Origin of the sequence: Aeoliella fuhlenseeensis (genome assembly GCF_052161615.1) — a bacterium.
Classification (GTDB): Bacteria; Planctomycetota; Planctomycetia; order Pirellulales; family Lacipirellulaceae; genus Aeoliella.
Genome location: NZ_CP197417.1, coordinates 3,919,915 through 3,975,000, shown reverse-complemented (window position 1 = coordinate 3,975,000; position 55,086 = coordinate 3,919,915). Strand labels below are relative to the sequence as shown.

37 protein-coding genes, 1 tRNA gene and 2 pseudogenes (1 of these 40 only partly in view) are annotated in these 55,086 nt (G+C 59.5%); 10 read left to right on the top strand and 30 right to left on the bottom strand.

The window, feature by feature from the left end; genetic code table 11:
• Positions 1-157: 157 nt before the first annotated feature.
• Complete coding sequence (locus SH292x_RS15585; RefSeq protein ID WP_442481932.1) at positions 158-1,708, bottom strand: efflux transporter outer membrane subunit; 1,551 nt, start codon at positions 1,706-1,708, stop codon at positions 158-160.
• A 398-nt stretch (positions 1,709-2,106) separates the two neighbouring features.
• Here SH292x_RS15585 and SH292x_RS15580 point away from each other — a divergent pair, with 398 nt between their 5' ends.
• The 3 genes from SH292x_RS15580 to SH292x_RS15570 all read left to right on the top strand — a co-directional run bounded on the left by SH292x_RS15580 (position 2,107) and on the right by SH292x_RS15570 (position 6,950).
• Complete coding sequence (locus tag SH292x_RS15580) at positions 2,107-2,559, top strand: MarR family winged helix-turn-helix transcriptional regulator (RefSeq protein WP_442481931.1); 453 nt, start codon at positions 2,107-2,109, stop codon at positions 2,557-2,559.
• Positions 2,560-2,660: 101 nt separating this feature from the next.
• On the top strand, positions 2,661-3,779 hold the full coding sequence (locus SH292x_RS15575) for an efflux RND transporter periplasmic adaptor subunit (RefSeq protein ID WP_442481930.1): 1,119 nt from the start codon (positions 2,661-2,663) through the stop codon (positions 3,777-3,779).
• A gap of 39 nt (positions 3,780-3,818) precedes the next feature.
• Positions 3,819-6,950, top strand: a complete 3,132-nt coding sequence (locus SH292x_RS15570) for an efflux RND transporter permease subunit (RefSeq protein ID WP_442481929.1) — start codon at positions 3,819-3,821, stop codon at positions 6,948-6,950.
• Here SH292x_RS15570 and SH292x_RS15565 read toward each other — a convergent pair.
• From SH292x_RS15565 to purM, 11 genes are all read right to left on the bottom strand, one after another.
• Positions 6,947-9,736: a glycosyl hydrolase gene (locus SH292x_RS15565; RefSeq protein ID WP_442481928.1), complete on the bottom strand. Its 2,790-nt coding sequence runs from the start codon at positions 9,734-9,736 to the stop codon at positions 6,947-6,949. The genes SH292x_RS15570 and SH292x_RS15565 overlap by 4 nt on opposite strands.
• A gap of 160 nt (positions 9,737-9,896) precedes the next feature.
• On the bottom strand, positions 9,897-13,838 hold the full coding sequence (locus tag SH292x_RS15560) for a BNR-4 repeat-containing protein (RefSeq protein WP_442481927.1): 3,942 nt from the start codon (positions 13,836-13,838) through the stop codon (positions 9,897-9,899).
• A gap of 117 nt (positions 13,839-13,955) precedes the next feature.
• Complete coding sequence (locus tag SH292x_RS15555; RefSeq protein WP_442481926.1) at positions 13,956-14,387, bottom strand: hypothetical protein; 432 nt, start codon at positions 14,385-14,387, stop codon at positions 13,956-13,958.
• Between the two features lie 42 nt (positions 14,388-14,429).
• Positions 14,430-15,428 carry a DUF1559 family PulG-like putative transporter gene (locus tag SH292x_RS15550; protein ID WP_442481925.1) on the bottom strand — a complete coding sequence of 333 codons (999 nt, stop codon included), beginning with the start codon at positions 15,426-15,428 and terminating at the stop codon, positions 14,430-14,432.
• Positions 15,429-15,594: 166 nt separating this feature from the next.
• Entirely contained in the window at positions 15,595-16,326 is a 732-nt protein-coding gene (locus tag SH292x_RS15545) for a PEP-CTERM sorting domain-containing protein (RefSeq protein WP_442481924.1), read from the bottom strand.
• Positions 16,327-16,384: 58 nt separating this feature from the next.
• A complete protein-coding gene (locus SH292x_RS15540; RefSeq protein WP_442481923.1) occupies positions 16,385-20,629 on the bottom strand; it encodes a beta strand repeat-containing protein in 4,245 nt (1,414 codons plus the stop codon).
• Positions 20,630-20,822: 193 nt separating this feature from the next.
• Complete coding sequence (locus SH292x_RS15535) at positions 20,823-22,262, bottom strand: hypothetical protein (RefSeq protein WP_442481922.1); 1,440 nt, start codon at positions 22,260-22,262, stop codon at positions 20,823-20,825.
• A gap of 3 nt (positions 22,263-22,265) precedes the next feature.
• Positions 22,266-22,799, bottom strand: a complete 534-nt coding sequence (locus SH292x_RS15530; RefSeq protein WP_442481921.1) for a sigma-70 family RNA polymerase sigma factor — start codon at positions 22,797-22,799, stop codon at positions 22,266-22,268.
• 340 nt (positions 22,800-23,139) lie between these two features.
• Positions 23,140-23,403: a response regulator transcription factor gene (locus SH292x_RS15525; RefSeq protein WP_442481920.1), complete on the bottom strand. Its 264-nt coding sequence runs from the start codon at positions 23,401-23,403 to the stop codon at positions 23,140-23,142.
• Positions 23,404-23,624: 221 nt separating this feature from the next.
• A complete protein-coding gene (locus SH292x_RS15520) occupies positions 23,625-24,482 on the bottom strand; it encodes a hypothetical protein (protein WP_442481919.1) in 858 nt (285 codons plus the stop codon).
• A 144-nt stretch (positions 24,483-24,626) separates the two neighbouring features.
• Positions 24,627-25,667, bottom strand: a complete 1,041-nt coding sequence (gene purM / locus SH292x_RS15515) for a phosphoribosylformylglycinamidine cyclo-ligase (protein ID WP_442481918.1) — start codon at positions 25,665-25,667, stop codon at positions 24,627-24,629.
• Positions 25,668-26,168: 501 nt separating this feature from the next.
• Here purM and glgX point away from each other — a divergent pair.
• From glgX to SH292x_RS15500, 3 genes are all read left to right on the top strand, one after another.
• Positions 26,169-28,244, top strand: coding sequence for a glycogen debranching protein GlgX (gene glgX, locus SH292x_RS15510; protein ID WP_442485863.1), 2,076 nt, complete (start codon positions 26,169-26,171; stop codon positions 28,242-28,244).
• A gap of 69 nt (positions 28,245-28,313) precedes the next feature.
• A complete protein-coding gene (gene cbiE / locus SH292x_RS15505) occupies positions 28,314-29,549 on the top strand; it encodes a precorrin-6y C5,15-methyltransferase (decarboxylating) subunit CbiE (RefSeq protein ID WP_442481917.1) in 1,236 nt (411 codons plus the stop codon).
• Between the two features lie 39 nt (positions 29,550-29,588).
• Positions 29,589-29,674 (top strand) — tRNA-Leu (locus SH292x_RS15500).
• Positions 29,675-29,840: 166 nt separating this feature from the next.
• On the opposite strand, the pseudogene SH292x_RS15495 reads toward SH292x_RS15500, so the two are convergent.
• The 7 genes and pseudogenes from SH292x_RS15495 to SH292x_RS15465 all read right to left on the bottom strand — a co-directional run.
• Positions 29,841-30,464 (bottom strand): annotated as a pseudogene (locus SH292x_RS15495) (tyrosine-type recombinase/integrase); the annotation flags it as partial.
• Positions 30,465-30,919: 455 nt separating this feature from the next.
• Positions 30,920-31,270 carry a type II toxin-antitoxin system PemK/MazF family toxin gene (locus SH292x_RS15490; protein WP_442481916.1) on the bottom strand — a complete coding sequence of 117 codons (351 nt, stop codon included), beginning with the start codon at positions 31,268-31,270 and terminating at the stop codon, positions 30,920-30,922.
• A gap of 2 nt (positions 31,271-31,272) precedes the next feature.
• Positions 31,273-31,521, bottom strand: coding sequence for a hypothetical protein (locus SH292x_RS15485; protein WP_442481915.1), 249 nt, complete (start codon positions 31,519-31,521; stop codon positions 31,273-31,275).
• 79 nt (positions 31,522-31,600) lie between these two features.
• On the bottom strand, positions 31,601-32,392 hold the full coding sequence (locus tag SH292x_RS15480; RefSeq protein ID WP_442485888.1) for a hypothetical protein: 792 nt from the start codon (positions 32,390-32,392) through the stop codon (positions 31,601-31,603).
• 33 nt (positions 32,393-32,425) lie between these two features.
• A pseudogene (locus SH292x_RS15475) lies at positions 32,426-32,917 on the bottom strand (bifunctional DNA primase/polymerase); the annotation flags it as partial.
• 36 nt (positions 32,918-32,953) lie between these two features.
• A complete protein-coding gene (locus tag SH292x_RS15470; RefSeq protein WP_442481914.1) occupies positions 32,954-33,166 on the bottom strand; it encodes a helix-turn-helix transcriptional regulator in 213 nt (70 codons plus the stop codon).
• 720 nt (positions 33,167-33,886) lie between these two features.
• Positions 33,887-34,486, bottom strand: coding sequence for a hypothetical protein (locus tag SH292x_RS15465; RefSeq protein WP_442481913.1), 600 nt, complete (start codon positions 34,484-34,486; stop codon positions 33,887-33,889).
• A 1,365-nt stretch (positions 34,487-35,851) separates the two neighbouring features.
• On the opposite strand from SH292x_RS15465, the gene SH292x_RS15460 reads away from it, so the two are divergent.
• The 4 genes from SH292x_RS15460 (at position 35,852) to SH292x_RS15445 (ending at position 40,725) form a co-directional block, all read left to right on the top strand.
• Positions 35,852-38,863, top strand: coding sequence for a DNA methyltransferase (locus SH292x_RS15460; protein WP_442481912.1), 3,012 nt, complete (start codon positions 35,852-35,854; stop codon positions 38,861-38,863).
• 72 nt (positions 38,864-38,935) lie between these two features.
• Complete coding sequence (locus SH292x_RS15455; protein WP_442481911.1) at positions 38,936-39,628, top strand: RipA family octameric membrane protein; 693 nt, start codon at positions 38,936-38,938, stop codon at positions 39,626-39,628.
• Between the two features lie 28 nt (positions 39,629-39,656).
• A complete protein-coding gene (locus tag SH292x_RS15450) occupies positions 39,657-40,523 on the top strand; it encodes a hypothetical protein (RefSeq protein ID WP_442481910.1) in 867 nt (288 codons plus the stop codon).
• Between the two features lies 1 nt (position 40,524).
• A complete protein-coding gene (locus SH292x_RS15445) occupies positions 40,525-40,725 on the top strand; it encodes a hypothetical protein (protein WP_442481909.1) in 201 nt (66 codons plus the stop codon).
• Positions 40,726-40,762: 37 nt separating this feature from the next.
• Here SH292x_RS15445 and SH292x_RS15440 read toward each other — a convergent pair whose 3' ends face one another.
• The 11 genes from SH292x_RS15440 to SH292x_RS15390 all read right to left on the bottom strand — a co-directional run.
• Positions 40,763-41,041 carry a hypothetical protein gene (locus SH292x_RS15440; RefSeq protein ID WP_442481908.1) on the bottom strand — a complete coding sequence of 93 codons (279 nt, stop codon included), beginning with the start codon at positions 41,039-41,041 and terminating at the stop codon, positions 40,763-40,765.
• A 1,521-nt stretch (positions 41,042-42,562) separates the two neighbouring features.
• Entirely contained in the window at positions 42,563-42,976 is a 414-nt protein-coding gene (locus SH292x_RS15435) for a hypothetical protein (RefSeq protein ID WP_442481907.1), read from the bottom strand.
• Positions 42,957-44,015 (bottom strand): DUF1559 family PulG-like putative transporter, encoded by a 1,059-nt coding sequence (locus SH292x_RS15430; RefSeq protein WP_442481906.1) that lies wholly within the window; start codon positions 44,013-44,015, stop codon positions 42,957-42,959. The genes SH292x_RS15435 and SH292x_RS15430 overlap by 20 nt, the downstream gene beginning before the upstream one ends.
• Before the next feature lie 389 nt (positions 44,016-44,404).
• A complete protein-coding gene (locus SH292x_RS15425) occupies positions 44,405-45,448 on the bottom strand; it encodes a S66 peptidase family protein (protein WP_442481905.1) in 1,044 nt (347 codons plus the stop codon).
• A 40-nt stretch (positions 45,449-45,488) separates the two neighbouring features.
• The gene (locus SH292x_RS15420) at positions 45,489-46,466 is read right to left on the bottom strand and encodes a M14 family zinc carboxypeptidase (protein ID WP_442481904.1); all 978 of its coding nucleotides are present in this window, start codon (positions 46,464-46,466) and stop codon (positions 45,489-45,491) included.
• A gap of 1 nt (position 46,467) precedes the next feature.
• Complete coding sequence (locus SH292x_RS15415) at positions 46,468-48,561, bottom strand: serine hydrolase (protein WP_442481903.1); 2,094 nt, start codon at positions 48,559-48,561, stop codon at positions 46,468-46,470.
• Between the two features lie 130 nt (positions 48,562-48,691).
• Complete coding sequence (locus tag SH292x_RS15410; protein WP_442481902.1) at positions 48,692-50,257, bottom strand: glycoside hydrolase family 3 protein; 1,566 nt, start codon at positions 50,255-50,257, stop codon at positions 48,692-48,694.
• 7 nt (positions 50,258-50,264) lie between these two features.
• A complete protein-coding gene (locus SH292x_RS15405) occupies positions 50,265-51,140 on the bottom strand; it encodes a GNAT family N-acetyltransferase (RefSeq protein WP_442481901.1) in 876 nt (291 codons plus the stop codon).
• Positions 51,137-52,477 (bottom strand): MFS transporter, encoded by a 1,341-nt coding sequence (locus SH292x_RS15400; RefSeq protein WP_442481900.1) that lies wholly within the window; start codon positions 52,475-52,477, stop codon positions 51,137-51,139. The genes SH292x_RS15405 and SH292x_RS15400 overlap by 4 nt, the downstream gene beginning before the upstream one ends.
• 6 nt (positions 52,478-52,483) lie before the next feature.
• Positions 52,484-53,986, bottom strand: a complete 1,503-nt coding sequence (locus SH292x_RS15395) for a glycoside hydrolase family 10 protein (RefSeq protein WP_442481899.1) — start codon at positions 53,984-53,986, stop codon at positions 52,484-52,486.
• A gap of 251 nt (positions 53,987-54,237) precedes the next feature.
• Positions 54,238-55,086: the 3' portion of a substrate-binding domain-containing protein gene (locus tag SH292x_RS15390; protein WP_442481898.1), read on the bottom strand. Its footprint extends 399 nt past the window's final position; only the last 849 of its 1,248 coding nucleotides appear in the window; its start codon lies off the right edge, out of view — the gene reads right to left on this strand; the stop codon is at positions 54,238-54,240.

Genomic DNA, 55,086 nt, shown 5'->3' with positions numbered 1-55,086 from the left:
GGCACGGGCAAAGACGATCGAGGCAAATCCAGTCGATGCCGGACGCGCCCGCGGTCGTGCTCAGCAGTATCGCTATGACACTCAAACTAGCGAGTCGTGACAACATGAGCTGGGCTACTCGTCCATCAGGTCAGGAAAGGGAAGCGACAATTCGGGATCACTGTGGGACTGCGGGCACCACCGGTTCCACCAATGGTGGCGGGGCAATAATCGGCTCGGCCACCGCATTAACCATCAGCGGAGCGGGCAAACGGCGGGGATTCGCGAGCCGTATCTGCCAACCACCACCCAGCGATCGATAAATATCTACCAAGCTCTGAGCCACGCCACCTTCGGCGACCGCCAGGGCATCTTGCTGAGTTACCAGGGTTGCCTGCGCCACGAACACGCGGCCGAAGTCCGTTCGACCACCGCGGTACAAGGCTTCGATCAGATCGCGGGACTCAAGAGCGGCATTCGCGCTCTCTTCGAGCAATGCCGTCTGCTCCTTCGTGCGAATGAACGACGTAATCGCGTCCTCGGCTTCGCGATTCGCCTCGAGTACCGCATTCTGGTACGACGCGACGAGTTGCTGGAAGCGGGCTTCGTGAGCACGAACGTTGTTCGCGATCCGGCCGTAGTTGAGCACGTTCCAGTTGAATGACGGGCCAATGTTACCCGCGGTTGCCGACGACGAAAACAATTCGGAGAGCGAGAACGCCTGTACCGAGAGATTGCCGTTGATGGTAAACGCCGGATACAAGTCGGTCTCGGCGATACCAATTCGGGCACTCTGAGCCGCAACCAATCGCTCCGCCCGGCGAATATCGGGACGACGGCGAATCAATTCCGCCGGGACGCCCACGACCACTTGTGCAGGAACCTGTGGAATCTTGGCGGGCGAAAGGGCTAGTATGTCGCTCAAATCCGTCGGCGGTTGGCCCAGCAGTACGCTCAAACGATTCGTCGCTTGGCGAAGTTGCAACTCGAAAATCGGAATGGTGGCTTCCGTGGTCGACAGGTTCTGCTGAGCCTGCGTGACGTCCACCTTGCCCGTGTTGCCACCTTCGAACAGGTCGGTGGCCACCCGCAGCGAACCGTCTTGAGATTCCACGTTTTGCCGTGCGTAGTCGAGTCGCTGCTGGAGCGTGCGGATATCGATATAAGCTTGGGCCACATCCGAGACTAAGAGCACGAGCACATCGTCGTACTCTTCCACCGACGCATCCAGCTCGGCATCGGCGGCCTCGACGGCGCGACGGAACCGGCCCCAGAAGTCGAGTTCCCACGCCAGCGAGCCACCGGTTTGCCAGAGGTCAAAGTTTCGGCCAGGGCCGATGGCGATACCACCGCCACCGCCGCCACCACCGAAGCCCGTCTGGGCGCTGTTTTGAATGCGCGAGTAGCTGCCGTTGAGCGTTTGCGACTGCGGGAACAGATTACCCACCGCGATCTGGCGAAGCGCTCGCACCTCCAGGACGCGGAAACCGGCTTCGCGAACTGTGAGGTTCTGGCGATACGCGATGTCCACCAGCTGATTTAGCGCGGGGTCGTTGAACACGCCCCACCACTCGGCGAGGTTCGCCGGCGCGCTATCGATTTGCGTGTTGCCCGAGTCGAGCCACGACTCGTTCACGTCGGCGACGGGACGGCAGTAATCGGGGCCAACTTTACAGCCATTTCGCCAGTACTCCATAGGCCCGGTCATGCAGCCCGGCGCCAAAAGCATGGACAGGGCCAGGGCTATGCGAACCACAGTTTCGGTTCCCCGAAACTTGGTCGAGTGTGAGCGCGGTGTCGCGGTAGTTTGAATATCTTGGTTCATGCTGCGCCTCCCTGCGCAGGATGGGACGTATGAATACGCTACCCGGTCCTATCGGTGGTAGCGGTCCTGCCGAAGCAGCGTTTATGCAGGGCTAAGGCGGGGTCGCGGGGGTCCGGCGTGCCACAATCGATCCAGGCGTTACAGATTCTGATAGCACGTGAGGTAGCCTTGGGTGCGGGCCGCCGAGGTTCGTTTGTGTTCGACCGCCATCGCGGAAGTCCGAACTTGCTGGCAGACTCTTTCGTGTGATATAATTCGATATCTAACTATTGTATATCGACGGAAAACGGAGGCTCCCCGAATTGCTGAAGCAAGATTTTAAATCGGACGTCGGCTACTGGGTGCATGTGTGCGCCCACCGGTTCGAAAGCATGATGAATGCCGAGCTGGCGAACGAGAACATCAGCTATCGGCAATTTCAGGTGTTAGCTTGGCTGGCCCTGGAGGGCGAACTGTCGCAAGCGGAGCTGGCGCGGTGCTCAGGCGTAGAGCCATCGACTATCGTTTCGGTAGTCGATCGGATGGAGCGCGATGGATTGATCGAGCGACAGGTTTGCCCCGAGGATCGCCGCAAATATCGTTTGATTCCGACTCCCGCCGCGAACCCTGTGTGGAAGCGGGTGCTCAAATGTGCGGCGAAGGTGAACGCCTCCGCCACCCAAGACCTTACGAAAGCCGAACTCGACCAACTCCGCTCCTTACTCGAGCGGGTGAATACTACCTTAGAGAAGCAGCAGAGCACTGACAAAACATGATACCGCACTTACATACAGACGCGGCTTGCAGGCACTTCGTCGCGGCAAGCGGAAGAAAGTCGAGCCGCCAACTAGCGATTTGGGCCTTACTGCCCACAGTGGTGGCGTTCGTTGGTTGCGAAGCTCCGAATGAGTACGCACCGCCACCGCCACCACAAGTAACCGTGGCCTTCCCCGTCGAAGAGGACGTGCAGGAGTACTTTAAAACCATCGGACGCACGCGCGCTCTGAGTACGGTCGAGCTTCGCTCGCGGGTCAGCGGCTATCTCGACAGCATCAATTTCGAAGACGGTCAGTTGGTGGAGAAGGACCAACTGCTGTTTGTCATCGAGAAAGCCCCCTACGAGGCTCTGGTCCAATCGGCTCAAGCAACGCTCGCCAAGGCTCAGGCGAACCTAGAGCTTGCTCGCCGCCAATTGGCCCGAACCGAGCCGCTGGTGTCACGTAACGCGGTTGCCGAGAGTGAGCTTGACCAAGCCGTCGCCGAGCGAGATGCCGCGGAGGCGGATGTTCTCGCAGCACAAGCAGCGCTTCGCGAAGCGAACTTAAATCTGGGTTACACCGAGATTCGTGCTCCTTTCGCGGGCCGCATCGGCCGCCATCAGGTGGACCTCGGCAACTTGGTGGCCCCCAGCGAGACGCTACTCGCCACGCTCGAGTCGGTCGATCCGATTCAGGCTTACTTTACGGTGAGCGAATCCGATCTGCTGCACTTCCTGCAAATGCAACAGAATGGCGAACTGCCGAGCGACAGCGAGATTCCGGTCGACATGGCCTTCGGCAACAGCGACGACTATAGGTTCCACGGCAAGATCGACTTCTTGCAGTTCGGCGTAGATCCCGGGACCGGAACGACCGAACGTCGGGCGTTGTTCCAAAACGCCGATCAACAATTGCGGCCCGGTTTGTTCGTTCAGATCCGCGTGCCCGTAGGCAAGCCGGTGCGCCGCCTTTTGATTAACGAGCGGGCGATCGGTTCCAGCCAGCAAGGCGATTACGTCCTCGTGGTCGACGCGGACAATAAAGTGGTCTACCACCCCGTCCAGCTCGGCGAAATCTATGGCGACAAGCGAGTGATCCTCAAGGGATTGAAGCCCGATGAGCGGGTGATTGTGGAAGGATTGCAGCGGGCGAGACCCGGTAGCGTGGTCACCCCCGAAGAGGCCGGCAAGGCCCCGGCTCCCCCCGCGGCTGGCGCTCCCGCCGCTGGTGCCCACTAACTTTGACTTTCCACGACGCCCCACTTCTAAGATCTCACCATGTTGTCAAAGTTCTTTATCGAGCACCCCGTCTTCGCGAACGTGATCGCTGTGGTCACGATGCTGATTGGTGCGGTTTGCCTGTGGCTACTGCCAATTGAGCAGTACCCAGAGATTACGCCCCCCACGGTCCGCGTAACCACCGTGTACCCCGGTGCTACGGCGGCGACCGTTGCCGACACCGTTGCTGCGCCGATTGAGCAGCAGGTGAACGGCGTGGAAAACATGCTGTACATGCAGTCGACCAGCTCGGGCGACGGCTCCTACTCGCTGACCGTCACGTTCGAAGTTGGTACCAACACGGACGATGCGCAGGTGCAGCTTCAGAACCGTGTGGCGATCGCCGAGCCACAGCTTCCCGAAGAAGTGCGTCGGCAGGGTGTGACGGTGAAGAAGCAGTCGAGCAACATCATTCTGGTGCTCTCGCTCACTAGCACTAACCCTCAGATGGACACTCTCTATCTGTCCAACTACGCCACGCTTCGTCTTCGCGACGAACTCAGCCGCATCAAAGGCGTGGGCGAAGTCACGGTGTTTGGTACCGCGGCTTATAGCATGCGCGTTTGGCTGGACCCTCAGAAACTCAAGGCTCGCGATATGACCGCGAGCGACGTGATCGCGGCGCTCGCCGAGCAGAACGTTCAAGTCGCCGCTGGGCAGATTGGGCAACCACCAACCCAAGACGATAGGCAGTTTCAGTACTCGGTCACCACGCAGGGCCGGTATAGCGACGCCGAGCAGTTCGAAAACATCGTCGTCAAATCGGGCGAAGGCACCCGGCTTGTTTACTTGAAGGATGTCGCCCGCGTTGAGCTCGGTAGCCAGTCGTACGACCAATTCACCGAAAAAGAAGGCCAAGCCAACGCGAACATCGGCATCTTCCAGCTCCCCGGAGCCAATGCCCTGCAAGTCGCCGAAGATGTCCAGGAGGCGATGAAGCGTCTGAGCGAGCAATTCCCCGAGGGCCTAAAGTACGACATCCCGCTCGACACCACGCTATTCATCGAGTCCTCGGTACACGAAGTTTACAAAACGCTCATCGAAGCCGGCGTGTTGGTGCTGCTCGTGATCCTGGTGTTCCTCCAGGATTGGCGGGCCATTCTGATCCCGGCGACCACCGTGCCGGTGACCATCATTGGCGCGTTCGCCGCCATGTACATGCTGGGCTTCTCGATCAACATGCTGACTCTCTTCGGCCTGATTCTCGCCATTGGCATCGTGGTCGACGATGCCATCGTGGTGGTTGAGAACGCCGTGCACCATATAGAACGGGGCGAACCGCCCAAGGAAGCCACCATCAAAGCGATGAGCGAAGTGCTGGGGCCGATTATCGGTATCACACTTGTGCTACTCGCGGTGTTTATTCCTGCGTCGACGCTTGGCGGTATTACAGGCCAGCTTTATAGGCAGTTTGCGCTAACCATTGCCGCCACGGCGCTGATCAGTGCCATCAACGCCGTATCACTGAAGCCCGCGCAATGCGCGCTGTGGCTCAGGCCAACCAAGGAGAAGAAGATGTTCTTCTTCCGTTGGTTCGAGGCGGTTTACGGCGTGTTCGAGCGGATGTACGTCGCCATTGTTCGTCGGATCGTCAAAGTCGTGTGGCTCGGATTGCTGGTGTTTGCCGGCCTCGTAGGACTGGCGGGCTGGTGGTACACACAGCTTCCTACGGGCTTCATCCCCACCGAAGATCAGGGCTATATCCTGATGGCCGTGCAACTTCCGGACGCCGCGTCGCAGTCGCGAACCCGCGAAGTCATGTCAAAGATCGACGAAATCCTGGCCGAAACCGATGGCGTCAGCAGCTGGGTGACGATTGGTGGTTTGTCGTTGCTCGATAACAGTAGCGCGCCGAACGCCGGCACCGTGTTCGTGTCATTCTCGGATTTCGAGGAGCGGCAGCACGCAGGCATGACTCAAGACAAGATCATCGGCTCGATTCAAGCCAAGCTCTTCGGCATTCGCGAGGCGATGGTGTTCGCATTCCCGCCCCCCGCGATTCGCGGCCTCGGTGTTCGGGGCGGCTTCGAAATGCAGGTCGAAGACCGTGGTGACGTCGGCATTGATACGCTGCAAATGGCTTCGCAGGCTATCGTTGAGAACGCCAGTACCCAGTCGGCGCTATTCGGTGTGCGGTCGTCGTTCCGCCCCGGTGTGCCGCAGCTTCGTGTGGATATCGACCGCGAAAAAGTGAAGACGCTGGACGTCCCGCTGAGCGAAGTGTTCCTCACGCTCCAAGCCTATCTTGGCTCGGCGTACGTGAACGACTTCAACAAGTTCGGACGTACTTACCAAGTTCGCGTGCAAGCAGACTTGCAGTACCGCGCCGACCCGGATGACATCCTGCGACTCGAAGTTCGCAATCGCCGTGGCGACATGCTACCGCTGAGTGCCTTCGCGTCGGTCCATCGCACGCTCGGCCCGCAGGTGATCAATCGCTACAATTTGTACCCCGCCGCGAGCATCACCGGCGAAGCGGCCGCTGGTTACAGCACGGGTGATGCGCTGCGGATCATGGAGCAGATTGCGGAGCAGTCGATGCCTGATGGTATCGACTACGACTGGACCGGAATGGCGTACCAGGAAAAGAAGGTGGGCGGCGAGGCGATCTTCATTTTCATCATCGCCATCTTCTTGGTTTACTTGGTGTTAGCCGCACAGTACGAGAGCTGGATTCTACCGATCTCGGTGATCTTGGTCGTTCCGCTAGGACTACTCGGTGCGGTTGCCGCGGTCGCGATTCGCCATATGGACATTAACGTCTACACGCAGATCGGCATCGTCCTGATCATTGCACTCGCGAGTAAGAATGCCATCCTGATTGTGGAGTTCGCCCGCGAACTGCGTAACAAAGGCAGGTCGATCCCCGACGCTGCAATCGAAGCCGCGCGGATGCGGTTCCGCCCGATTATCATGACATCGTTCGCGTTCATCCTGGGCGTGACACCGCTGGTGTTCGCCAACGGCTCGGGTGCCGCGGGACAGCAGGCCCTAGGCACCGCGGTGTTCGGTGGCATGATTGCGTCGACGGTGCTCGCCGTGTTCTTCATTCCCATCTTCTACATCGTGTTCCAGAATATCGATGAGATGGTGCGGACGAAGAAGCCCGTGGTCGAATCGGCTTCCGTTTAATTGGCAATCGCGCGCGGGGCGGATTGGATCGAACCATTTGCCCCCGTGATTTGCTCGGCTCGAGCCGGAGACATCCTCACAAGCTCGACTGGGCCAAGTAAGCCCGACGGCAGAAGCGGCATGTCGCCGTTTGCGAAGCGGACGATGTTGGTCTTCGTTAGGCGCTCGCTGCGTGGCAACTTCGCGTCGCCAATCAAGCGGTTGGGCCAGAGATTGACCACTTCGATCCGTAGCTGATTGTCGCCCTCCCGGATTGCATCGGTCACGTTCACACGAGGCGGGTCGCACCACACAACGCCGAGGTCAGTGTTGTTGAGATGGACGCGTGCGAGATTCTTGACCGCGCCGAGGTCAAGCCAAAGCTCTTCGTCGGTGTCGAGCTTGCCGGAGTGAGTGAGCGAGATTTCGTAAATCGCGGTGCCCGAGTAGTAACGGATCCGCGGGTCGGCAGACTTCGACCAGTCCTCGAGAGTGTCGAACTGCACGGGCTCTTCGGGGCCGCCCCATCGCGGATCGAAAGTGACCTGCCATGGGCCGAGGATGGAAGTGTTCGAAGTCGCCACGCGTTCGACCCCAGCTCGTGTTGCAGGCGTTGGGTCGTCGCGAAGCACAATGAAGACCGAACCCTCCGCGGGCAAGTCGAGTTCGACTTCTGTGCGGCCGCCTCGAACCTTTGCGTTGGTCGCCATCGTGATGGTGCCATCCACTGCGTCCCATATCTCAGTTGTACGACCATCGACCCGGAACGAAGCGGTAACTTGTTTGGACTCGGCGTCGCGATTCACGACGAAGTAGATGTCGGAGTCGTTGGTCTGCCGGTGGAAATAGTCGAGCCTGGCATCGGTGAGGCTTGAATAACTAAAATCGGGCTCAATTCCGCGGCGACGTAATGCGGTTCGTGTCCGAACCGGTTCAATGAGCTTTTCGCCCCACAACCGCGCAGCAAGTTGGTTAAACTCTCGGCGATCTTCCTCTTCCGCAATCAAGCCGATTGGTGCCGCCGGTTTCTCGCCGTAAATAGTTGCTCCCGCGTCGGCGAGTCGTGCAATCTCACGTAGCGCGGCGAGACCATAGTGACCCGAAGGTGGTAACACTAGTATCGCGTAACTGGTGCCGTCGGGGAGGATGATGCGACCATCGTTCACGGTAGCCCGCTCGGCGAGGACTTCGAGATTCACCACGTCGTAGTCGTACCCGCGAGGCACCAGCGCGGGGTTGTCGGCCTTGAGACGCACGAAGCTGGGCACATTCTCGCCGTAAAAGTAAAGCACGTCCGAAACTGGGACGCCTTGCTGAAGCAAAAATTGGCTACGGTTCAGGTAGCCGATGAATCCGTCGCACTGATCCCACCACGTGACCTGCGGGTTGAGATGCGTACCGGCGAAATAGGCGTTGCCAGGATAGCCCGCTTCAATGGGCGAGCAGTCGAACGTGTGCCACATGACGAGGTTGAGTCCCTCGCACGCCACCTGATCGAAGACCGGCTTCAGATCGCGTGGGTCCTTCTCCCAGTGGGGCCCGATAGTAGTAAAAGCCTCGGCCATGACCAATCGCTTACCGTAGATGTGCGCGGCGGAGGCAGGTTGCTTGACGAAAAGCCGTGCCGAATCCTCGACACGGTGCGTCCGACTGCGAGCCCAGAACTCACCCATCGGAATGTCGCTGAGGCCAAGGTTTAGTAGCGCGTCGACCGGTGCCGCATGGGGGCCGCCCGACTCGGGATGAATGCCGAGCCCGCGCTCGTGGGCGTACTTTGCAAAAGCGCGGTACTTGCCATCAGCGATCATCTCGGCGATGGTACGCCGAAAGTCGGCAAGGAAGCGGTTCGAAGTCTCGGCATCATCCACCACGTAGCCAGCAACAACGGGGAGATAAGTGGTGAGGTCATATCCACGCCGGCTTACAAACTCGTCCGGTAGCGCCGAAGTCCAATTCACGGGGCCGAGTTCCCAGCTATCGGTGTGCAGAAACTTCAGCGATTTGCCGACGTAGGGCTTGGCAACTTTAAGAATGGGAGTGAGCACATCATCGCAGTACTGCTCGAACGCGCCGGCGTCGAGGTAGTCGATCGCAAGACCTTTCCAGTTGTCGCTCGACGTAGAAACATGGGCACCCGAAGGGGTGTAACCGAATCGTAGGATGAGCCAGCGTCCGGGTGGCGCGTCCCATTCGAGCTGTCCGTGTGCCCCCAGCTTATCGGTGAGGTCCTGAATGGCACTACGATCAACGACGACTTCGCCCTCGCTTTCGCCGACCTCGAGCAAATGCGTCGCGTCAGCGGCGATGAAGTTGCCTGGGTAGTCGTGGTAGGCTTTCTGCCGATAGTTGTCGACGCGCGCGAGCGATAGCTCCTTGTCAGCTGGCAGCGGCAGTGCCAGCACGCTGATATCGCAATAGTAGTCGTTCCGGGTCTCGGGCTGCGGCAGTTCCATCTGCAGTAGCTTGCCTCCTTCGACGACGATCTTCGACCACGTGATTTCCTTAGCGGCGTGGTGGGGGGTGACCGAAGGGCCGCCGAGATTCCAGCCACTCTGGATGTTGAAACCAAGTTCCAGGTCGAGCCGCTCGGCTTCGCGAAGCGCATGGACGAACATCTCGCACCACGCGGGCGAAGCGAAGTCGGGGCCGTGCGGTGGTTTGCGATTTTCGTTTTGGCTGGCGTGTGCGGCGTCGATAATGTTCGCGCCCCCCATGCCCTTGGCTTTCATCGCTTCGAGGTCGCGAGTGATTGCCTCTTTGGTCACATTGCCATTTAGCCACCACCACCAACAATGCACACGCGACATCCTCGGCGGGTTCCGCCAGCCTTCCTCCAAAGGCATCAGTGCGTTACGCGAGCTCGCAAGGTGTGGGTCCACGACCGCGGGAGGAGAAGCCGGCGAAGCCGTCCCCAGGAGCATCATACACACCAAGACGTATAAAGATCGGCTTGGAACGTTCATGTGTTTACCCCACGATATTGCTGTCACGCCAGCAGCTGGTAGGCCGGCGAGCGATCGAAATCACCATTCCAACTGCGAGAAGTGCCAGTGTAAGTGATACCCCCGAACCCGCTTCGGGTATCGCGGTTGCCGCGTGTACGGCAGTTGTGAGCGTCGCGCCAAAGTTCTGCTTCCAGACTTGATAGTCTTCGGCACCCACCAAGCCAGCAAGTTGCGTATCGCGGTTGCTGATCCAGTTGGTGCCCAGGTTGTCGCGCCACACGGTGTAGTCGACCAGATTCACCGCACCGTCGCCGTTGTAGTCGCCCGCCAGGCCAACGGAGAGCACGCCGCTTACGAGCAATTGCGTCGTGTTCCAGCCAAGCCCCGAAGCGAGTGACGGAAGGGCGAAGTCGTCAAAAGCGCCTGCGGCTGAGTCGAATCTCAGGATTTCGAACGCATCACCAAGCGTCGGTGTGGAGGCACCGGCTGTGAGTGCAATGTCGAGAGTTCCGCCGGCAGAGAAGTGCGATTCGACCACAAGTTGGTCGCTACCTGACGGCGTCGCGATGTCGAGTTCTATGGTCGACGTACTATCGAGTGACATGGACCCTTCGACCAGCAGCGTCTGCCCTTGATACGTGAGGACGCCTGGCGTGAGAAGCGAGAAGCTATCGAGCGCACCCAGCCAACCGGTGCCGCGCACGTCGGTGTAGAAGCCGACCACGTCGCCATCGTTGCCTGACAGGTTGTTTCGCGTTGAGATGACGGTCCGAGTATCGCCATTGTAGTAGCCAAGCTCGTAGCTTGTGCTACCGACACGACGAATGAAGAGGCGGTCGAACGCCACGTTGCCGCCACCCTGCAGGTTGAGTTCCGAGGTGCCATTGAAGCCGCGAGAGTAAAGCGTTCCATCGTTGCGTCCGTAGATCGTAACGTAGTTCTCCCGCACGCCGGTCGCGGGAGTAGTGCCCCCGACGTAGAGGCCGATGTCCTGCGAAGACCCGGAGTGGTCGAGTTCGACTTGGACTTCTTCGTTTATCGCAAGGGCAAGGCCATCGCGACGGAGTACCGATTGCTCCACACCCGAGCCATCGCGCGCAAACGTCCTGTAGTAGAGCTCCCCTTCGCTAGTCTGCCACGAGGCGACGTTCGAGCCGCCATTGTTCGAATCGAGGATCACGGTGTTCGTGTATCCGCTCAGGGTGCCACTGAAGTTGTCGATCACCGTCACTGCGTCGGCGATGGTGGATTCAATGCCGACGTCACCAACGCGGACGACGCTTCCCGCGGCGTGGAGATCGCCGCCGATAGTTCCGGCGCCGCGAAGTGCGGAGCCATCCGAAAGCTGAACGCTGCCCTGCAAGTTCGCGCTGGGCGACACTTGAATGACTGAGGCGCTAGTCGCCGTGACGTTGCCACTTAACGCGCCTTGAAGGTCGAGCGTCTGAGAGCTGAGAGGCAGCACGCCGCCCGTCCTACCCGAAGCCGATAAGGTAGCTCCCGCAGCAACGCGAATGAGGGACGATGCCAGCGAAGCGTTGCCTGCAAGGTGCACCGCTCCTTGCTCGATGAGGGTGTCACCCGTGAAGGTGTTCGCCGCGTTGTTCAGTTCTACCACGCCTCCGCCGAGGACGCGCAACCCTCCCGCACCGCCGATTCCTGCTCCGGTGAATGTGAAAGACTTGCCCGCGGTGTGACGAAAGGTCATGCCGGAGGTGCTTACGGGCTCGGCAATGGCGACGGTGAACGTTGTCGCGCCGTCGTCGAAGGTCGTACGATTGCCATTCTCAAAAGCGGCATCGCCATAGTCGTCGCCATCGCTGTCCCACGGCGTGCCGCTCTCGCCGCCCCACTGATTGCCGCCGTTGCCACTCCACACTAGGTTTTGCGCAAGATTTGCGAACTCAAGCACATGGAGTGAAGAGCCGGTGGCACCGCTGGCGTTGTTGCCATTCTCTTGCAGGTAAATCGAGACGACCCCACTGTTAAGAAGTCGCGTGCGATCCATTTGAGGCTCGCCAACGAAGTCGCGGTCGTCCGTGTAGACAATCTCCCAGTCTTGCCAGCCTGTGGACTTCGAAGCCGTGGCGATCACCAGGTCGCCATTGGTGTAGTAGTTGGCCGCGACGCCAGCTCCGTCCCCCGCACCGGGTGAGACGTAAGCAACGTACAGATTGCCGAACTCGTCGTAACCCATGTCGGGTCGCGAGCCGACGGCCCGCTCGGTGGGGAGTTCGTTGCGCGTCCATTCGCCGATAGAGTCGCCTTCCTTGAGCGAGAAGTTCGTAAGCACGACCCCGCCATTTGCGGTGGCGCTGCGATCATGACTAAATCCTATCCCCGCGATACCGGGATTGCCCGCGACGTCGTACGCCACCGGTGCACCTTGCGACACACCGTTGAGATACCACTGGACGGTCCAGTTCTCCTCACGGGTGTCGAGCACGATCTTCATGTCCACTGGCGCGGTTGGATCGACTACATCGCCACTCCAGCTTTGCACGCCGGTCGCACCGCCGCCGAGGAAACCTTCTTGATCGTTACCGCCGCGGTTGGCAGACAACATCCAGGCGTAGCCGGGGGCGTTCGAATGACGCGTGGCGAAACCAGTTTGCGTCCAGTCTCCCGTTGCGGGATCGGCGGGCAGGAAGCCAAAGCCCATCCAGTTCGACTGGTTGTTGAGCAGCGTGGCCTCGGCCGTGTAGACCTTGCCAGACTCAGGCGAGAAATCGAGGTGGGCGGCTTCGCCGTTGGCCGTTCCGGCAACCGTTGTGGTGGCGACACCGTTGTCGAGATACGTTCCACCGGCCTGCCACATCGCACCGCTCGACGCGCGACTCGGCGCGCTGCCATTGAGCTCGAGGCCCGTGCCATCGAAATAGTCGGCGAGTAATGTCTTGCCAGGGTCGCGATAGTAGTGAAAGTAACCCGCTCGCGTTGCGTCGAAACCCGTGAACGGCGCGACTTCATCCCGCCGATGCCACATCACCGTATGCACGGCTCCGTCGGCGTCGACGACCTGCGCCTGCTGGTTCATCAACGTGTTGCCACGATCGAGCGAAACGACTGTAACGCCCGCGGAGTTGCTTTGTATGGGACTGCCGGGCGTGCCAATCGTCACGCCATTGTTGTTCTTCCAGGTGCTGCCGCCGTCGTCGCTGTAGGCGTACATGATGTCGTGATTGGTCCCGCCCGCCGACTCTCGCCACGTCCAGGTGGTGTGCATGCGACCGCTGGCATCGAAGTCGACACCGTTGAGGTAGGCGTTGCGGTTATTCGAAGACGAGCCGTAAGGATCGCTGTAGTTCAGCCCGTCGCGGCCATTGATGAACATCTGCGGCGAGGTCCAGGTCTCGGTGGTCCGATCGTAGCTGGCCATGAACGTCTGCCCGTCGCCACTCGTGCCGGTGCGGAACACCATTTTCATGTTGCCGTCGGGCGCACTGTAGAACCGCGGGTAAGTCACGTTGTCGAACGGCGCGGGGGGCGTTCCGGCGACATTCGTATTCAGCGTATTGGCCTCAGGATTCAGCACCGGGTTCCACACCGCTGCTGTAGCGGCACCGGCGTCGGTGCTGCGATAGTTCATGTGGCTGTTGTGGTGATCGTAGCTCAGATGAACTCGCCCATCGCCATCGATTCCCATAGAGATCACGTTGTGAGCATTCCACGCAGGGCCGTCGCCGTTGTCGAACGTCTGCCCCGTGTTGAACACTTCCCATTCCGAGCCGCCGAGCGCCCGGCGCCCGAGGTACACAAACTCATCGACGCCGGGGGTCCGGTGGTACCACGTGGCGTACTGGTAGTCACCCACCGTCATCAGGGCTTCGGTCTGATACGCCACGCCATTGATCGCGGGGCCGTAGGTCGAACCGCGTGGCATCAACAGCGCCTGCGGGTCCAGCACCATGTCGCTGGTCATCGCGAGCTGATTCTGCGCGCATGCCCAGGTGCATGGCAGCATTGTCGCGAAGACAACGAGTGCGCAGGAGTTCCAAGAAAGTAACCGCGGGCGTCGCATAACTCGCCTATTCGTCTAACAACAATCCAGGCGTTCGCCGCGGAGAGTCGATTAAAGAAGCTAGAACTTTTCTACGTAGGGACCCTTGTTCCGGCTGCCTTGCCAAGTGAGATCGATCTGCATGTCGTCCTTGGCTCCATCGACGTTCATCGTCAGACCCGAGTTGTACTGGTCGGCATATTTCTTCGGAGCGAACCAACGAATGGATCGATCGTCGATCTGTTCCAATGCCGTCACGGCCATGGGATGGGTGCCCATCGGCACTCCATCGCCCGGCTTATAACAGCTCAGCGTGAACTTGCCATTTTCATCGATCACACCCACCGAGGGGCGGTGACCGGTGGGAATCACCATCACTTGGCCTTTGGTGAGTGGCTTGCCATCGATCATCACGGTGCCCGAGACCTGGACGAGACCCTCTTTGTTGTTGCAACCAACGACCAACGCCGCTGACAGCACCACGACGAGACTTGCAAGATGGTTAGTACGCATCCGCCACACCTTCAGAAGAAAGTTTATTGAACATGTCCGCGACTAGAGCTGACCGCCACCACCGCCGCCGGAGGGGGTAGTCGCCACGTCGGCTTCGGGAGAACGCGTGGACTTCGCGCGGTAGACGGCCAGATCGGTGTCGTCGGTGATATAGTCGACACTGCCATCGCCGTACGAGAAGTTCAAGCCGCCGGGATGGAAGCTGTTGAAACCAGCGTGGCTGTTCTCCGAGGGTAGCTTCAGCGATACAAGCTCGGGCAATGTATTGGGTGCGTAGAAAGTAGACCGCATGGATGAGGTACCGCGGTTGCCGTTCGTCCACAAGTTGCTGTGCTCGCGAAGGTGACCAAGGATGGTCTCGCCGAAGAACATGGTGTTGCTCGTGCCATCGGTAATCTGGCGGAGTTTGATGGGCTTGGCGTAGAAGAATATGCCGGTGTTGTTGTACTTGGTGTGGTACACCTTGCCCCGCGCATCGACGCGGTTGTAGTAATCGTTACCAATTGGCGGTCCTACATCGCCCATCACGCCCGCGTAGCTTCCCGTCGCCACGCGAATGTTTGCTGGCACGTTGTGTTGGTAGTCGGCGTAGGGCTGGCGCTCGCCATCGCTGGGGCAGGTGAGCTCATCGAGCTGAGTGCCAATCGCTTGTGCAACTTGGGCGTTGTTCCAATCCCACGTGCCGGGCGACCAGATCATGCGAGTTTCCACGCCGAATTGATCGTACAGCGGTTGCTGCTCCATGAACGGCAACAATTCGACGAACACACTTGCTCCGTGCTGCTGCAGCGGGCCAGCCGGACGTGCGCAAGGAGCGGTATCGCCATCGCAACCTAGCCGACCGGGAGGGAGTTCTTTGTGCGTGCTCTCGTAATTCAGCGCCGCCAGGGTCACCTGCTTCAAACGATTGACGCACTGCATTCGCCTCGCGGCTTCGCGAGCGGCTTGGACGGCCGGCAGTAGTAGCGCGACTAGAATGCCGATGATCGCGATGACGACCAGGAGCTCGACGAGTGTGAAACCGTGGCGTTTCGAAGCCATGACCAATCCTTTTCCGAAGGGCAGCTTGGTGGGTGCAGAACACACCCGGTTTTAGGAGCACCACCGGCCGCGAGCGAATGGCGAGGCATTCGCTCGCGGCGTGGGGGATCAACGAATTGTATGCCGCCTCAACCAAGGCGGACAGGAAATTAACTCTATTAGCTCTTTACGAACGACGACGGCGAAGCGCTACGACGGCCAGGCCGCCAATCCCGGCCAGGATCATCGTGGAAGGCTCCGGAACGATACGAAGGTTGTCCCAGCTGCCGAGCGTCCCGACGGCGCGGACATCGGAGTACAAACCCACGAACAGGGCGTTGTTGTCCAGGATGTTGTTGCGGTCGGAAACGATCACTCGGGTGTCGCCGTTGTAGTAGCCGAGTTCGTAGCTATTTGGAGCACCACGCATGATGAACAGCGTGTCGAAGGCTGGTTGCGATATGGCTCCACCGTGAAGGGATACCTCGCCGACACCGTCGACAAAGCCACGAGAGTAAACCGTCGTGGCATTGCGAGCGTAAACGTTCAAATAGCTGTCGCGTGCGTTGAAATTGGGCGACGAACCACCAACGTACAACCCAATGTCTTGGGAGGCACCGCTGTGGACCACGTCCACCTGCAGCTCGGCGCCGACGTCGAGGGTTAGGCTATTGTAGATAAAGGCGTACTGTTCAATTCCATTGTAGGAAGTGGTGGCAAGTTGCAGCTGGCCGTTGCTAATCTGCCACGCGGACGTGTTCGATCCGCCACCATTGGCGTCGAGTATCACGGTGCTCGAGTACGCGGACAGGTCACCGCTGAAGTCGTCTACCAACCCATCTCCAGCACCCTGAGATACATTGGATACGCCAATTGCTAGGAGTCCGGACGCCAGCATTGATCTCATCAGTCGTTTCATTAGTTGCATCTCCAGGAAGTGGTAAGAAGAGTCATAACCAACAAGAATCCACGCTGCGTCAAACCGTGGAATGCTGCCCTATTCCACGGCGACGCAGCAAGGTTGCTCCGCCGGCCGCGAGGCCGAGGAGCAGAAGAACAGAACTGGGCTCGGGCACGGTGGCCTGACCCACGTTGATGCCACCCAATGCGCCGGCACCCGAAGTGGCACCGAAGTTGGTTTTCCACAAGGCATAGTCGTCTGCGTCGATCACGCCACCGGTGCCATTGCCACTCAGCAAGTCATCTTCGGTCGCACCGAGGTTGTCACGCCACACGGTGTAGTCGGCCAGATTGACGATGCCATCGCCATTGAAGTCGCCATTAAGTCCAGCGGCGAACGTCAGGATCAAGTCCGTCATCGAGTCGTTGTAGGAAGCGGTAAAGCCACTTGGCAGACCGGCTCCAAAGTCGAGGCTGCCCAGAGCCGTGGCAATGCCACCGGCTGCCGAGAGCAGGGTGAATTGCTGCCCGTCGGCCGGCGTGAAGCCGGTGGCCAGCGTGACCGCAATCTCGCCCGTCAGCGTGGCAAAGCCACTGATATCGAGGCGATCAGCTCCCGAGCCGTTAATGTCGAGAGCGAGTGTGCCCGTCGACCCAAGGTTGAAATCGCCGTTGATGTCGAGTGTGTCGACTCCCCCACCCGAAACAACCGTCAGGTTCGCGAGGTTGCCCAGGATACCCGCCGCGCGGACGTCGGTGTAGAACCCGACCACACTGCCATCGTTCAGGGTGATGTTGTCGCGATTCGCCACGACGACGCGAGTGTCGCCGTTGTAGTAGCCAAGTTCATAGTCGTCCTGTCCATCGCGTTTGATGAACAGCTTGTCGTAGGCTGGCTGAGCGATCGCTCCGCCAGTTAGTGTCGTCTCGGTCGCTCCTACGAAGCCTCGCGAGAAGACGTTCGTGGCATTGCGGCCGTAGACGTTCAAGAAGTTCTGCCGAGTATCGTTGTCCGCCACGCTGGCCGCAGTGGGAGCGGTGCCACCGACGTAGAGGCCAATGTCCTGCGAGGCGCCTGTGTGGGCGATATCGATTTGCAGTTCTTCGCCGACTCCAAGGCTCATACCGCTGCGAACGAACACCGACTGCTCAATCGACTGGAAGGTCGAGGTGTCGTATTGCAACTGCCCGCCGGAGACCTGCCAGGTTCCGACGTTCGCTCCTGCGTTAATGTCGGTGTCAAGAATCACCGTGTTCGTGTAACTGCCAAGGCCACCGCTGAAGTTGTCGATCAGGGTTTCCGTCACCGGCTTGCCAACCGACAGGGTGCCATTCACCACCATGCTGCCCGTCGAGGCCGCGGTCGCTTCAAGCGTTGCGCCGCTTGCGACCGTGGTGGTGCCACGGTAGTCATTACCCGTGTTGTACAATTTGACGGTACCGTTCGAGACATTTACCGCTCCGTAGCCGGCGAGTCCGCCGGTGCCGGAGAACGTGTAGGTGCTGGCGGAGTTGAACGTGGTGCTTCCGGGCGTGACGTGGCTGTTAACCACCACGTTCTTCTCGCCGCTCGCCCCAAATGTCACTGCATCCAGGTCACGAAACTGATTGCCACCGGACCAATTCGAGCTGTTCGCCACATTCCAAATGTTATTGCCGGCGGTGCCAGCCCAAGTGAGGCTCGATGCCGATCCGCTCACTTGCAGATTGATCTGATTGGCTGCCGAGGTCACGGTGAAGGTCTGACGCGGGTTGAGCGTTTCGCCCAGGTTGTTTACGGCTTGACCCGTCATGCCGCTCACGTCGATGGCACCACCCGAGTGGTTCGCCAAGCGATAGGAGCCCGTGGCGAGCGTTCCCTCACGGGGAGTGACTTGAACCACGACGCTGGGACTGCCGGACGAGGCGTTGATCGCACCGCTGACGGACAACAAGTCACTCTCGGTGCCACCCACGGTTGTCGTGTTGCCGAGTTCGTACTGCATGACGCCGCCGGTGCCAAGATTGGAAAGCTCCAGATTGCCATTCACCGTGAGGGTGCCAACGCCGCTATCGCCAGGGGCAACCACGTTGTTGCTTCCGGCGAAGAGGCGGACGTTGCCGGCTCCGGTATTGACCGTGCCCGCACCGCGGAGTGCCTGATCGTTTTGGATGGTGTACTGCGAGAACGAACTTACGTTGAAGGTCGCGCCGCTACGAACATCGATGCCGCTGGTAGCCAGTTCGCCATCGGTGCCACCGCTCGCCTGCACGGCCAGTGTGCCGGCTTCGATCACCGTGCTGGCTCCCCAGTAGTCGAAAGAGTTCGAAGTCGAGGTGGCGATGGTGAGCGTGCCGCTGCCACGCTTTACGACATGAACGTTGCGGCCCGCGTTGGTGTCGGGGGTGCCGTTCATTTCAACATCCACGAAGTTGCCGTTAGCGTCGGTCGCGTAGTCGGTGATGCGGCCGGTGATGGTGGTGTTGCCGGCCCCATCGAACACGAAGTAACGATCGTTCGGTGCCGCGGCGTCGAAGGCCGACAGGGTGCCCGAAAGGGTTAACGTTCCCGAGGTCGATTCGAACTTATAGTTGCTTCCTTCAAGGGGCGTTTCGGCTTTGATATTCCCTGCCCATGAGCTAGAACCGCTGCTGGTGAGGTGAGCGGGTGCAGTGCCGACGCGTTCGTCGAGGTAAAGCACTTCGTTGCCGACGGCTTTGTTAACCAGTGCGAGCTGTGCCGTGCCACTCACGCGAGTGAGCGAAGCCGCGGTGCCATCCGAAAGGCCGGGTGTGCCGGCACCCGAGAGGGTCAGCTTGGTGTCAGTGCCTTCGACGACCATGGTACCCGCAAAGGTATTGTCTCCAGTGAAAGTGGGCGTCGCACCCAGCGTGACGATCACCGTGCCCGCACCGGAAATGACACCGTTCACGGTGCCACCGAGATAGCCGCCACCGATCGCGCCGTTATCGACAAAGAAGCCATTATTGCCGCCGAACAGCAGGTTCGAACCAGCGGCCGTGAGCGTCACGTTTTGGTTTGCCGGAATGGCGCTGGGGTGCGTGACCGACAAACGACCGGCATTGACGGTAAGTCCGCCGGTGAACGTGTTACCCGCGTCGAGAATGAGTTCGCCAGAGCCGGCCTTAGTGAGACCGGACAATCCACCAATCGAGGCGCTGATCCAGTGCCGGCCGGTGGTGTCAATGTTCGCTTCGCCAGTGAGCGTGATCGTCTGCGCTGCTTGCGGCTTGACATAGTAATCGCCATCGCCGGTGTTAGCGAACGTGATCTTATTGGCCGACACGTTCGAGTCCAGGGTCACCGTGCGATTGGCGGTGATGACACCGCCGAACAGGACATTGGAGCCAGCAGTCGGAACCGCGTTGTTGCTCCAGTTGGAAGCAGTACCGAACAACCCATCCGAATCGACGTTCCACTCCACGGGCGGAGCAGCGACGGCCAGCACACCCGTCGAAGGCGTGAATGTGTACGTGCCATTGGTCCAGACCGAGCCGGATTGCGTGAACCCGTTGCCTACGCTGAACGTGGTGCCGTAGGTAGCGCCGGCGGCGCTGACCAAAGTCCAAGAATCGCCGGGAGTCGAGCTCGCTCCCGCTAGATCGAAGTTGAACATGCCATTGAACGTCGCAACACCGGCACCACTGATGCTGTTGTTGATGCCCGGGGCATTGATGTCGAACAGGAAGTTGGCCCCTTCGTCGACTGCGAAGCGGCTCTGGGTGGCATTGGGCAGAAGGACGTTGCCGGTAAACGTATTGGCGCTGTTCTTGAGATGAAACGTTCGGAGCGGATCCGCATTACCATTTGCGACGACCGTGATGTCGCCCGCACCAGTGAGCGTACTCAGCAAGTTCAGTGGGCCCTGCACGTGAACGCCCATTCCAAGGCTGCCGACCGTCAGGGAGTTACCGGCCAAATTGAACACATCGGCTGCGCCTTGGGCCTGGCGAAGATTGCCACCATTGATGGTCAGGTTATTAACCGTAATGGTGCCCGTTGCTCCCGTGCCCTTGTACATCAGCGCGTCATTAAGCTGAACGCCGGGAGCCGAGTCCGAAGTGATGGTGAGCGAGTCGCCCCCGAAGGTGTAGCTGTTGCCATCGCCGGGGGTGCGGAGCAAGAAGTTGTTGTTGAAGTAGTTGTTGCCGGCGCTGGGAGCCGCGGCGTTACTCCAACTGAGAGCCGAGTTGAACGAAGTGGTTCCCAGCCCGTTATCCGCTGTCAGGTTAACATCAATCGCTTGGGCCGCGCCCGCGAGCAGTAAGGTCGTCGTGGCGACACTGCAGAAGAAAATCGCTCGTTGCGATATGGAACGCATGGTCGGTTGGGTAATCATCCTGGTATCTCCGCGCTGAACGATCTAAGTGGGCAGAATTCAGTGGTCGTAACGGCACCCGACGGGGGTCGGCCTGCCGCTGCAGTGTGCGTTGCGCTAAACAGACCGCCTGTCGAACGCTTCAAAAAGTTAAAGAGGGCGTGGCAGACGTGGGCCCACGCCTTGGAGTTGGTGGTTAGTTGGTTTGGTCCGTTTGCCGACCAAAGGCATACCACTCCACGCGGAGTGCCATCGGGTTCGGTTTGTCCCGCGCGTCGGCGGGTTCTTGGAAGATTCCATTCCACACATCCACTTCAATCGAGTTGATCCCTTGCACCAGTCCTTCCGTCACGTCGACGTACCGGAACTTGCTGTGATCGAACTGTTGAGCGTTATCGTTGTCGGTCCACGGCACGACCTTAATGGGCTGGTCGTTGACGCGGACTTCTTGGATGCCATTGTCTGCCAGAAATCGGCCGAACAACTGAATCGTTGATAGGTCGTAGCCCTTCAGGCTGAACTCAGTGCGGAACGTAAACACCGAGTTGCGAGCCGAGTTACGCCAACTGGGAGTCGAAACCCACTGCGAACTAAGCGCATCGTTCGGCAGGTAGCGCTCGTCGGGCGTGCAGACCATGGCGTAATTGCTCGCCTCGGGGTCGATTCCTTCGCCTGCCACCACGCGCCAGTTGGGATCCTCGTCACCCTCACGGAAGCCGAGACCCGTGTTGAACACCGTGATCGGTTTGTAAGGATTCATGTATCCCATGTCGACCGGGCTCAGCAGGTTGACTGGGAATTCTTTCCGCGAGTCGGGACGTCCGACTTCGTCCACCGCAAACGCCCGGCCTTCTCCAACTAGGACTCCCTTAGGAGTCGCATGGTCCGCTTGTTTGGGGTGCACGCGCACCAAGCCTTTGAGCACTTTGGTCTGGGCACCCGCTCCCTTCGCAGCGGAGACGGCGAACGTCGTACCTAGATCGACTACTTCCATCGTGTCGGTGAGGACCGTGTATCCCTTCGCCCACTCCGCAACATGAACAGTGACGTCGCCATAATCAAGGCGAACCTTGTCACGTGAAATGAAGGTCAGGGAGCACGGCGCCTGAGCGGCAATCTCCGCGCCGTAGCCAACGCTGATACGGACTTCGCCCTGCTTGAGCGCAAGCGACTCGCCTTCGCGAATCGAGTGGCCCACGGCGAGTTGCTTTTGTTCCCACTCAGCGTTTTTGAGTGAACTGAGCGTCGCTACCGGCGCGGGCGGTTTGCTCGCCACGCAAGCCAGCGGAACAATCACCGGCGTGTCGGTAGAACTCGGCCAACTTAGCCCAACGGCGACTAGCACCATGGCAGCGATCGCCATCGCCCACTGCCACCATCGCGTGGATGGAAGCGAGGCAGGGGATGGGGCTCGATCGCTGGGGCGCGTGGACTTGAGCGATGGACCCATAGCACCAGTTCTATAAGCATGGCGAAGGTCGACATCCATCTGCGACACGAGCGCGAATGCCGTTCGCACCGCTTCGTCGTCAGCAAGTAGCTTCTCGAGCCGACGCACTTCCGTCGCGCTCGCCTCGCCCGACAACACGTTGTCGAACAGTCGCATCAGTGGTTCGTCGATAGGATGCTTGGTCATCGCTTAGTGCCCCGCCGCCGACACTTTAGTTTGTATGCACTTCATCAGACTTCGCCGGAGTCGAGTCAGTACCATCGATACGGCTGCCTCGGTCTTATTCTCTCGCGCCGCCAACTGTTTCATCGATTCGCCTTCGGCGTACCGTGCACGAAGCAATAACTGATGGTCTTCGGACAGCTCGCGCAGGCAACCAATGAGCGCTTCCGTCCGATCGTCCGCCTCGGCCGCCGGACCAGCCAGGTAGCTACTCGCCACCTTCTCCATCACTGCATCGCTGAAGAATACCCGCGAACGTCCGAGCGACCGCTGGTGGTTCTTGATGTTGAAGTACGCGACCTGCATTGCCCAACTGGTGAAGTCCGTACCTGGTTCGTACTCCTCGAACTTCTGCCACAACAGGACGGTGGTCTGTTGATACACGTCCTCCGCGTCGCTCATGTTGTGAAGCATGGCGTAGATGTAGCCGAACACCCGGCTGCGGCTTTCGGCCAGCAGATCGGAGAACGCTACGATTTGGTGTTCGTCAGAACTTGACATGGGCACCAGCGTTACGAACGCCACGGGCGCGATTGCCCAGGGAGTTAAGGAAAAGGGAGCAAGTAACCCGCTGGGGGGGGTACCTGTTGATTGTCATCCGCCAAGGAGAGCCCAAAGGCCCGAGTAGAGAAGCCGCCTTCTCGCGGATAGTAAATGTCGCCCGCTCCGCGGACACAACGGACAATCTTAAATAAATTTAGACAACCGAAAAGAATCACTAGAGCAACGCACGGGTGCCCGCAGTTGTTTCTTGCCGCCCACAGGCAATCGGGATCGTGATCCCAAAAAAACAGCCGAGCAGCAAGCTGCTCGGCTGGCATGTAGCTTCAGTGGTTGGAGCTTAGCTCCAGCCGTCTTTCTTCTTGCCTCGACGTCGCTTCTCGGCGGGTGTGAGCGTGTCGTTCATTTTCGTCAGGCGAAGCTTCAGGGCGAAGCGGGTTACCAGGGCAACCTTGCTGACCCCCAGCTTCCGCATAGCATTCGTTCGGTGCGTGTCGACCGTCGGTGCTGTAACTCCAAGGATCCGCGCTGTCTCTTCGGTGGAGCAACCGAGGCTAATGAGGCGCACTACTTCGCGTTCGCGTTTGGTTAGTTCGTAAGTCATATTTCGATGTTTAGTTACTCTCTCCACATACTTCAAGGGACCAGTCTACTCATTCTAATTACTCGCTCAAAACCGCATGCCGACTATGCTCCAAATCCCTATCCATAACTACCCCCAGTCCGCGGGGTATAGCAATTCGACAACACGGTGCGCGACACAGCTTTGTATGTGCTGCTTTACACTTCGACTCGTGTTTCCCCCCGAGTGATAGGCACTTATCACTAGCGCACGCGACTCTTCACCTCTTGTCGGATTGCCGGACCTGGTAGGATGAACTTGGCTTGAATAGGACGATGGTTACTCGACGCATTAGTATCTGGGAAATCATTAGCGCGAACAACGACTTCGCTCGTTAGAGTCCACTCTTCGGGCAACTTCGCGTGAAAGGCGAAATCGAGGCAACTGTTCGGATAGTCATCAAGGCCATCGTCATTGCGATCGCTCCAGTGCGTGTCGATCATCTTCGTCGGCTTCGCCCACGTCCACTCTCCGCCTTGCACAAAGTACTCGTGCGATTGATTCCCGTGTTCGACTACGAAGTCGTAATCGAAGTTGAAAACACCCATAGCGACGATCGGCTCTTTTGATTTGCGCGCCCACGACCTTAACCCGCGCGATTGACTTCGACGCAGCACCGCGTCGACGCGCGCGAGGTGCACGGCGACGAACCAAAATCTCTCGCCGCTACGCCGGTGTTCGAACAAGCACGCCAGCGGACTGCGATGGCGCCAGTCGTTCATCTCGTACCCATCAAACTGAAACAACTCGCGCGATTCGAGTAGTTCTAAGTGCTCGCTGTTGTAGGAAACCATCACGCGAGTGGGACCACCGCTCCAGGTCGCTATGTGTCGATAGGTTCCGCCCCGCGCCTTGCGAATTGCTGCGGAATAGCGGTCAATTTCCCGCGGTCCGACATCAACCAGGGCATAGATCGATGCCGGTGGCATGTCGGCAAGTTGCTGACAAACGATGGCCGGAATGGCATGCCCCGTGTCGACCGACCACGAAAGAAAAGTCATCTCTGCCGCGGATGCCGAAGCAGCCACAAGCAGCATTCCCACCATCGCGCGTAGCAGCATGGTGCGAGTCTCCTGGAAGTCTGTGCCCGCGCGAACCAATCACTGGGACGCACGAGCTTCATTTCCCCGAACTCATGGTACCCGATGAGGAGACAAGCACAAGCAAATTAACGCAACAATGCGCCAACGCATTCACGCTATCGGTTAGGTGGTCGTCACGCGACCAATGTCCCAGCTCTTCAGATCGAGCTCGGCAAGTTGCGCTTGCACGCTCTCGGCGTAGTAAGGACTTACCACCATCACTAATCCAATGCCCATGTTGAACACACGGGCCATCTCGGCATCGTCCACTTCGCCCAGTCGCTGAAGCCACTGGAACACCGGCGGCACCGGCCAGCTCCCCTCCTTGATCGCAAGCTTGAGTCCAGCTGGCAAGATGCGGCTGGTGTTCTCTTCCAATCCACCACCCGTGATATGTGCTATCCCGTGCACCACCTGCTTCACTCGGTAGTGCGAAAGAATCTTACGGACCGCCGAAGTATAAATCTTGGTTGGCGTGAGCAGCACGTCCGCAACGCTGCCGCCGCACTCGTCGACTTGATCGCTCAGTTGAAGGCCTGCCACGTCGAAGACGATCTTTCTTACTAAACTGTAACCATTCGAGTGGATGCCACTCGACTCGATGCCAACCAGGACATCGCCATCTACAATAGCCGAACCGTCGAGTAGCTTCGCACGATCGACCACGCCCACGCAGAAGCCCGCCAGATCGTAATCGCCGTGTGAATACACGTCGGGCATGATGGCCGTCTCGCCACCCACCAGCGCCATGTCGCCATCGAGACAGCCCTGGCTGATCCCTTCGACCAGCGCCTCGACGAGCTCCGGGTCGTCGTGGCTCATCGCCATGTAATCGAGGAAGAACAGTGGTTCGGCACCCATGCACAGGGCGTCGTTGACGCACATCGCCACCAGGTCGATACCGACCGTGTTGTGGCGATCCGCCATTTGAGCGACTTTGACCTTCGTCCCCACGCCATCGGTGCAGGAGACCAGCACCGGGTCTTGGTAGTTGCGGCGGAACAGGTGCCCGCTGAAGTCGAGCGAGAACAGGCCAGCGAAACCACCATCGGCCGGGATCACTCGTGGCGAGTGCGTCCGCTTCAAGAGCCGTGGCAACTTCGCCATGCTCTGAGCGTACACCTCAAGGTCAACGCCCGAATCTTTGTAAGTTGTTTTCGCCATAGGACTTCCGAGCCAGGAACACCGAAGCTGCTGATTGTAGGATTCGCCGCATAAGAGTGTCAACGCGGTGGCCATGCATCGCAAGTGCTCGATGTCGCTCAAACGGCGAAACATCGCTCGGCGACGATCGCAGCAGTTTTGAGGATTCGCCCAGTCCTGCGAGTTTCGCGGCCAATAGGGAAACCGACCGGGCGGAAGGTCGCTCGTCGCCTGTCCAACCTGCCGTGCCCGCCAGTTGTAGGAAAGAAAGGGCCGCGATTATCGGTTGCCCGCGTGCGGGAAATGGAGATTATCCCGAAGTTCCGTCTCCGGCGAACCATTCTGACGACGGAAGAGCTAAGGTACGATGATAGCATATATCAAGTGGTCTCTTGGCGGCTGCCGAGGACAGGAGGACCTGACCCTAGCGCTCACGCGCACCCTCCCGTTCTTTTCGCCCCGTGGAAGCCACTGACGATGCAACTTCAGGCGCCCTGGTTATTTGCTCGCGCAGCGAGCGTGATGATGCCCCCGTCGCACCCCGCACCTCCGCCGCTGCAATTCAGCTACCCACTGCCGTATGGCGCGATCCTTCGCGACGACGGCGTGCAGTTCGCTGTATACAGTCGTTCTGCGACTGCCATGAGCGTACTCCTGTACGATCATGTCAACGATCGCGAACCGACCGACATCATTCATCTCGACCCGGTGACCGACCGCTGGGGCGACATCTGGAGCGTGTTCGTTCCAGGTCTTCGCGCCGGTACCCTGTATCACTTTCGCGCCGATGGTCCCTTCGAACCTTCGAAGGGCCTGCGATTTGATAAGAACGCTCGGCTGATCGATCCCTACGCCCGAGCACTCGCCGGAACGTATCAGAAATCGTCCGACGGCTTGGTACGCCCGCCGAAGTGCGTGGTGATCGATGACCATTTCGACTGGCAGGGCGATCGTCATCTCCGCCGCCCGCTTGCTGAGACCATCATCTACGAGACGCACGTCCGTGGTTTGACGCGAAGCAGCACCAGCGGCGTCGAGCATCCCGGGACTTACTTGGGGATCATCGAGAAGATTCCCTACCTCAAGTCGCTGGGCATCACCGCCGTCGAATTGATGCCGGTGCACGAGTTCCCGATGTTTGAGAGCGATGGTTCGAAGTCTCGCCGGCCGAACTACTGGGGCTACGATCCCATGGCGTTCTTCGCGCCGCACCGTGGCTACATGCACGGCGAAGAGCCGGGCGGGCAAGTGAACCAGTTCAAGACGATGGTTCGTGAACTCCACGCCGCCGGCATCGAAGTGATCCTCGACGTGGTGTTCAATCACACGTCCGAAGGCAACGAACGCGGTCCGACGTTCAGCTTCAAGGGCCTGCAAAACAACGTCTACTACATGACCACCAAAGATGGTGGTTACAAGAACTACTCGGGTTGCGGCAATACCGTCAACGGCAATCACCCGATTGTCCGCGAGATGATTTTCCACTGCCTGCGTCACTGGGTCTACAACTACCATGTCGACGGATTCCGCTTCGACTTGGCGTCGATTCTCAGTCGCAATAGAAACGGCGAGCTGGTTCCCAATCCGCCGATGGTGGAACTGATTGCCGAAGACCCGATGCTCGCCGATACAAAGATCATCGCCGAAGCATGGGACGCGGCGGGTGCGTTCCAGGTCGGTTCGTTCGCCAACATGCGCTGGGCCGAGTGGAACGGTCACTACCGCGACGACATCCGTCGCTACTGGCGTGGTGACTTTGGTGTGACGGGTGCGATGGCCACACGTCTGGCTGGTTCGAGCGATCTCTACCAGCCGAGCGGTCGCAATCCGTACCATAGCATCAACTTCGTCACGTCGCACGACGGCTACTCGCTCAACGATTTGGTGAGTTACGAGCGGAAGCACAACCTCGACAACGGCGAAGAGAATCGCGACGGGGACAACAACAACTACTCGGCCAACTACGGGGTCGAGGGTCCCACGCGTCGTTCGGCGATTGTGTCGCTGCGTCGCCGCCAAGCGAAGAACATGGTCGCATCCTTGCTGTTGAGCCAAGGCGTGCCGATGATCCTCGCGGGCGACGAAATCCTTCGCACGCAGCGTGGCAACAACAACGCCTACTGCCAGGACAACGCGACCAGCTGGTTCGACTGGAAGTTGGTGGACCGCAACGAAGAGATGTTCCGCTTCACCCGCGAGGTCATCGCTTTCCGCCGCGCTCAGCCTGTGCTCCGCCGGCAGAAGTTCCTCACCGGAACTGCCAGCCGGCCGGGCGAATTGCCGGACGTCAGTTGGTACGGCGTCGAAGGCCAGTCGATCGATTGGGAGAGCACCTTCAACAGCTTGACCTGCCTGCTGGGGACTTGCTGGCTTAACGATCCCGCCGCTCAGCCGGTGCTTATCATGATGCACTCGGGTGGCGACGAGCAGTCGTTTGCAATTCCCGAGCCCGCGAGAAAGCTCCGCTGGCGGTTGTTGATCGACACGGCGGCCGACGCCCCGAACGACATTTACCCCGAGCGGAACGGTCCTCTGGCAGCGAGCGGCAAGCCAGTGGTCCTGGCCCATCACTCGCTCCGCTGCTACGTGGCGGAGTAGTCCGTTGTCAGTCCTCGCCCGACAGTGGTACAGTGGTACTTCGTTCCCAATACCTCGGGCGAAGGACCCATGACAAAGATCGCGATTATCGGCATCGGCGACGATGGATTGCAGGCCGTGCCTCCTTCGGTGACCAAGCGCATCGAGGAGGCCGAGGTCCTGCTCGGCTCCGAGCGTGCGCTCGCGCTGGTGGCGGACAAAGTCGTCGGCGAGCGCGTGGTGCTGAGCGGCGACCTGCACGATCTCGCCGACCAAGTTCGCAACGTTGGCAAACGCCGAGCGGTGGTGCTGGTGCTGGGCGATCCCATGTTCTATGGGCTCGCCCGCTACATCACCGACGGCTTTGGCAAGGACCAGTTTGAGGTCATCCCGCACGTCAGCAGCATGCAGCTCGCGTTCGCGCGGGTGATGGAAAGCTGGGACGACGCCTATCTCACGAACCTGGCGAATCACTCGCTGAGCTCGGTGCTGGAGAAGATCCGCGTCGCCGACAAAGTGGGCATGTTCACCACCGATAAGATCGGGCCGAACCAAATTGCCCAGGCGTTGCTCGATAAGCAGATCGATTACTTCGACGCGTACGTCTGCGAGAACCTCGGTGCTCGCAACGAATGCGTCACGCGTGGCTCGCTCGCCGAGATCGCGGGTCAGACCTTCGATGCCCTGAACGTGATGATCCTCGTCCGCCAACGCCAGCTTCCCGACCGCCCCCGCGAAGCAGTGGGGCGCCGGCTGTTTGGCAATCCGGACGAAGTGTTCTTCCAGTCGCGGCCCAAGTACGGGTTGATCACGTCGGCGGAAGTTCGCTCGCTGGCCCTCGCGCAGCTCGATATTTGGCGAGACAGCATTGTGTGGGACGTTGGTGCGGGGAGTGGTTCGGTGAGCGTCGAAGCCGCACAGCTCGCCAGCGATGGCACCGTGTACGCCATCGAAATGGACCCCGAAGACCAGCAGCTGATTGAAGCGAACTCCAAACGTTTTAACGTCGGCAACGTTGTACCGGTGCAGGGCAAGGCTCCCGAAGCGTGGGCGAACCTTCCCGACCCCGACTGCGTGTTCGTCGCCGGTAGCGGTCGCGAAGTGATTCGCATCGCCGAACTGGCCTACCAACGCCTTCGCCCCGAAGGCCGACTGGTGCTGAATTTGACCAGCGTCGACATGGTTAGCGAACTTCGCCAGACCCTGCGTACTCATAGTGATAATGTCCAAGTGTGGATGATCAACATCTCCCGCGGAACCGATCAACTCGAATCGCTAACGTTCGACGCCCTAAAGCCGTCGTTCCTGCTCGCGGTAACGAAGTGAGATCACTAGCAACACCCTCATGCAAAAACACCAACACAAGGCCGAGTGGCGGAATTGGCAGACGCTCTGGACTTAAAATCCAGTGTCCAGAAATGGGCGTACCGGTTCGAGTCCGGTCTCGGCTAGTTGGTGGTGTTGTTTCGCACTATACGTTTGACGTTTCTCGAAGCTTTCGCGGGCACCCGGTGCAGCGTGCGGTGCAGTTCCCAACGTTTCCGGCAAGTTCTGCACCGGATTTTGCAGCGCCTTGGGATCGGGTTCCAGCGCTCGCGCAAAGTGCTCGTCTGTAATCTGCAAATAGTGTTTGTTGGCTACGGGTTCGCTATTACCGATCCAGTTGCAAACGACGTGCAACGGGAATCGCTCGGCCAACTCAGTCTCGCGAGTCGATCGCAGATTCTGGAATGGCTTGGGCCAAGGTTTCAGGCCGGCGCGTTTCACAATTCGCGTTAGCTGCGTTCGCAAATTGGAGTTGCTGTCGCGGTACCGCGTGATTACGTACTCGGCCCCCTTAGGGGCCAACTCCTGCGCGTCCTCCAGATACGGGCGCAACTCCGGGAAGATCGGCACCAGCCTCGATTCGCCGCCGACCAAGTGCTCCGTTTTGGGCGATTGGACCTCGATCCGCTCGTGCTGCCAGTTTACATGCTCCCACTTTAGGGTTAGCACTTCGGAGGGGCACCGCACGCCCGCGAAGCGGCATAAGGCGAAGATCAAACGCCACTCCGCATCGGGGCAGGCGTCGAGCACTTTCTCCGCATCGGCCCGCGTGACAAAGTGGTAGCGGGCCGTATTGGGTTGGATGGTCGCCTTCAAATCGGCAAACGGGCTCGCCTCTACCAGTTCCTTCCGCACGGCAGCGTTGAAGAACACCTTCGACACCGCGATATGCTTACGGACCGTGTTCTCTCCCATTCCCCCGGTCGCCAATTTTGCCCGCCAAGCGTCGGCATCGGTCGGTTTGATCGTGCGTAGGGAACGCTCGCGACCGAATCGCTCGATCAGCATCCGCTTGGTAGTCTCGTACTTTTTCATCGTCAGCGGTTTAACGTCCGTGCGCTCCGCAAGATACGAATCTAGGAACGGCCCCAGGAGGGCCATATTCCGCCCCTCGCACAACTCGACCTTGGCTAGCTTGGCGTGCAACTCGTCCTCGATAGCGGCCAACCAGCGGGCCGTATCGGGGTCGATCGCTTGCTTCGAGATTAGCGCCGAGTTGATTACCTCCACCCGATACTTGATCCCTTCAGCCACGCGCTGCGCGACTTTCCCGAGGCGGATAGACCTCCGCTTTCCATCGCCGGCCATGAACTGAATGGTCCGCCGGCCGTTGGGTTCTTTCGATATGCTCGCCACGATTTACCTTTCGCTCAAAGAAGATCCAGCACGATTCGCAAATGATCTTCCACCTTTGCCATTGTCGCCGCGTCGATCTTGCCGCGGCGGCGGACTAGTCGCCCGCGCGAGATGCTGCGGACCTGCTCCGGGATGACGTAACTGTCCTTCGAAACTCCACCGGTAGGCTTTGCTACCTTCACGTGTAAGGGAATCTGTTTGTCCTTCGTTGTGATGGGCAATACGATCAGCAATCCCGCGGCGCTCGCGTTCAGCCGATCTGCCGACACGATTAGCGCGGGGCGTTTGCCCGCTTGCTCGTGTCCCTTCACTGGGTCTAGGTCCACGTCCCACACTTCGCCGCGCATTGGATCGCCAGTGGCCATCGTTAATCGTCCTCCTGACCGTCGAGCAAAGTCCGATCCCACGCGGCGCGTTCGGCTTCTTCGGCCGCCCATGCTTTCGGGTCGCTGCGCAGCTTCGCGTATGCTCGATCGGTCGCGTCGAGTAGCCGCTGGCGGCGCAGAAGCTCGACCGCTTGCTCCAAGACTTCGGGCATGGTTTGCCCAGCCTCGTCGGCAATAGATCGCAGCTTGGCGTGAGTTTCGGGTTTAATGCGGACGGTTTCGCTAGCCATAACACGATCTCCTGGGCTGTATGCATCCCAGTATACGCTAGCGACTACATCCGCGGGTACAGAATTCACCACACTTCCCCTACTTCGAATTCTCGAGGCAGATCGCGGTTTCGGCAAACAATTTCCCTAAGTACCGAAATCGGCTTGCTTTACGCGTTCTTCGATCCCCCTTTTCCACAACGGCCAGCACGCCTTCCGCTTCCAATAGAAAGAGCCACCGGCTCGCCGTGGTGTGATCGACGCCCAACAAGCGGCCGGCGGTGCGGCACGATAGATAAAATGGCCGGCTAGGTGCTCCGCGCTGCAGTTCTCGGCAGATTGCCACCAATAACCGCAGCTCGGGTTGCTCGAAGTGCTCGGCCTCGATGGGCGTCTCGGCGCAACGCGCGCGGTCGAAAACTAGGGCCATCGGTTCTTTTCCCAGGGGATACAGGACGTTCGGCCAGCCTTTAAGGAAGTCGATCCAAGTTTCTTCAAACGCCTTGGTATTCATCATGGGCAGCGCGTCGCGGTGCCACCGTTGAACGATCGGTTTCAACTGGGCGGGCTCGGTGTCGGATAAATCGGGAATTGCCTTCAACGCCCGGCACAACTCGAATACTTGCTGGTGCCGTCGACCAGGACCCCGCGGAAGGGTTAGGGCAATCGCCTGAGCAATCTGGTCATTTGGGTTGCCCTCAATTTTTTCGAGAAAAACACCGTCCGTGTTAATTGCTTCCGTTATCTCTGTTTGGCTACGTGTTCCTCCGTGATCTGTGTGCTCTCCGGGTTCTCTGTTGCATGGTCCGAAATCGGCAAGCGGTGGATCGATCGATGGGGGCTCGGATGCTTCCCCCGGTTCAGCCAGCCCAGCGGCGAGCAAGTCGATCACCGGCAGCGGGCCCCGGGACAGCGGTACCGTCCACTGGTACTGGTGACCCGACGGATGGGTCGATGGCGGCAAGGCGCTATAGCAGCCCACGCCGGCGCGGAGCTCACCGTCTCCCAGGTGAATAGCTCCGGTGCCATCCCGTTTTCCAAGCCGCTGGCGGACCGCCTGGACGTTCTCGGGGGTAGCTCTGGCGTACACGTGCCGTCCACGCGCCGTGCGAACCGTGGGCAGCGTCCGGGCCAGCTTGGGGAAGTCAGCTGCCCACAATGTGTAACTCTTGAGCGTGTCGAAGTCGCGCGATACGAGACCGCCCGACGCGTCGCCAAATATCACCGCCACCCCCAGCGATTGGTCAGCGAACCAGTTATGCAACAGCTGGTCCCCTGGGAGCGCAGTTTGGAAGCGCTTCCAACGGACGGCGGGCTTTTTGTCCGCCATCTTTAGCGGGAATATCGACCATCTACGGCCGAGGTATCCGCGCGCAGCGTCTAGTGTGGGGTTTGCCACGGTCCTACCTTGTTGCATTATGTTGCGTTTATTCCACCGGTCTGGCGGCGGGGATCAGGCGCGCCAGTTCCATTCACTCCGAGGGGGTGCCCCAGCAGCCAACCATGCCTCGACCTCGACTCGCGCGTAGCGGACCGATCGATTCAGGCGGATAGCTCGGGGGCCAAATCGGCCGTTCTTGTCGAGGGTGTGCAGGTGGCGGCTACTAACGCCAAGTGCGTCGGCAGTCTCTCTAGGGGTTAAAAGCAACTTCGTTGGCTGGGGCATCGGAAGGGTCTCCGTTCCTGGGAATGCGCGCACCTTCCACGCATCGAAACCTGAAGGGTTCGCACGGGCTGGGGTGCCGGAAAACAACGTAAAGACGGGGCAGTTAGGTGGACTCGCCGCGACCCCGGCGTGTGAAGATCACAAGAATTTTGGCGCGCGTATCTTGCATTAACGCGCCGCTCTTGGGACTATTGAAGCGTCTGGCAGTTCTCCAATTTCAGACTGTGGGGCTACTGGGCAAATCGGAGGTCGACCGTTGCAGCGGTCGGCCTTCTTTTTGTTTCGACGTTGGGTGCTTAAGTGCACCACCGTTCAACTCGATGCATCATCATATCCGGGTGCTCAAAAATTTCGACATGCTCGACGCAATTTTCTCGGATGTTTGGCTCTTCCTAAACCATTATTGGTAAGCGGTTTACGACGAGCCCCGTCGGCAGTCGCGAAATAATGAGGGGCGATCGCTGGGGTTCACGTGAAACGCACGGGGCGCAATGTGGGTCGAAATGAAGGCAGTTGAGCTAAGTAGCCCGTGGTGTTTCTTCGGTACCCGCCAAGTGCCACCGAGCGGGTGCACGTGGCGTTTAGAAACCTTAGGGCCTGGGCGAGTTCCGTATTGGTGGAGGCGAGTGGGTCCAACGCAGAAGCTTGCCGGTTGATGCACATGAACGCATCATTGCCGCCAACCGAGTGTTGAGAAAGTTCGCGCTACATTGCGCTACGTCAGATGTGTTCATTCGACCACTTTTCCGTCACTTTCCAACCCTCCTTGGAATGGTACATACCTTGCGACTTGAGTACCGGAACAAAGTTGCTTCTAAAGGTCGCTAAGGATACGTCAATATGTTTCGCTATCAGGAGTTGCTTTTCGACGGGGCCGTACGCTTTCACATACTGGAGCGCCTTTGCAAGTTTGGCCGCGTCGCACCCTCGGTTAGCGGCCGAATTCGCTCTGTGTCGATCGCCCGCCCAAGACCTTCCCGTCTTCCGAAAGTCAGCCACGGCTTTCGCTTCGCGAACAAGCTCGTCTAGCACAAGCTCGCCGTCCGACACGGTAGGTAACTGTCCTAGTCGGGCAAGAAACGCCGCTAGATCGCAAATATATCGTTGCATCTCTATCTCATTAGCTTCTGTCCACTCATCTTCTGGAATTGAACTAAGGGTCTCTTTCGCCTCGAAGTTGGGAATTGAAATGGCAAAAACCCGGTCGCATGCGTACTCGATCAGCTCTTCAACAAAGTTGAATGCGCTAGTGAAAAGCGACGCTTCGCCGAAGAACGACGAGTACACCAGCGGTGGTTCATATAAGTCGGTAGATTCCAATCGTACTTGGGAGACTTCTCGTAACCATGCCCGGTCTCTCGGTTCCGTGGGCGGCTTCCAGACAATTTCACCGAGGAGTTCACACAGTGGCGCGGACCCAATGGGCGGCCTTGCATCGACTAGCGATTCCCCACCCACACTCAGCCCATGCTCCACGAGCTGCAAGTATGTAAGAAAGTGATCGCAACTTTCCAGTAAATTCGTCCGCACGTCCTCTGGCAAAATGGCCAAGTCGATACTTGGGATATAAGCGTGCATCAACCCACCTTTCAAAACAGCTCACCCGGGTGGGCGTGAAAGGTAGGGAACGCGCCGCACCCGTGGCGAGCCTAAAGCCGATGATCAGTCGGCGTGTGTCAAAACGGTACTAATTCTAGCGTTTGCGGTCGCAGGTTAGTATGCTACTGCACACATTCTCAGAGAGGGTAAAGAAGTGGAAGTAGATCGATTTTGGGAAACGTGGCCGCCGCCCGCTGTCTCCCGCGTTCTGTGGTTCCTAAGTTGCAGCCTCTCGGCTGCTATGGCTACTAAAATCTACCCAGCGACGGAAGTTGCTCCGGGGCTGCTGCCGTTTCTAGCTCAGGCAGCGATGTGTGGTTCCGTCTTGCTAATCGGTTGGATAGTTTTCTACTTGCCCCTTTGCATCGCGTGGGACGTCCAGGACCAGATCCGAAGGTGGTGGCGGGGCCGGCGGAACAAATAGCAACCCTGGGCGGTCGGGTCCTTCGGGCGACCGCCACCACGGTCGGGGCAAGGGCAATCGCACGGGACGCCGATATAGTCCGTCCGCCGGCCGCTCCTACTACTACCACCACGCTTTGAGGCGTCGCGTACGTATGAATTGCGCAAAGCGGCTGGACCCCTATCGTGGGAGTCGGTGGGAAGGACCCGACGAGCGCAGCGCCGCGGCAGGCCTCCCCAGGGGCCTCCATAAGCCCCCCTAGTGGAAACCTGCCAAGAATCACGCCGAGCTAAGCTGTCGGTCGTAGCGGCGGACGTGGTACAATCAGCACGCCCCCGGGGGGTGCTCTGATTTTCGCGTCCGCGTGTCTCCGACCGTAACCACCGCGGCGCTAAAATCTCGGGAGCAAAAAGGTATTTGGTCCCGGGGGAGTATGGGGGAGTTGTACCTATCGTCCTGGGGGGCGTGGGGGGCTTGTGCGCCTACTTTTTGCCCGGACCCCCAGGGTCGCGCATGGTTCCCCGTGTGATTAACCCTGCGTTCAGACAGGCGGCACCAGCGGGGTACGCCCCGCACTAGCAGCGGGCCCGATGGTCCGGCTAATCTAGGGTTCGCTCGCGCGGGCGCTGCTCTGCGTGGGGTTCTGCGTTTCTCCCCTTTTCGCCTTATACCCGCCGAGCTCGATGGATCACTCGCCCGCCGTGCCAACCGATGGCAGCAACGTTGACAACTCGCGCGAGGCGCGGATCACGCGGTTCGTGGAATGGGTTCGCGACCACATTAGCGGCGATGAAAAGGGCGAAGCTCAGCTATTCGTCGACCGGCTGCTCCAGGCGTTCGGCCAAAAGGGGCTGCTCGAAGTCGGCGGCAAAGCCGAGTTCCGCATTAAGAAGTCCGCCGAGGATGGGGGCGGAACCTCGTTTGCCGACTACGTATGGAAACCGATCGTTCTGATCGAAATGAAGAAGCGCGGCGTCGATCTGGCCAAGCACTACAACCAGGCGTTCAAGTACTGGGAGCGGTTGGTACCAGGACGGCCGCAATACGTCGTGCTGTGCAATTTCGACGAGTTCTGGGTTTACGATTTCAATACGCAGCTCGACGAACCGGTCGACCGCTTGGCGCTCGCAGATTTGCCCGAGCGGTGGGGCCCGCTCGCGTTCCTGTTTCCCACCAGTGAAGCGCCGAAGTTTAAGAACAATCAGGAGGACGTGACGCGCGAGGCGGCCGATCGGCTCGCCACGCTGTTTAACAAGCTGATTGGTCGCGGGATCGAGCGGGAGCAGGCCCAGCGATTCGTGCTGCAGTGCTTGGTGGCGCTGTTTGCTGAAGATATTAAGCTGCTCGAAAAGTACACGTTCGCCCGCTTGCTCGATGACTGCAAAACGCCAGCCCAGGCGTACGATCTGATTGGCGGACTGTTCGTCGAGATGAATACGCCGGGCATCACCGCCGGAGGGCGCTATAAGGGGGTCGACTATTTCAATGGAGGGTTGTTCGCCGATCCGGTGCGGTTGGAGCTCCACGAGGACGAGGTGGCACAGCTTGCCAAATCGGCCGAAGCAAACTGGTCGAAGGTTCGACCCGAGATCTTCGGCACGATCTTTGAGCATTCGGTCGAAGCCGAGGAGCGCCACGCTTATGGCGCGCACTTTACCTCCGGCGTCGACATCATGAAGATCGTTCGCCCCACGATCCTAGAACCGTGGGAAGCGATGATCGATGGCGCGACCACCCAAAAGCAGCTCGAAGCCCTTCACGATCGCCTGCAAACGCTTCGCGTCCTCGATCCGGCTTGCGGTAGCGGAAACTTTCTCTACCTCGCCTACCGCGCCATGAAGCGTTTGGAGCAGCGCATCTTCGAACGGCTGGACTCGCTGTCCAAGAAAGGGAAGCAGACCAAACGTTTATCGTTCGTGACTGCCAAGCAGTTCTATGGCATGGATATTAATCCGTTTGCCGTCGAGCTCGCCAAGGTAACGATGATGATCGCCCGCAAGCTGGCGATCGACGAGCTACACATGGACGAACGGGCGCTGCCGCTTGATAACTTGGACGCCAATTTTAAGGTTTGCGACGCGCTTGTCACTCCATTCGAAGGGGGAGTGTCATTTCGTACGGATTGGCCACCAGCGGACGTGATTATTGGCAATCCACCGTTTCTGGACGCGAGAAAGGTCACGCTGGAACACGGGATTGCCTACGGGAAATCCCTTGAAACGCTTTACCCCGAGATAACTCGCCGGTCTGACTACTGCGTCTATTGGATTCGCCGCTCTCACGATCATTTGCCCGAGTGTACGCCGGAGGACCCGTTTGCTGGCCGTGCTGGCCTAGTTGGTACACAGAACATTCGTAATAACGAGGCGCGGGAAGGGGGCCTCGAATATGTCGCGAAGTCCGGTACCGTGATCGAAGCAGTCGACAACCAACCGTGGAGCGGCGAAGCCAATGTCCACGTCTCGATCGCCAATTGGGTAAAGCACAGCTTGCCACCGCGGTACACGCCGCGCGAACAGCGGATGATCGAGAGCAAGTTGCTCATTCCGGCAAAGCGAAAACTTTGGTCCAAAATCGACTCATCGTTACGACCGGCCGGTAGAAGAAAGGCCGGGCAAGGCTCAGCTGCTAAGGTGTTCGAGCTGAGTCTTGAACTTGTGCCACAAATCAATTCCGCATTGTCGAGCGAAGTGGATTTGTCTAGCGCAAAGGTGCTTGAAGTCAGTCGCAACCCTAAGTCGTGCTTCGAAGGCATTCAAACCGGCCATAAGGGGTTCGTCATCACGAAGGCGGAAGCCGAGAGACTACTAGCACTTTATCCAGATTCCACGGACTATGTTAAGCCATTCCTGAACGGTGCGGATCTACTGACAGGTAAATTCCTGGTCGATCCCGAGTACGTTATCGATCTCAGCAGAACGAACGCAATCGAAGCATCGCAATTCCCTAAGGTTTTGGCGGTAATACAAGAGCGCGTTCTTCCCGATTGGCAGAGCAACGCGGCTAAGGAGCTCGACAAAACAGGAAAAAGCACGGGCGAACATCAGAACCGCTTGCAAACTTGGTGGGCATTGAAGCGTCCGCGGCTCGACTTACAGGAAGCAATGTCCAAGCGGAATCGGGTAGTCGCTTGTTCCGCTGTTATGAAGCGCCCAACATTCGTATTCCTAAGCTCAAGAATTCTGCCGACCAACGCATTGAAGGTGTTTACGTTCGATGACGACTACAGCTTTGGATTATTGCAATCGAACACACACTGGCAATGGTTCATTGCCAGATGCTCGAAACTAAAGAGCGACTTTCGTTACACGCCTGAAACAGTCTTCGATACCTTCCCTTGGCCTCAGTCTCCGAGTGTCAAGCAGATCGAAGCGGTGGCGAGCGCGAGTTGCGAAATTCGTCGGGTTCGCGACGATGCGCTTTCCAAGATAAAAGGCGGCCTGCGCGCGGTCTATCGCACGCTGGAGCTACCGGGCAAAAATCCACTTAAGGACGCCCAAGCGGCACTCGATAACGCAGTGCTTCAGGCCTACGGATTCGACCCGCGCAGCGACCTACTCCAGCAGCTGCTCGATCTGAACCTCGAAGTCGCCGCACGCATCGACAAGGGCGAACCAGTAACCGCCCCCGGCATCCCGCCGGACTACCCTAACCCATCCGAGCTGGTGACCGACGATTGCATCCGCCCGGCGTGAGTGAATCGCAACATGTCTGAAATACAGAATCGGAAATCGAGCTCTGGGTCTACCAAGCGATCGAGCGTTTACATGCAACTACTAAAGTACTTCTACACTCCCAATCCAAACTCGCTGATAACCCTCAGCAAAGAGGATTACGTTGCGTCGCTTCAAAAGGACGAAAAGAAAGCAGAAAAGGCGTACGCTCAAGCTTGGGATTCGCGGAAGTTTGAGATCGAGTTGTACTGGAAACGCGCTACCTACTTTTGGGCGCTAATCGCCACCACGTTTGCTGGCTATTTCGCTCTGGTCAACTCCGCGAATTACAAAACAGAAGATCCGTATCACCACGCGGAAGTCTACTTCGTTATTTGCATCGGATTCGTGATGTCTTGTGCGTTCCTTTGTATCAATATCGGTAGCAAGTCTTGGCAACGCCATTGGGAAACTCATGTCGACTTGCTCGAAGATTTGGTAGTTGGACCTCTTTATAAGACCGTAAATCAAGAGAAGACGTTCTCTGTTTCCAAAATCAACGAAATAGTTAGTGCAATGCTCGTCATGGTTTGGGTGCTGATCGCCGCGAAGTACTTGGTAGACCAGGATTTGATAAATTGGAATCCGTGCGGAATGAACTTGTTCGTAGTGATTGCAAGTCTAGGGGCTTTTGGGTTTTTGTTCGCCATGCTCTACGGACACGGTAGGGGGCGATTTGGTGACCGCTCCGTCAGGATGTATCGCCGCACATTCCGATTTGAAACGGCCACGCCCTCGAAAAAGTAACCAGACTTTATCCTAAAGGGCCGCATCTATGACAATTGCTGCATGCTATGTATCGTCTGAAGGAGTTGTGCTTGGCGCGGATAGCACGACTACAAACTTCGTCACCACCCCCAGCAAGCCGGAAGGAGAAACGCATCGCTTCAACTACGGTCAGAAGGTATTCGAAGTTGGTGAAGATTCATCTATCGGAATAGCGAGCTGGGGGCTGGGATCACTCGGGGCGGTGAGCATTCGAACGTTAGTCGCTCAACTAGGCGACGAACTGAAGCACTCCCCGTTGCCGACTATGAACGAAGTGGCTTGGCGATGGTCGACCCTTTACTGGTCGCAATATTGCATTAACTTAGCCGCAGAACGTTCGGAGCTATTTGAGATAAAAAATAAGGGTGAGGAAGCCACCGCGGAAGAGAAGCAAAGGTATAACGATCTTCGATTCAAGCTATCGGTCGGATTCTGTGTGGGTGGGCACACTAAGGAACGCCGACCAGAAGCCTACGAGATTTGGTTTCGGCCCGAAGAATTTAACCCAGCTCCGCCGAGCTCGATCCTCCCCGGCTACCCGCGGTTTTGGGGGTGGTCCAATCTCATGTCGCGGTTAATGTACGCGATGGATGATCCCCTCCTGTTTGCAATTATGAATTCGGGAAAATGGGGTGGCACCCAGGACGAGCTAATTCAAATCGTCCTTGACAATCGTCTCGGCCAAGCCGTAGACTTGCCTTTGAGGGACGCGATTGACTGGGTGTACTCTTCGATCTACACGACCATAAAAGCGATTAAGTTTTCGCACCTCGAACCTGCTTGCGGCGGACCCATAGAACTGGCTGTCATAACGTCGGACAGGAAGTTTCGTTGGGTATGCCACAAATCTCTCGATGCGGCTTTGGATACCTAAAATGCTTAACTGGCACGACGAGCAAAAATCTCGGAATACCATCGAGCGGTACGCCGAAGAGCAGCGGCACGTGACTACCCAGCGCCCGTCGCCTCAGTCACTCGACGAGTATCGTCGCGTCCTCGGCGACATTGTTAGCGTAGATTTCGCTCCTGGAAGTCGCCCCAGTTGGCTAGGGACCACTGGCAACGTTAACCGCTAACGCGGTTAGCTTATACGTGGTCCCTGACACTTGCTTACTACGCGTCGCAAGGTTCTTGGTTGTTGGGCGCTAGCTGGCCGGCGCGGTTGCTTCTACCTCCGCCGACCACCAGATACTTTGCTAGCCACTCCCGCGCCCGATGATCACCCTTGAGCGCCCGCTCGTAGGTGACTCGTACCAGTCGCTTCCATTCCGAATCGGTGATGGTTTCTTCCATTGCCACTAGATACCGGGAAGGGGGCCCCTTGGGCGGCCGCCCCGGACCTCCTGGATTCCCCGCCTGGAATCGGCCATTTTCGGCGCGCATGTCACTCATTTTAGAAACCCTCCGTTTCTAAACGGCTATAACGGGCAAGAAGGGTAAGGATCTCCCCTTTTTGGGTGTTCCCAAGTGTTCCCCAGGCGTCGATGACGCGCTGCAAATCGGGATCGACCACCACCGATTCGCCCCCAAGTGCACCGGATTCTGCAGCGCTCGGAAACTGCTCGCGCCCTAAGTCGTTAGTGCTACAACTGTTTACGCCAATCGCTTCGAGTCCGGTCTCGGCTACTGTTGGTTGTTTCTTTGACTTATAGGCGAGCGGGGCCCGTCAAGGCCGTGGTTGGCCTCGTCCCTGAGCAACCTCCCCGCCCCACGCGAGTAAAGTCCCACTTCTGCGACTTTTTCATTGGGTGCGACTTTACTCTTCGGCGGCATTTGGGCGGGCATCAAAAAGTCTCGTGTTTTCTCGGCTGAAGTCATCATTTGCTCCTGGGGTGGAATTTAATAATGTCGCAGGGGTAACCCGCAGGTGCGACTTTACTCTTCGAAGGTTGCGAGTAGGCCGTATCAAGCTCCGCGCCGCGTGCGGCGCTTAGGGTGTTGAGTTGTAGAAACCGTCGCAATGGTCTGCTTGATTGGCGAGCGTTTTCAGTTTCTCACGCGAAGGCGCAAAGACGCGAAGCGGTTAGCTCCGAAGGAGCGCGCTGTGGTAGGCCAGGGCGCAGCCCTGGCTCGGGTAGGTAGTTTTAGTTCGCGCTAAGTTATCGCGTCCCGTTGGGACTACGGGTCGTCGTCGGAAACGAGTTCCCAGGACTTCGTCCTGGGCTGTCGAAGCGCGCCACTTCGTGGCTACGGGAATAGAAGCGCGAGTGGTTGAGTATTCGCGATTGGATTTAGCGTAAATTGCCGCACGCGGCGCAGGCTTGATACGGCCTACGACCTCTTCGCCCAGCACGCCCCACGCGTGCAATGAACAAGTTGTATTGTAGCATATGTACACACGTGTGTCAAGTGCTGATGTGTACGCGTGGGCATTTTGTGGGAAATGGTTGTGGACAAGGAAACCTGCGAACTACAGACCCCTATGTCATCCTGAGGGAGCCCTAGCGACTGAAGGATCTCCTGCGCCATTGGGAAAGTATTCACAGGGGGCGAGATTCTTCGGGTCGTGCTACTCCCCTCAGAATGACACGCGTTTAAGGTCCCTGCATGTTTGCGATCGCTATCGCCCCTCCGGGGCTTTTGGGGCACTGGGGGTCAGTGGTCCCGGGGCTCGCGCCCCGGGCTAGGCGCTGTCGCCGCTCCGCGGCTGTGAAAAGGGGAATGCGCGAGCTCGTGCAAGTCGCGCAACTAACTGAGGGCTCGCGGGGCTCGTCCCCAGGCACCCGTAACGAAAGAGCACGCGAAGGCCTCGTGTGCTGCGCACACGGACACGCGGCCGTGGGGAGCTTGTGAAGAAGCAGGGCGGGAAGCGGCCGAGTGTCCGTGCTACCCGGTTTGGGCCAGGGCCGCGGAGCGGCCATCCATGTGTTCCCACGCGGAGCGTGGGAACGAGAGAGGGAGCGCTGGCGGTGGCTAGCGTTGTTTGCTCGAGAGCGCTAGGTCGTGCGTGAGTGCTTCGCTGGAGGTCACGCTGAGAGTCAGTGGCGTGGTTACCGGTTCGCTGTAGGCGGTGGGGACCGGGACGGGTGGGGCGGGGATGGTGTCGCCCTCTTTCCAGCCCGCAGGGAGTTGGGCGGAGGTTTGCACGACGATTTTGTACTCCCCTTGCGGCAAGGAGAGTTGATACCGGCCTTCGCCCTGGGTCATTGTGGCGAGGGGGCGGCTACTACCTGATGGGTAGAAGCTCACGGCACACGGGCCGACCGGTTTTGCGTCGACCGTAACGGTGCCGGAGACGAGTGTTGTCGGTGGGCCACTGTTGCAGCCAATCGCAATGAGCGTGGCGACACCGAGTGCCAGCAAATAATTACGGGACTTGGACGTCAACCTCGCCTCCGTTGCGCGACGCCTTAGCGGTGTAGACGGCCGAGCTGATGTCCTCGGTAAGGAAAGCCACGCTGCCGTCGCCGTAGGCGAAGTTGGCGCCCCCCATGTGGAAGCTGCCGAAAGGCAGGTCGTTGACCGAGATGGTGCGGGCCGAGGTGTCGGGTACCGGGGGGCGGTCGGTAGCGTTATCGTGACCGACGTAGCAGCTCACGTTGAAATCGTGATTGATGGGCAGCTTTGCCGTGATGTTCTTCATCGAGAAGTTCGCCGCTACTGGCTGGGGGCCTTCGGGCGTGACGGTCGAGGAGAGCAGGGCGGGATAAGTCGGGCGTCGCCAGTAAGCTCCTGCCATCCACGCGCGGGCTCCGTACCAACGCTCGCCGAGCATGAGGGTGTTGCTGGTGCCGTCGCTCGCGCTCTTGAGTTTGACGGTCCAGTCTTGAATAAGGAGCCCGTCGTAATTGTTGTTGGCGAACGTGCCGGTAAGCGAGTTGGCGACGCAGTAGATGCCGGTCTTACGTTGGTTGGGGCATTGGCCGGTGCGGCTGTAGTACGAGCCCGAGACGCCTGCGTAGCTCATCTGACGGCGATCGGCGGTGAGGAACTTCTCGCGCTGGTAGCGCATCTCGGGGTCGCTGGGGCAGTAGTACATCGGCATGATCATGCGGTTGAGTTCGTCCATGCCGGCGGCGTAGGCATCGCCTTGCTTGGAGAACTGATTGATCGCCAACTCGGTGACGACGCTGCCTTCGCAGAACGGAAGGATCCAGACGGGCCAGCCAAGTCCGCTTTGCTGCTCGCCTGCAGCGTTGACGCTGCCAGGAGGAAGGGTGCCGTGGGCCGACTCGTAGTTGAGGCACGCCAGGGCGATGTTCTTGAGGTTGTTGCCACAGCTTAGTCGTCGTGCCGACTCGCGGGCCGCTTGGACGGCGGGCAGGAGCAATGCGACGAGGATGCCGATGATCGCGATGACCACCAGCAGTTCCACGAGCGTGAAGGCGGTGCGAGGACGAAACGCCCGGTTGGTGACAACACCCATGCCGACTTCCTCCAAACAAGAATCGAAAAGCCTGATGCTTGTATGGTAGAAGAATTGTCGGATGGTGCGATGCGTTTACGCGCACTTATTTCTGCGCGTTGCGCATGGGTGCTCAGAGTGAAATCGGTCAGCTAAAGAATGGGGCGCGGATTAGCGCGGATTGGGCAGGATGAACGCGGATCACGCCATCGCTGAAACTTCACCGACAGCAGCACATCGCGTGAGCGGATTCCTTACGCAAAATCCGCGTATATCCGCGTCCTGTTTTTCTTTTCTTGCCGTTCCTGCACATAAGGAAGAAATACAAGTTGAAGGCGCAGGCCTTGCGAGTGCGCGAATTCCTCAAATGGCTTCGGGCTCGGAGAGCCCTCCCACAGTTGGACCCTCGTCTACGGGAGAACCACGGGGTTCTCTAGCACTTCGATGGTGCCGGCGTTCGCGTCGAGGCGGACTTTGGCGCCGATGGGGAGCGTGACGTTGTTCGCTTGATGGCCGGCGGGGAAGTTGGCAAGCACCGGATACTTTGCATCCGCGAAGAAGCCTTTGAGTACGTCGTCGATGGTCTTGATTTCGCCCGCGGTGTCTTCGGTGTCGCGACGGGTGAACGAGCCGAGCACGACGCCTGCGAGGTCGTCGAGCATGCCGGCCGACTTCATCGTTTGCAGCATGCGATCGACGCGATAAGGCGCTTCGCCAACGTCTTCGATGAATAGGACGTTGCATTTGGTGTCGATCTGGTAGGGGGTGCCCATCATCGCGGCGACGAGCGACAGGTTGCCCCCCACGAGTTTGCCTTCGCCAGTGCCGGGGACCATGGCGATGGGCTTGGGGACGTTGCCATCGGTGGGTTCGACTTGCAGTACGTATCCGGTCCCATCCTCGTATTGATCGGCGAGGATCGCCCGCCAGAAGGTGCGGTCGGCAATCGGGGGCATGCCGCCGCTTCCGAGGCCACTTTGCGGAATGGGGGAGTGGAACGTGATGAGGCCGGTCTTCTGATGGATGGCGTTGTGCAGTGCGGTAATGTCGGAGTAGCCCATCAGGATCTTGGGGTTCTTCGCGATGACGTCGAAATCCAACAGGTCGAGGATGCGAGTCGCTCCGTAGCCGCCACGCCCGGGGAACACGGCGTCGACTTCGGGATTGGCGAACGCGGCCATTAGGTCCTTGGCACGTTCTTCGTCGGTACCCGCCAGGTAGTCGTCGCGGTTGAACACGTTGTCGCCAAGGATCACTTTGAATCCCATCTTTTCGAGCACGCCCTTGGCTTGCAAAATGCCATCGCGGCTGACGGGGCCAGACGGGGCGACGATGGCGATGGTGTCGCCCGGGGCGAGTGCCTTGGCCTTCTGGATGGCGGGCTTGTCTGCGGCCAGCAAGTGCGAAGCCTGGAAGGTCATCAGGAGGCCCATCAGCAGGAGAGTCGATTTCATAGCGGGAGCACAATTCGTAAGAGAGTTGGTCAAAGCAGAGCTATTGATTGAGTGGCAGCGAGAGGTACGCCCCCGCGTCGACGCCGGCGAGTTCGCCCTCGCAGATCGCGGCAAGTGCCGTGAGGAGCGTGACGTAGTGGAGCTCTTCGCGCGTGCCGGGTGCGTCGTCGACCCAGCCACCCGCTTCGAGCAGCACGGTCGACGTGCCCTGAGCCTGGACCCACTCGCCAAACGCAGTGGGCATGTAGCCGGCTTCGTACCGCGTGCTGTGGCCGGGGAGGAATCGCTCGCCACAGGCAAACATTTCGAGCGCGAGTTGCCGCGCCCGGAGGATGCTCGGTGTTTCGCGGTCGGCCTCGTCGAGTGGCGGGGCGAGGACGCTCAAGATGGCGACTCGGTCCGAGCCCTCAACTTTTTTGTCGGCACGCTGATTGTGCAAGTTAAAGCCAAACGCAGGGCGGAGTTCGCGGACGACGTTTCGGAGCACGTTGCCCTCGGGAGTGTCGAGCGCCACGGCGTCGCGATTGATGTCGAGATCCTGGGCGTTTTCTCGGGTCTGACGCTGCGCACCATCCGGGTTGAGCATCGGCAGGACGTGCAACGTGCACCGATCGAGCAGTTGGCCATCCCCATCGAGCGATTCGGGAGCTCGCACGAGGGTGTTCAGCAGCGCAAAAGCCACCGACGTGTGCGTCGACTCGTCGCCGTGCATTTGCGTCCAGAGCAGTACGTGACAATCGCCACGGCCAATGGACGCGAGTTGGATCGTGCGACCTTCGAACGAACGGCCGACCTCGCGAACCGACAGCGGCCACTTCGAGCCCGAGTTGCGGCTCACTTCGACCAGTTGCTCCAGCACCTGCTGAACATCTTCCGAGCGAATGTCGCTGGAGGGTAGGGGGCCGAGCTGGTAACGGCTGTAGAGTTTACGGAAGCGGCCGTCGCGGGCGGAAAGTTCGGCGAAGGGGAACTCGCGGGCTCGTGTCGTCGGTTCGCAGGTGGAGTCGGATTGCATCATGCTATTGGCCTTCGTTGTTTCCTTGCTCGACAGCGGGGCGAAACGTGCGGGCCTCGAGGCCCGCCTCCTTTTCGGTCGGCAGCGACCAGACGTAGCGGAACAGGTTCCGCATGTCGGCGTAGCGAGCTTGGTTGCCCTCGGATCCGAGGATGACACCGAACGTCTCGCGACCATCGCGTTCGCCACACGCAACGAGACACGCCCCCGCCGCACCGGTGGTGCCGGTCTTCACGCCGAGGTAGCCCTCCTGCTTGAGGAGCTGGTTGGTGTTGTTCCAGACCACGTCACGGTCGTAACCGGCGAGGGATGTCACGCGGTAGACACGCTGGCGAGTGGAAACGATGTCGCGAAACATTGGGTTTTTCATCGCCTCGCGTGCGAGCTTGGTCATGTCCCAGGCGGTCGTCACGTGGCCTTCGGCGGGAAGGCCGTGAGGATTGCGGTAGCCGGTGTCGTTCATCTCCAGGCGCTGGGCTTCGGCGTTCATCGCGGCGATGAAACGGTCGTAGCTCGAACCTTCGCCGTTGGGTGTGATTTGCTCGCCAAAGTGCTCGGCGAGCGCGACAGAAGCATCGTTGCCCGAGGGGAGCATCAGTCCGTAGAGCAATTCCTTCACGGGGAGTTGTTCGTCCGCGCGGAGATTGGAACTGGAACCCGAGGTGTCGTCGGCTCGTTTCGAGAAGGTGACGATTTGATCGAGGACCTCGGGCTTCTCCGCCGCGAGTTTGAGCACTAGGTGGGCGGTCATGATTTTCGTGGTGCTCGCTGGCTCGCGTTTCCCGCGGGGGTTGGCGCTCGCGATTTCGGTGCCGGTCTCGCCATCGACGAAGCACCATGCCTTGGCGGTGACGACGGGGGGGCCGGTGAGAGGCTCGGCAGGTTCTTTCTTCGTGTTGGCCTCGACCACCTTTTCGGCGGCCGGCGCGGCAGCCTCGGCGGTGACCAGCGGGCCGAGCGCGACCCAGAAATTGCGATCGACCACGCCGTTGGGTTCGAGCTTCGACTGTTTCTGAAAGGCGAGTACCGCCGTTTCGGTCGCGGGACCGAAGTCGCCATCGACGCCGAGACCGGGCGCCGGCTTCACGCGCTCGTTGAGGGTACGCTGAAGTGATTCGACGAGCTCGCCGGCCGAACCGAGCTTGAGTTCGCGTGCCACGGCAACCGGTTGTGCCTCGGTGTCGCCGACGAAGTGCTTGTAGGTCGCGATGCCGATTTCGGCGGCGAGCAACTCGGCTTCGTTGGAATTGGTCCACGAGTTGTCGGCGTTGGCGGTGGTCAGCACCGCGATCGCCACGGGGCCGGCCGGCGTGTAAACAATGCCGGCGTCGGTGCGCGTGTCGCCCACCGCACCGGTCTTATGCGCGACGCGGGTTCCGGCGGGCAGATGCCGCGGAATGCCGGACGTGGCGAGGCAAGCGGCCGTGCGGTCGATGATTTCCTTCGATCGCTCCTTGCTGAGGAACTCGCCTTTTTCGAGCATCTCGAATAAGCGAACCATGTCACGGGCCGAAGTGCTGCCGAGGCCGTACTTCTGGCTGCGCTCCATGTTGTTCGAGGTGTCTCGCTTGTAGACCTTGGAGTTGAGCCGGGTCTCGTCGCAGTCGAGCGACTCCATCAGTTCGTTGGTCGCGTCGAGGCCGACGCTGTCGATCACCAGGTTGGTGGCGGTGTTGTCGGAGTGCGAGATCATCAGGCCCATCGCGTCGCTGAGCGAGAGCTTCATGCCGGGCGAGAAGTGTGCGGTTAGGATACCTGAGCCAGGCACCTGATCGTCCTTCTTGAGCTCGATCAACGTGTCGAGTTTGACTTTGCCCTCGTCGATGTCCTTGTACGCCGCCAGCAGTAGCGGGAACTTGATGAGGCTGGCCGTGGGCATGGCTTCTGCCTCGCGGTAGGCGAAGGTTTCGCCGGTGCCGAGATGCTTGACCATCACGCCGACCTGGCCGCGATGCTGTTCGATCAGCGGGAGCAGCTTCTTGCCGAGTTCGTCGGTGGTCTTGGTGGCGGTCGCGGTCTCTTTCGCCGCGGCCGCGAGGCCGACTAGCAAAGCTCCGATCAAAGCCAAGGCAAAGTGGGTTCGAAGTAGCGATGGCATAAAGGAATTCTCGGCGAGGGTGGGTGCCTGTTTCGACGTAACTCTGATGGTAAGTGGGCGGGCGTTGCGGGTGAAGTCGTGGGTGCGCATCGAACTATTGCATTCGCGCACGAGTCATCCGCGGAGCGGGTTAACCGGTCGCACCGGCCACGAAGTCGGCGAGCGCCTGCTGCGAAACAGCGACGTCGCTGTAGGTGCATAGTCGACAACGGGTGGCTGGGAACGCATCGAGCGCCGTAGGGACGCCGAGCGAGGCGAGCACCACGCGCGGGTGCGTGGCGAGTTGTTCGAACAGTTGCTGCTGGCGTGCCAGCAATCCGAAGTGGTGCCACGCCGCCGGTTTGACGATCATCAAAAGGAGCAACTGCGGCGCGTCTTGGGCAGCCTGCTGAGCTTGTTGCAACTGCTCCTCACTTGAGTGTGGATCGAGTTCGAAGTAGTCGACCGAGGCGAAGTGTTCGCGGAGCCGGGGGGCGATCGGTTGCTCGGGGGGATCGAGCGGCGTGCGGAACGGCTTGGCGAGTACTACGCACAGCGGTTGCGAGGGGTCGAGATTGGGTTGGCTCGCGTCGCCGCGGGACTCGATGGCAGCCAGCGCGGTTCGGCGCCCGAGCGAGGCGACTTCGGCCTCGACCTGTTCGATGGTGGGCGTCGCGGGTTCGGCTTCGATCAACCGCTCTTTGAGGGCCAGGATTCGTGCCAGGGCGCGGTCGATCACCCCTTCGTCGAGCGAACCGTTGCGAACGGCTTGAACCAGATACTTGGTTGCGGCCACCGGGTCTTCGACATCCAGCAATAGATCGATGCCAGCCGAGAGCGCGGCGGCGCAGAGTTCGCCTTCGGTATCGAAACGGCCACGGACACCCGACATCAGTAGGCTGTCGCTGGTTACCACGCCGTCGAAACCAAGCTCGTCACGCAGCAGCCCGGTGAGGATGGCGTGGGAAAGCGTGGCCGGCACGCCCGAGGGGTCGAGCGCCGGGTAGGCGACGTGGGCAGTCATGATCACCGAGCAACCGGCTTGGATGGCCGCCAGAAACGGTGGCAGCTCAGTCGCGGCGATGCTCGCGCGGTCGCGAGGCACTTCGGGGAGCGAGTCGTGCGAGTCCTGCATGGTGTCTCCATGCCCGGGGAAGTGCTTGGCCGTGGCGGCAACGCCGTGCGACTCGCAGCCCTCGATGAACGCGGCGACGAGTTCGGCGACGCGCTCGGGCGAGTTTGCAAACGCGCGGGTGGCGATGATGGGGTTCGTGGGGTTGGTATTGGTGTCGGTCACCGGTGCAAACGCGATGTGAATACCCGCGTGGCGTGCAGCGAGCGCGGTGAGCCGGCCGAACTCTTGGGCCAGGTTCTCGTCAACGACATCGTTGCGATTCATGGCCTCGCCGAATGCCATGGCGTGAGGCAAAACGCCCAGACCGCGCATCTGCTGTCCGCAGCCGCGTTCGATGTCCGAACCGATCAGCAGCGGAATCGCCGAGTGGCTTTGCAACTTGGCGAGCGCGTCGCGGGTGCTTGGCCATACGCCATTGAACAGGATCAGCCCGCCAACGGGGCATTCGTCGAGCAAGCGGCCGATGCGCTCCGCATCAGAGTCGGCGGTGATGGCTGGGGGGAGGTTCGAGCCGATACGCACCATCATGAGCTGGGCGATCTTGGCTTCGAGCGTTTCAGGTGAGGACCAGCGTGCGGGCATGCGGGATCTAAACTCCAATCGGTTTTGCAAAGCGGTAGAAGGTTCGCGAAATTTCGGCACCCACGTGGCGCCGATAAAACTCCACGGGCCCGACCCACGGGATGATGGCCTGGGTGTAGCCCGCACTGCGCATGGCGGTAAGCGTCTCGACCAGCAGCGCTCGACCAACGCCGCGGCCTTGCAGACGTTCGTCGACCCCCATCGGCCCGAACCAGCCCGTGCCGAGGTTGTTGGCGTCGTAGGCGGCAAAGCCGACGACGCGGTCATTGTCTAGCGCGACGAAGACCGTGGGGGGCGTGTTGCGGAGCGCAACTCCGACTTCACCCTTCCACGAGGGCCAGTAATTGTCGAGCAGCGCGAAGAGCGATGGTTGGTGCTCGTGATCGCAGCGAACGATAGGGAGCGAAGCAGCCGGCACGTTTTCAGGAAGGTCGCGAAGATCGGCGACTTGGTTGCAGGTCTCGCCAACCTTGGAGAAGCCATTTTTCTCAGCCCACGCGATCGCAGCCGCGTAGCGCGCGTCGACGCCCGGCGTAAGGTAGTTGGGGGCTCCCTCGCCGAGCCGGAGTTCAGTAGCTCCGAGCGACGCGGCGTGTTGTTCGATTTCCTTCAGCAGACGAGTGGCAAGTCCTTGGCGTTGTGTGCGCGAGGATACGGCGAGGAGTTTTAGGTAGGCTCGCCTTACGCCACCGGCGTCGCGCACGATGGCAACCGCGAACCCCGTAAGCGAGTCGTCAACGACAGCTAACGTTGGGGCGAAGTCGGGGTCGCCCCAGACTTTCTCTTCGAGCAGCGCCGTGGTGAGCGGGTCGTAGCTGGCTACGTTGTTCCAGAGTTCGAGGATCGCCGGGGCGTCTTGGTGCTCGATGGTGCGGAGCGTCATGCCGCGTCTCCCGCTTCTTCGCGGCCGAAGTTGGGATCGACCGGCAGCAGCCACGTGACGATGAAACTGGGGATGGTCGATACCATGATCCAAACGAAGAACCATCGGTAGCCGAGGGCTTCTTGGATGTCGCCCGAGATGAACCCGGGAAGCATCATGCCGGCGGCCATGATGCCGGTGCAGAGGGCGTAGTGGGCGGTTTGATGTTTACCTTGAGCCAGCGATATCATGTAAAGCATGTAACCGGCGAAGCCAAATCCGTAGCCGAGTTGCTCGATGCCAACGCACATTGCGACGAGCCACAGGCTCTCGGGCTGGACGAAAGCGAGCCAGACGTAGACGAGATTCGGCAAATTGATTGCCAGGGCCATCCACATTATCCATCGTCCGAGCCCGCCTCGTGAGACGGCGATGCCGCCGAGGATGCCACCGACTACGAGCATCGCGACGCCGGCGGTGCCGTAGATGGTGCCGTTGGCAGCAACCGACAGGCCCAGGCCTCCGTTGGCTCGATCGTCGAGCAAGAACGGCGAGGCAATTTTGGTGAGTTGTCCCTCCGCGAAGCGGTAGAACAGGATGTACGCGATGCCAAACCAAACGCCTGGCTTGCGGAAGAATGAGGCAACGGTCTCCGCAACTTCAGCAGAGAACGGCGGCCGATCTTCACGTGCCACCTTAGTTTCCTGCCGAGGTAATACAAACGCGTGGTAAATCGCGAGGAACAGGAAGCATCCTGCTGCCACGTAATACGCCGTCGCCCACGCAACTGGCTTGCCCATGCCTGACTCAGCGAGCAGACCCGCGAGCACCACGAGCAGCCCGTTGCCAGCGATCGAGCCAAGGCGATAAAACACGCTCCGCACGCCGACCAGGTAGGACTGTTGGTGGGGCGTCAGGCCAATCATGTAGAAGCCATCGGCAGCGATGTCGTGGGTCGCTGAGGCAATGGCCATCGCCCAGAATCCGATAAGCGTCAGCAGAAAAAACTGCTGCTGGTTGCAACTGCTGGCGATGGCCGCGATGGCCACGGCGATGGCGAGCTGCATGGTGACGATCCACGCCCGCTTGGTCCATACAACGTCGACCACCGGACTCCACAGTGGCTTGAGGACCCACGGCAGGTACAACAAGCTCGTGTACCGCGCCATCTGCGAATTGCTGATGCCGAGGTCGGCGTAGAAGGTCCCCGCCACTTGCATCACCAGCACGTAGGGTACCGCCTCGGCGAAGTAAAGGCTCGGCACCCAGCTCCAGGACGACCAAAACCCATGCCGCGGCGGCTCGGAGCTCTCCGAGTGCTCGATGACATTTTCGGAATCGGTTTCGCGAGGTGGCATGCGTGGCTAGGGAGTGGGGGCTGCGAGGTTCACTTGGACCGGAGTGACACGACCCAACCGATCGACCGTTTGAACCAAGATGTCGTCGAGGGTGTTGGGGGTGGAAGTAAGGTCCACGACCTTTGTAGAACCGGGCAGCACGTCGGTCAGCCAAGTACCGGTCGTCCGATGCTGGACGGTCCACAGCCAGGGCTCGTTCGCCGCCTTGAGCTTGAGCTTGGTCGAAACGCCATAGCCCTCGACGTCGGCTTCCGCCGCCGCGATTTGCTCTTCGCCAATCGATAGCCATTCGGTCGCTGGAACCAAGGCCGGTTTGAAATAAACCTGTGTTTGCAGAAGGTCGCGAAGGCCACTGCGATTTTGAGCGATGGCCTTGATGCTGAAGTGAATGTGGCCTGGCCCCTCGACTTCGCTACGGACCAGCTCGATCTCGTCGACGATCTCGCTTGGTGCGAGTCCTTTGTTGTTCGCTTCGACTTTCGAAGTGTACAAGCCAGGCCAGAGATGTCGGTTGTGGGCGTTCTGCTCTTGCCACCAACTCAGTAGCGTTTTGAAACTTTGCGGTTCTTGGTCGATCGGCCAATAGAGCTGCGGGCTCATGTAGTCGACGTAGCCCTCTTGGAACCACAACCGTGAGTCGGCGTAGAGTTTGGCGTAGGCGTCGAAGCCCTTGATCGACTCAGGATGCCCCGGTCGGTAGATGCCAAAGGGACTGACGCCAAACTTCACCCACGGCTTGCGCTGGTGCACCGACTCGCTAATGTCGCGGACGAACTCGTTGACGTTGTTGCGACGGAAGTCATGCCGCGAGAATTGCTCGCCCTTGGGCGTCCGAGCGAGGTACGCTTGCCAGCTCGGTTCGTCGGGGAAGTCGACCTCTTTCCCGTCCGAATCATTGATCGGGTAAGGGTAGAAGTAATCGTCGAAGTGAACGCCGTCGATATCGTAGCGATCGACCACGTCCAAAATCACCTGCTTGCTGTGCGCGGCTGCTTGCTGGTCGCCCGGGTCGAGCCAAAGGTACGTCCCGTACTCTTTGACGAGTTCGGGCTGGGTGCGGCTGATGTGGTTGGCGGAGATCGGGCTCTTGCGCGCGGTGTGGGCCGCGCGATAGGGATTGAACCACGCGTGGAGTTCCAGTCCGCGGCGATGGGCTTCGGTCACGGCGAACTCTAGCGGGTCGAAATCTCCGGCGGGCGCTTTGCCCATCTCGCCAGTGAGGTACTCCGACCACGGTTCGAGCTCGGAGCGATAGATAGCATCCGCAGCGGGACGAACTTGAAACACTACGGCGTTCATATTCATCTCGCTCGCGAGATCGAGCAGCGCGACAAGTTCCTTCTTCATTTCGTCGACAGACAGGCCAGGGCGGCTCGGCCAGTCGATGTTCGCGACGGTGGCGATCCACGCTGCACGAAACTCACGCGGAATGGCGGGTGGCTCCGCGATGGCGAAGGTCGCCAGGTGCAACACGATGACGCAGAGAAACAAGCGGGCGAATCGGTACATACGGCACACGCACAGCAGGGGAGGGGGGGCGAAGTTTCGCAGCATACCAGCCTGCGCTCTGCGAATAAGGCCGTTTATCCGCGAATGCGTGAAAGGGAGATAGTTTTGCGCTTAACTTCTTGTATGGATTCGCCGCTCTACTAAGTTAGGAGTCAGTGGGGCTCCCAGTGGGTTTCACGGGCAGCACGCCACCCCGTCGTTCGCGGCGGGGTGGCGTTTTTTTTGCGCCTCTATCACTTCCGCCCGCTTCGCTAATCGGCGAACAGCGCCTTGCGAAAGCTTCTCGGGGTCGAGCCATACTGCTTGCGAAATGCGATGCCGAACCGCGTGGCGTTCGAGAATCCCGATGCCATTGCCACTTCGGTGATCGACATCTCGCGTTTGCCGAGTAGCGTGCGCCCTCGTTCGAGTCGCACACGGCGAATCTCTTCGGCCGGCGAGCGTTCGAGATAGTTGCGGAACTGAATCTCTAAGCTTCGCCGCGAGATGGCGACCTCGCGCAGGATGTCGTCTACACCGATGCCATGATGCGCGTGATCCTGGATGTAACGCAGCGCTTGGACGATCGTCGGGTCATCGATCGACAACACATCGGTCGAATGGCGACACACCACATCATGCGGCTGAACCAATAACGGAGCTTTAGGAGGCTTGGCTCCGGCGATGAGTGCTGCGAGCAACTCGGCAGCCTGGTAGCCAATGCGTTCGCTCGCCATCGACACGGCCGACAGCGGGGGCGTCGAGACTTCACACAACAGATCGTCCGAATCGCCCGCGAGAATCGCCACGTCGTCGGGTACTCGGACCTCGGCGAAATGGCAAATCTCCGCGATTTGGTGGGCGTGGTGGGCATCGACCGCGAGTATCGCGACCGGGTGCGGCAACGAGGCTAGCCAGCGCGTGACGCGGCGTTGCTGTTCGTCCCAACTGATTTTGCGTCCCGCGCGGTAACCGGGGCGATACTGGTGGCACGCGTAACCAGCCTCTTCCACGGCGGCGGCAAAAGCCTCTCCTCGCCTCGCGCTATAACGGCTGCTGGGCGGCGCGAAGTAAGCGTAGTTCGTGAAACCGCGAGCCATCAGATGCTCGAGCGCGAGTTT

Bases quoted from the DNA above. Each gene is read 5' to 3' on its own strand.
- SH292x_RS15555 (WP_442481926.1), bottom strand. From the start codon at position 14,387: ATGCGTACTAACCATCTTGCAAGTCTCGTCGTGGTGCTGTCAGCGGCG.
- SH292x_RS15420 (WP_442481904.1), bottom strand. From the start codon at position 46,466: ATGATGCAATCCGACTCCACCTGCGAACCGACGACACGAGCCCGCGAG.
- SH292x_RS15430 (WP_442481906.1), bottom strand. From the start codon at position 44,015: ATGGGTGTTGTCACCAACCGGGCGTTTCGTCCTCGCACCGCCTTCACG.
- SH292x_RS15460 (WP_442481912.1), top strand. From the start codon at position 35,852: ATGGATCACTCGCCCGCCGTGCCAACCGATGGCAGCAACGTTGACAAC.
- SH292x_RS15425 (WP_442481905.1), bottom strand. From the start codon at position 45,448: ATGAAATCGACTCTCCTGCTGATGGGCCTCCTGATGACCTTCCAGGCT.
- SH292x_RS15445 (WP_442481909.1), top strand. From the start codon at position 40,525: ATGCTTAACTGGCACGACGAGCAAAAATCTCGGAATACCATCGAGCGG.
- SH292x_RS15470 (WP_442481914.1), bottom strand. From the start codon at position 33,166: ATGCCCCAGCCAACGAAGTTGCTTTTAACCCCTAGAGAGACTGCCGAC.
- SH292x_RS15400 (WP_442481900.1), bottom strand. From the start codon at position 52,477: ATGCCACCTCGCGAAACCGATTCCGAAAATGTCATCGAGCACTCGGAG.
- SH292x_RS15415 (WP_442481903.1), bottom strand. From the start codon at position 48,561: ATGCCATCGCTACTTCGAACCCACTTTGCCTTGGCTTTGATCGGAGCT.
- SH292x_RS15585 (WP_442481932.1), bottom strand. From the start codon at position 1,708: ATGCTTTTGGCGCCGGGCTGCATGACCGGGCCTATGGAGTACTGGCGA.
- SH292x_RS15535 (WP_442481922.1), bottom strand. From the start codon at position 22,262: ATGACCAAGCATCCTATCGACGAACCACTGATGCGACTGTTCGACAAC.
- cbiE (WP_442481917.1), top strand. From the start codon at position 28,314: ATGACAAAGATCGCGATTATCGGCATCGGCGACGATGGATTGCAGGCC.
- SH292x_RS15395 (WP_442481899.1), bottom strand. From the start codon at position 53,986: ATGTACCGATTCGCCCGCTTGTTTCTCTGCGTCATCGTGTTGCACCTG.
- SH292x_RS15530 (WP_442481921.1), bottom strand. From the start codon at position 22,799: ATGTCAAGTTCTGACGAACACCAAATCGTAGCGTTCTCCGATCTGCTG.
- glgX (WP_442485863.1), top strand. From the start codon at position 26,169: ATGATGCCCCCGTCGCACCCCGCACCTCCGCCGCTGCAATTCAGCTAC.
- SH292x_RS15455 (WP_442481911.1), top strand. From the start codon at position 38,936: ATGCAACTACTAAAGTACTTCTACACTCCCAATCCAAACTCGCTGATA.
- SH292x_RS15405 (WP_442481901.1), bottom strand. From the start codon at position 51,140: ATGACGCTCCGCACCATCGAGCACCAAGACGCCCCGGCGATCCTCGAA.
- SH292x_RS15440 (WP_442481908.1), bottom strand. From the start codon at position 41,041: ATGAGTGACATGCGCGCCGAAAATGGCCGATTCCAGGCGGGGAATCCA.
- SH292x_RS15450 (WP_442481910.1), top strand. From the start codon at position 39,657: ATGACAATTGCTGCATGCTATGTATCGTCTGAAGGAGTTGTGCTTGGC.
- SH292x_RS15545 (WP_442481924.1), bottom strand. From the start codon at position 16,326: ATGAAACGACTGATGAGATCAATGCTGGCGTCCGGACTCCTAGCAATT.
- SH292x_RS15570 (WP_442481929.1), top strand. From the start codon at position 3,819: ATGTTGTCAAAGTTCTTTATCGAGCACCCCGTCTTCGCGAACGTGATC.
- SH292x_RS15485 (WP_442481915.1), bottom strand. From the start codon at position 31,521: ATGGCTAGCGAAACCGTCCGCATTAAACCCGAAACTCACGCCAAGCTG.
- SH292x_RS15520 (WP_442481919.1), bottom strand. From the start codon at position 24,482: ATGCTGCTACGCGCGATGGTGGGAATGCTGCTTGTGGCTGCTTCGGCA.
- SH292x_RS15410 (WP_442481902.1), bottom strand. From the start codon at position 50,257: ATGCCCGCACGCTGGTCCTCACCTGAAACGCTCGAAGCCAAGATCGCC.
- SH292x_RS15540 (WP_442481923.1), bottom strand. From the start codon at position 20,629: ATGCGTTCCATATCGCAACGAGCGATTTTCTTCTGCAGTGTCGCCACG.
- SH292x_RS15550 (WP_442481925.1), bottom strand. From the start codon at position 15,428: ATGGCTTCGAAACGCCACGGTTTCACACTCGTCGAGCTCCTGGTCGTC.
- SH292x_RS15560 (WP_442481927.1), bottom strand. From the start codon at position 13,838: ATGCTGCCATGCACCTGGGCATGCGCGCAGAATCAGCTCGCGATGACC.
- SH292x_RS15565 (WP_442481928.1), bottom strand. From the start codon at position 9,736: ATGTCGCGTGTGCATTGTTGGTGGTGGTGGCTAAATGGCAATGTGACC.
- SH292x_RS15490 (WP_442481916.1), bottom strand. From the start codon at position 31,270: ATGGCCACTGGCGATCCAATGCGCGGCGAAGTGTGGGACGTGGACCTA.
- purM (WP_442481918.1), bottom strand. From the start codon at position 25,667: ATGGCGAAAACAACTTACAAAGATTCGGGCGTTGACCTTGAGGTGTAC.
- SH292x_RS15525 (WP_442481920.1), bottom strand. From the start codon at position 23,403: ATGACTTACGAACTAACCAAACGCGAACGCGAAGTAGTGCGCCTCATT.